This is a genomic window from Salmonella sp. 741265050_HSA (genome assembly GCF_046569445.1).
In the GTDB taxonomy this organism is placed as follows: Bacteria; Pseudomonadota; Gammaproteobacteria; order Enterobacterales; family Enterobacteriaceae; genus Salmonella; species Salmonella enterica.
Window position 1 is genome coordinate 1 of sequence record NZ_JBKFSV010000001.1, and the last position, 57,671, is coordinate 57,671.

Genomic DNA, 57,671 nt, shown 5'->3' on the forward strand with positions numbered 1-57,671 from the left:
TAAGCAAAAAGCCCGTACTTCTGTACAGGCTCTCAACTTGAATATGGCGGTGAGGGGGGGATTGACTCGCTGCGCTCGCCCTTCGGGCAGCCCGTTCGCTGCGCGCCCGGTCTGTCCAACTGGCTGCGCCAGTTGTCGAACCCCGGTCGGGTGTTCTCATCCCCCCTGTAGGGTGGCTTTATGTGAAAAAAAAGCCCGTACTTTCGTACGAGCTCTTTCTTAAATATGGCGGTGAGGGGGGGATTCGAACCCCCGATACGTTGCCGTATACACACTTTCCAGGCGTGCTCCTTCAGCCACTCGGACACCTCACCATATTGTATTGCTGCCTGACCACTTGGGGGCAACGGGGCGCTACTATAGGGAGTTGCGCTAAAACGGTCAAGCAGAATTTACATATTCACTGTCGTTTGCTCATGCAATAGACATAATCCCCGCCCAAACTGGCGCGGGGAGGCAAATTAACGCTGTGAATCCAACATTTCGTTGTTTTTCACCACATCCTGCGCTTTGCTGTAGCTTTCGATCAGCAGTTGATAGGCCGGGAATACCTGAGTATAAACGTCGGCCCACGCGGCGGCGTCTTCACGGTTCCAGGTGCCTTGCAGCTCAGAGGCGACTGCGGCAGTATCCATCGGTACGACGCCAGCCTGTACGATTCGCGCCAGGGTGATCTCCTGCGCCATCTTACTGTAGGTACCGGATGCGTCGATCACGGCAAATACCTTATAACCTTCCGCTACCGCGCTAATGGCCGGGAATGCCATGCACACGCTGGTAATCGTCCCGGCAATGATCAGCGTCTTACGACCCGTCGCTTTTACCGCCTTAACGAAATCTTCGTTATCCCAGGCGTTAATTTCACCTTTGCGCGCAATGTACTGCGCATGTGGCGCATTAGCGTGGATCTCCGGGATCAGCGGGCCGTTCGGACCTTGCGGTACGGATGCCGTGGTAATGACCGGCATTTTCGCTAACGTCGCCATCTTCGCCAACGCCGCGGCGCGAGCGCGTAATTCCGGCATTGGCATATCGCCTACGGTCTGGAAAAGACCGCTTTGATGATCGATTAAAAGCATCACGGAATCGTTAACATCAATTACCGGGCGCAAACCATTAAAATTAGCAGGACTTGACATCGTGTTCTCCTTCATGTTTTCAGATTTGGCCAAAACGGCCGGAGTTGAAATCGCGGACTGCTTCTGCGATCTCTTGTTTCGTGTTCATAACAAATGGGCCGTAACCCACAATCGGTTCATTCAGCGGCTCGCCTGATAACAGCAATACGCTGGCGTCGCTGCTGGCCTCAAGGTGCAGCGTTTTCCCTTGCTGGCTCAACACCACCAGTTGCGCTTCGTTGACCGGCGTCGTGCCGTTCACCGTGATATTGCCTTTCAGTACCACCAGCGCGGTGCTCCATCCTTCCGGCTGTGCCAATGTAAGCTGGCGATTGCGTTGCAGGCGCATATCCCAGACATTGAGCGGCGAGAAAGTGTGCGCCGGGCCTTTTGTCTCTTCATAACGCCCTGCGATGACCCGCACGACTCCGGCGTCATCCGGCAACGTAACGGTCGGGATAACATCGTGGGTAATGCTTTGATAACCCGGGGTGGTCATTTTGTCCTTCATTGGAAGGTTAACCCACAACTGCACCATTTCCAGTTCGCCGCCCCGACGGGTAAACGCGTCGGAATGGAACTCTTCATGCAAAATGCCTGCGCCTGCGGTCATCCACTGAACGTCGCCCGGGCCGATAACGCCGCCGCGACCGGTAGAGTCCCGATGCTCGACTTCGCCACTATAAACAATCGTCACGGTCTCGAAACCGCGGTGTGGATGCTCCCCAACGCCGCGTTTTTCATTACCCGGCGTAAATGTGTGCGGCCCGGCATAATCCAGCAGCAGGAAGGGACTCAACTGCTGCGCATGTGACTGATAAGAAAAGAGTGAACGAACCGGAAATCCATCGCCAACCCAGTGCGGGCGAGGTGCGGTATAGACGCCTGTAATCTGTTTCATGGTGTTCTCCTCAGTGGCGTTGTCTTGATGTGAATAAGCTTATATTCATGACAAAAGGTTCGGTAGTGGCTAAAATGGCTCATACCGTTCCATTAATAGGACAATGTAATGATAAAAACGGATCTCAATGATTTTGCGTGGTTTGTGCATGTGGTCGAAGAGGGTGGGTTTGCCGCGGCGGGGCGTGCGCTTGATGAACCAAAATCAAAACTGAGCCGGCGTATTGCGCAACTGGAGGAACGGCTGGGCGTGCGATTGATTCAGCGAACTACCCGGCAGTTTAACGTTACCGAAGTGGGGCAAACATTCTATGAGCACTGTAAAGCGATGCTGGTGGAAGCTCAGGCGGCGCAGGATGCCATTGCCGCATTGCAGGTAGAGCCTCGCGGTATCGTGAAGCTGACCTGCCCGGTGACGCTGCTGCATGTACACATCGGCCCAATGCTGGCGAAATTTATGGCGCGTTATCCTGATGTTTCGCTACAGCTTGAAGCGACCAATCGTCGGGTGGACGTCGTAGGGGAGGGGGTGGATGTGGCGATTCGCGTCAGGCCGCGCCCGTTTGAAGATAGCGACCTGGTGATGCGCGTCCTGGCTGACAGAGGGCATCGCCTGTTTGCCAGCCCGGATCTTATCGCACGGATGGGAATCCCTTCCGCGCCGGCGGAGTTGAGCCATTGGCCAGGGCTAAGTCTTGCATCCGGCAAGCATATTCACCGCTGGGAACTTTATGGCCCGCAGGGCGCACGTGCGGAAGTCCATTTTACCCCGCGTATGATTACCACCGACATGTTGGCGCTACGCGAGGCGGCGATGGCGGGCGTGGGGCTTGTGCAGTTACCTGTCTTAATGGTGAAAGAACAACTGGCCGCCGGTGAACTGGTCGCGGTGCTGGAAGAGTGGGAGCCCCGGCGGGAGGTTATTCATGCTGTGTTCCCATCCCGGCGAGGATTATTACCTTCCGTACGCGCGTTGGTCGATTTTTTGACGGAAGAGTATGCGCGGATGGTGGAAGAGTAACCTGCTCGTCATTCATCGACTTAATGGACGCAAAAAAGGCCGGTTAAACCGACCTTTTATCCAGCCGCCCTTCAGGGCGTGAGGAGACAATTAGCGACTACGGAAGACAATGCGGCCTTTGCTCAGGTCGTACGGGGTCAGCTCAACGGTCACTTTGTCGCCCGTCAGGATGCGGATGTAGTTCTTACGCATTTTACCGGAGATGTGTGCAGTAACCACGTGACCGTTTTCTAACTCTACGCGGAACATGGTATTAGGTAACGTTTCGAGAACGGTACCTTGCATTTCAATATTGTCTTCTTTGGCCATCTAATCCTCTGGGGTATCACTACCATAATTTGAACCGGCAAGATAATGCCGAACTTCTTTTGATAAGTAAAGATTTGTGCGTTTAAAACACAGCAAACCAGGTTTAGCACATGATTCCGCGACACACGACAACGCCGCGTTATACACCTTTTCCCTGATACTACCGCCTGATGTATCGACATAAGCGCAACATATAAGGGAACGGTGAAATAAACGATGGGCGTTACCTGACAACGGGCTGCGGGATAATGAGCTAAACCAATTCTGCGGCAGCAATTATAACACCCCAATAAAAAATGTGCCGAAAACATTCACTTCCGGGGCAAAAATAATGTCCGCGGCACCCAAAAACGGGAGGCCAGCGGCTGTTGGCGTAAGACCGCGAGGTGATCGAGGTAGTCACGACGTGGAATTTCAATGGCACCGAGCGAGGCGGTATGACTATTAAGTACCTGACAATCAATAAGTTTACCGCCGTGACGGATAAATTCAGCGCAAAAAACCAGCAGTGCGGTTTTAGAAGCATTCTCCTGGCGGCTAAACATCGATTCGCCGCAAAACAGCGCCCCCTGCGAGACGCCATACATCCCGCCGACCAGTTCCCGATCGCGCCACACTTCAATGGAGTGCGCGTGGCCCAATTCATGTAATCGGCGATAGGCTTCCTCAATACCACGCGTTATCCAGGTGCCTTCGTCACGGTGATTGGCGCATCCATCAATGACCCGATCGAAAGCGTAATTGAGCGTCACGCGGTAAGGGGATGCGTTGTGAAAGCGCTTCATGCTGCGACTGAGGTGAAACTTTTCAGGCCACAGCACGGCGCGCGGATCGGGCGACCACCACAGAATCGGGTCGCCCGGCGAAAACCACGGGAAAATCCCGTGCTGGTAGGCCATTAACAACCGGGCAGGGCTGAGATCGCCGCCCAGCGCCAGTAAACCGTTAGGCTCGCGTAAAGCGCCTTCCGGCGAAGGGAAGGCGATAGAATGTCGGGAAAGCTGAACCAGACGCATGACGGCGAAACTCCAGTACGCAAGTCGGATCGTTCAATAATAGCTTACAGACGTTGTTTAAACTGATAATAGCGCCCTTGTCCGGCTAACAATTCTGCATGAGTGCCTCGCTCAATGATGCGCCCGTCGTCCATTACGATGATTTGATCAAAACGGGCCAGGCCGCGCAAACGGTGAGTCACCATCAGGACGGTTTTCTCGCGCATCACATCGGCAAGTAATTCCAGCATTTCGCTCTCGGTGGTCGCATCCAGCCCCTCAGTGGGCTCATCCAACAGCATTAACGGAGCATCATGCAACAGCGCGCGGGCGATGGCCAGGCGACGAAGTTCGCCGCCGGATAGCAGACGACCGCCTTCGCCGAGCCAGCTATTAAGCCCACTATCTTCGAGCAGATTTTCGAGGCCGACGCGACGCAGCATGTCGGAAAGGGCTTCGTCGCTGGCATTGGGCGCCGCCAGTAATAAATTATCACGCAGCGTGGCGCTGAACAGGTGGACACGCTGCGGCACCACGCTGATAGTCCGGCGTAAGGCGGATTCGCTCAGCGAGGATAGCGGAAGATCGTTGAGCAGAATTTCGCCTTGTTTCGGGTCCCAGGCGCGGGTGAGTAGCTGCAACAGCGTTGATTTTCCGCAGCCGGTACGCCCCAGAATAGCGACATGCTCGCCAGGATTAGCCTGTAATGAGAGGGCATTGAGCGCATTAATCGGCTGGTCGGGATAACGAAACGAAACGTCCCGCAGGGTGAGTGTGACCTTTTCCGGCGCGGGAGTTTCTGCCTGCGGAAAGGTCACCTCCGGTTTTTGCTCCGTTAATTCAGTGATACGAAGCGCAGAGGCGATAACCTGCCCCAGATGCTGGAATGCGCCGGTAACGGGCGCAAGCGCCTCGAAAGCCGCCAGCGCGCAGAAGACAAATAGCGCAATGAGCGCGCCGGGCTGCGTATTGCCGCCAACGCCGCCGGAGGCCATCCACAACATTAACATCACCGCCAGCGCGCCAATCAGCAGCATTAACGCCTGCGATAAGGCGGTCAGTTCAGACTGTCGGCGTTGGGCCTCATGCCATTGTAATTCGGTGGCTTCCATTTGCGCCCGATAGCGTTTGCTGGCGCCAAAAATGGTGAGTTCCGCCTGGCCCTGTAACCATGACGTGAGCTGTTGGCGATACTGACCGCGTAGATGCGTCAGATTTTGGCCGGTATTTTTGCCGGCGCGATAAAACACCGGCGGCATAATAAACAGCGTCAACAGCATAATGCCGCCCAGCGTGATCGCCAGCGTCACGTCGAGAACGCTAAGCCCCAGGGTGACAATCATAATCACTACAAAAGCGCCGACCAGCGGGGAGATGACGCGCAAATAGAGATGATCCAGCGTGTCAACGTCGGCAACGATGCGGTTCAGCAGTTCACCTTGCTGATATCGCGCCAGACCCGCGGGGGAGAGCGGTAAAAGTTTGCTAAAGGTATAAATACGCAGATGTTGCAGCACGCGGAACGTGGCGTCATGACTTACCAGACGTTCAAAATAACGACCAGCGGTACGGGTAATGGCCGCGCCGCGCACGCCGGCTGCCGGGAGCATATAGTTAAAACTGTAAATTCCCGCGAAGCCTGCGATAGCGGACGCGGACAGGAACCAGCCGGAAAGCGTCAGCAGCCCGATACTGGCAAGCAGGGTCAGGATTGCCAGCGCAATTCCCAGCGTTAGCATCCATTTATGGCGTTTATAAAGCGTCAGATAAGGGAGTAGCGCGCGCATTTAAATATCCTCCTGACGATGAGCCAATAACGTCGCAAAAGCGCCGTTGGCGGCGCTGAGTTCGGCATAACTGCCTTGTTCGACAATCGCGCCATCTTGCATAACCCAGATAGCGTCCCAGTCGGCGAGATCTTCCAACTGATGCGTCACCATTAACGTGGTCTGGCGTTTTGACGCCGCTTTTAACGCCTGCATGACGCGTTGCTCGCTGTGAGCGTCCAGGCTTGCCGCCGGTTCATCCAGCAGTAGCAGTTGACAGGGATTAAGTAGCGCACGGGCGACCGCTACGCGCTGTGCCTGGCCGACGGAAAGTCTGCTGGCATGATTGCCGAGCGGGGTGTCTACTCCCTGCGGCAGCAGCGGTAAAAACTCGCTTACCCATGCGGCGTCAAGCGCGGCATAAAGTTCCTGCTCGCTGGCGTCCGGGCGCGCCAGTAATACATTTTCGCGTAGCGTCGCCGCAGGTAATTGCGGGTTTTGCCCAACCCAGGAGAGATGCTGGCGCCAGGATTCCGGCGAGAGATCGCGAAGCTCGACACCGTTAATACGCAAAGATCCCTGATAGGAGAGAAAACCGGATAATACATTCAACAGAGTGCTTTTACCGGAACCGCTGCGTCCTACCAGGACGGCGCGTTCTCCTGCCGCTAATGAGAAATTCAGCGGCCCGGCAAGCGTTTTGCCTTCTGGCGAGGTGATAATAAGATTGACTGCGTCAATGGTTACAGGCTCGTTTTCCGCCAGCTCAACTTCGCCGCGCGCCGGGTGGGCGAGGGGCGTTTCCAGAAACGTCTTCAGACTGTCCGCCGCGCCAATCGCCTGCGCCTTAGCATGATAAAACGTGCCGAGGTCGCGTAATGGCTGGAAAAACTCCGGCGCGAGGATCAAGGCGAGGAACCCGGCGGCGAGCGTCACACCGGTACCGTAATGACCAAAGTTCAGCTCGCCCAGGTAAGAGAAGCCAAAATAAACGGCGACCAGCGCAATAGAAAGCGAGGTGAAAAACTCCAGCACGCCGGAAGATAAAAAGGCGAGGCGCAGAACTTCCATCGTGCGCTGACGAAAATCCTGCGATGCTGCGCGAATGTTCTCGGTTTCCGCTTCTCCACGACCGAAAATTCGCAGCGTTTCCATCCCGCGCAGACGGTCAAGAAAATGGCCGCTTAGCCGGGCAAGCGCCAGGAAATTGCGGCGGTTGGCGTCAGCCGCGCCCATTCCCACCATCGCCATAAATAGGGGAATGAGCGGGGCAGTGCCCAGCAGAATCAGCGCCGCCGCCCAATTTGACGGGAAAATCGCCGCCACGATTAAGAGCGGTACGCAAACGGCAAGCGCCATTTGCGGCAGATAGCGCGCATAATAGTCATGCATATCGTCAATCTGCTCCAACACCAGCGTCGCCCAGCTACCGGCGGGCTTGCCCTGAATCCAGGCTGGGCCGGCTTGCTGCAGACGATCCAACACCTGACGGCGGATCTCAAAGCGAATATGCTGTCCGGCATGAAAACCGACGCGCTCGCGCAACCACACCACCCAGGCGCGGAGGACAAAGACCAGTATCAGCAGGATAAAAGGGAGCAACAGCGCTTCCCGTGGAATGTTCTCCATGATCATATGTTGCAGGATACGCGCCATGATCCAGGCCTGAGCGACAATTAATACGCCACTCATGAATCCCAACAGGCGGGAAATATTCAACCACCGTTGGGAGATTACGCTTTGCTGTTTTAACCAGCGGGTCAGCTCTTTTTGACGGGTTTTATTCATTGCACGCTTAGCAGGTGAGTTATTAGAATTTCAGGCAGGGGCAATGTTACAACGACGCAAAAATAAAGGCGACTTATAGTCGCCTTTTTTACTTTTGTTACTGATTTGTAAAAACTATTTGCTCGCGTCGGCCAGACCATCGAGATAGCGTTCAGCATCCAGCGCCGCCATACAGCCCGTACCTGCAGAGGTGATCGCCTGACGGTAAATATGATCCATGACGTCACCCGCCGCGAATACGCCAGGGATGCTGGTTTGTGTGGCGTTGCCATGGGTGCCGGACTGAACTTTGATATAACCATTTTCCAGCTCAAGCTGGCCTTCGAAGAGCGCCGTGTTTGGGCTATGACCGATGGCTACGAAAAGTCCGGCGATATCCAGCGTCTCGATATTATCGCTCTGCTGCGTGTCGCGAAGACGCAGACCGGTAACGCCCATCTGATCGCCGGTCACTTCTTCCAGCGTCCGGTTGGTGTGCAGAATGATATTGCCATTTTCAACTTTATCCATCAGGCGCTTAATGAGGATTTTTTCAGCGCGGAAACCGTCACGGCGATGGATAAGGTGCACTTCCGAAGCGATGTTGGACAGATAAAGCGCTTCTTCAACCGCGGTGTTGCCGCCGCCGATCACCGCCACTTTCTGATTGCGGTAGAAGAAACCGTCGCAGGTTGCGCAGGCGGAAACGCCGCGCCCTTTAAAGGCTTCTTCCGATGGCAGCCCCAGATAGCGCGCGGAAGCGCCGGTCGCAATGATCAACGCATCACAAGTGTACTCTGCGCTGTCACCTGTCAGACGGAACGGACGATTTTGCAGATCCACTTTGTTGATGTGATCAAAGATTATCTCGGTTTCAAATTTTGCCGCATGTTCATGCATGCGTTCCATTAGCAGCGGGCCGGTCAAATCGTTTGGATCGCCGGGCCAGTTTTCCACTTCCGTCGTGGTAGTCAGTTGACCGCCTTTTTCCATACCGGTAATAAGTACCGGCTGTAAATTTGCGCGTGCGGCATACACCGCCGCAGTATATCCCGCCGGTCCTGAGCCCAGAATAAGCAGCTTACTGTGTTTGGTCGTGCCCATGAGATCCCCATAGTTGTTGGCAGACAATGAGCAGAATTGTAGGGAATTTACAGACGTAAAAAAAGAGCATAACGATTTTGTTAACAATATGTGTAATAGCATGAACCGATGAACGACTGCGACAGCGACGTTATCATCACAAACTTTAATTAAAATCGGTAACTTATAAGGTGACGAAATGACAGTTTACCGCCCTCTCTAATGAATAACTGGCATGTTGTACTAAAAATCGATGTTTTGCTTTGACAATCACCTGCTGTTTTGCGAAAACATTCGAGGAAGAAAAAACTGTGTTATGTATGTGCTGCATAATCATGCATGTAAATACCATGTTTACCGGGCTAGTGAAATCTACGCATGGCGTGGACAGACGCCATTCGTGATGTCGATAGCTGCCGCGAGGCAACGGTCTTCTCACCATAGACCAGGCATTGCGCGCCGTTAATCCCTCTGGGTTTCGGTCTATTGTGATGGGCAGCGACTCTGAACAGTGATGTGAGTAGAGTCAGGCAGGAGTAGGGAAGGAATACAGAGAGACAATAATAATGGTAGATAGCAAGAAGCGCCCTGGCAAAGATCTCGACCGTATCGATCGTAACATTCTTAATGAACTGCAAAAGGATGGGCGTATTTCCAACGTCGAGCTTTCTAAACGAGTAGGACTTTCGCCGACACCTTGCCTTGAGCGTGTGCGTCGGCTGGAGCGACAGGGGTTTATCCAGGGCTATACGGCGCTGTTGAACCCGCATTATCTGGATGCGTCACTTCTGGTATTCGTTGAGATTACCTTAAATCGCGGCGCGCCGGATGTGTTTGAACAGTTTAATGCCGCCGTGCAAAAGCTTGAAGAGATTCAGGAGTGTCATTTGGTTTCCGGCGATTTCGACTACCTGTTGAAAACCCGTGTACCGGATATGTCAGCGTATCGAAAACTATTGGGAGAGACGTTGCTGCGCTTGCCAGGTGTGAACGACACCCGAACTTACGTAGTGATGGAAGAGGTAAAACAGAGTAATCGTCTGGTTATTAAGACACGCTAACACGGAACAGGTGCAAAATCGCCGTAGTTTGATTACACTCCTGTTAATCCATACAGCAACAGTGCCGGGGCAACCCGGTGCTGTTGTCCGTTTTAGCATCGGGCGGGAAAAGCCTGGAACCTGGAGAGCCTTTTTTGAGCCAGGAATATACTGAAGACAAAGACGTCACATTGACGAAGTTAAGCAGCGGGCGCCGACTTCTGGAAGCGTTGTTGATACTTATTGCCCTTTTTGCCGTCTGGTTGATGGCGGCCTTGTTGAGCTTTAACCCTTCGGACCCCAGTTGGTCGCAAACCGCCTGGCATGAACCCATCCATAATTTAGGCGGCGCGCCGGGCGCGTGGCTGGCCGATACACTGTTCTTTATTTTTGGCGTAATGGCCTACACTATCCCTGTCATTATTGTCGGCGGGTGTTGGTTTGCGTGGCGTCATCAGTCTACGGATGATTACATCGACTATTTTGCTGTGTCGCTACGCCTTATTGGCGTGCTGGCGCTGATTCTCACTTCCTGCGGTCTGGCGGCCATTAATGCCGACGATATTTGGTATTTCGCCTCCGGCGGCGTAATTGGCAGCCTGTTAAGCACCACGCTGCAGCCGTTGTTGCATAGTAGCGGCGGAACGATAATGCTTCTCTGTATTTGGGCTGCCGGGCTGACGCTCTTTACCGGCTGGTCCTGGGTCAGTATCGCCGAAAAATTAGGCGGCTGGCTGCTTAATATACTGACCTTCGCCAGCAACCGTACCCGGCGTGATGATACGTGGGTTGACGACGAAGAGTATGATGACGAATACGATGAAGAAACCGACGGCGTGCAGCGTGAATCTCGCCGGGCGCGTATTTTGCGCGGCGCGTTGGCGCGTCGTAAGCGACTGGCTGAAAAATTCAGCAATCCACGGGGCCGTCAGACCGATGCCGCGCTCTTTTCCGGCAAACGGATGGATGATGACGAGGACATTCAGTATAGCGCGCGCGGCGTCGCTGCCGATCCCGACGACGTTCTGTTTTCGGGCAACCGTGCGACGCAGCCGGAATATGATGAATATGATCCGCTGTTAAACGGCCATTCTGTCACTGAACCGGTCGCCGCCGCTGCGGCTGCAACTGCCGTCACCCAGACGTGGGCAGCGTCCGCCGATCCCATAATGCAAACGCCGCCCATGCCGGGGGCTGAGCCGGTTGTCGCGCAACCGACCGTGGAGTGGCAGCCCGTACCGGGGCCGCAAACCGGCGAACCGGTTATCGCGCCTGCGCCGGAGGGGTATCAGCCGCATCCGCAATATGCTCAACCGCAGGAGGCGCAAAGTGCGCCGTGGCAGCAACCTGTGCCTGTCGCTTCCGCGCCGCAATACGCCGCGACGCCAGCGACCGCAGCAGAATATGACTCTCTTGCGCCGCAGGAAACACAGCCACAATGGCAGGCGCCGGATGCCGAACAACACTGGCAGCCGGAGCCGACCCATCAGCCGACGCCGGTTTATCAGCCGGAGCCGATAGCGGCTGAACCTTCCCACATGCCGCCGCCGGTTATCGAACAGCCGGTTGCCACCGAGCCTGAACCTGACACAGAAGAGACCAGACCCGCCCGTCCTCCGCTTTACTATTTTGAAGAGGTGGAAGAGAAACGCGCCCGTGAGCGCGAACAACTGGCGGCATGGTATCAACCGATTCCGGAGCCGGTAAAAGAGAGCGTGCCGGTTAAACCTACGGTATCTGTCACGCCATCCATACCGCCAGTGGAAGCGGTAGCCGCCGCCGCGTCGCTTGACGCAGGTATTAAGAGTGGCGCCCTGGCAGCTGGCGCCGCGGCCGCTGCGCCTGCATTTAGTCTGGCTACCGGCGGCGTGCCGCGTCCGCAGGTGAAAGAGGGGATTGGTCCGCAACTGCCGCGTCCGAACCGCGTTCGCGTGCCGACCCGACGGGAACTGGCATCGTACGGTATTAAGCTGCCGTCACAGAGGATTGCAGAAGAAAAAGCCCGCGAGGCGGAGCGCAATCAGTACGAGACGGGCGCGCAGCTAACAGATGAAGAAATAGATGCAATGCATCAGGACGAGTTAGCCCGTCAGTTTGCGCAGTCGCAGCAGCATCGTTATGGTGAGACGTATCAGCATGATACTCAACAGGCAGAAGATGACGATACCGCTGCGGAAGCTGAATTAGCCCGCCAGTTTGCCGCTTCGCAACAGCAGCGCTATTCCGGCGAGCAACCCGCTGGCGCGCAGCCGTTCTCACTGGACGATCTGGATTTCTCGCCAATGAAAGTATTGGTTGATGAAGGTCCGCACGAACCGCTGTTCACGCCGGGTGTCATGCCCGAGTCAACGCCTGTTCAGCAACCGGTAGCGCCGCAGCCTCAGCCTCAGCCACAGTACCAGCAGTCGCAGCAGCCGGTAGCACCGCAGCCGCAGTATCAGCAGCCGCAGCAGCCGGTAGCACCGCAGCCGCAGTATCAGCAGCCGCAACAGCCGGTAGCGCCGCAGCCGCAGTATCAGCAGCCGCAACAGCCGGTAGCGCCGCAACCGCAGTATCAGCAGCCGCAACAGCCGACAGCGCCGCAAGACAGCCTGATCCACCCGCTGTTGATGCGTAACGGCGACAGTCGTCCATTACAGCGTCCGACGACGCCGCTGCCTTCGTTAGATCTTCTGACGCCGCCGCCGAGCGAAGTTGAACCGGTAGATACCTTTGCGCTGGAACAAATGGCGCGTCTGGTTGAAGCGCGTCTGGCGGATTTCCGCATTAAAGCTGATGTGGTGAACTATTCGCCAGGCCCGGTCATTACTCGCTTTGAACTGAATCTGGCCCCGGGCGTTAAAGCGGCGCGTATCTCCAACCTTTCCCGGGATCTGGCGCGCTCCTTGTCAACGGTAGCCGTACGTGTTGTGGAAGTCATTCCAGGCAAACCTTACGTAGGGTTGGAATTGCCGAACAAGAAACGGCAAACCGTTTATCTGCGCGAAGTGTTGGATAACGCCAAATTCCGCGAGAATCCGTCGCCGCTTACCGTGGTGTTAGGTAAGGATATCGCGGGCGATCCGGTAGTGGCGGATCTGGCGAAAATGCCTCACCTGCTGGTGGCCGGTACGACCGGTTCCGGTAAGTCGGTCGGGGTTAACGCCATGATCCTCAGTATGCTGTATAAAGCGCAGCCGGAAGACGTTCGCTTTATCATGATCGACCCGAAAATGTTAGAACTCTCGGTCTATGAAGGTATACCGCATCTGCTGACGGAAGTTGTTACCGACATGAAAGACGCGGCTAACGCGTTACGCTGGAGCGTCAATGAGATGGAGCGTCGCTATAAGCTGATGTCCGCGCTCGGCGTGCGTAATCTGGCTGGGTATAACGAGAAAATCGCCGAAGCGGCCCGCATGGGACGCCCGATTCCGGACCCGTACTGGAAGCCGGGCGACAGTATGGATGTTCAGCATCCGGTTCTGGAAAAACTCCCGTATATCGTGGTACTGGTTGATGAATTTGCCGACCTGATGATGACCGTCGGTAAAAAAGTTGAAGAGCTGATCGCGCGTCTGGCGCAGAAAGCGCGCGCCGCGGGGATTCACCTGGTACTGGCGACGCAGCGTCCGTCGGTCGATGTGATTACTGGTTTAATTAAAGCCAACATTCCAACCCGTATCGCTTTTACCGTATCCAGCAAGATCGACTCCCGCACCATTCTTGATCAGGGTGGCGCTGAGTCGCTATTGGGAATGGGGGACATGCTCTATTCCGGACCAAACTCCACCATGCCGGTACGTGTCCATGGGGCGTTTGTGCGTGACCAGGAAGTCCATGCGGTGGTGCAGGACTGGAAAGCGCGCGGTCGTCCGCAATATGTGGATGGCATTACCTCCGACAGCGAAAGCGAAGGTGGCGGTGGCGGTTTTGACGGCGGCGAAGAATTAGATGCGCTATTCGATCAGGCCGTTAATTTCGTCACCCAGAAGCGTAAAGCGTCCATTTCCGGCGTTCAGCGTCAGTTCCGCATCGGCTATAACCGTGCGGCGCGTATTATCGAACAGATGGAAGCGCAGGGTATTGTCAGCGCTCAGGGGCATAACGGTAATCGTGAAGTGCTGGCTCCGCCGCCTTTTGAGTAAACCTGTAAGCCGGATGGCGCTGTGCAGGCTGCCATCCGGCAACAAAATTCAGTATTTTCTTCTTTCCTCATGCTGATTTTTGGCCTGGAATAGAAAGCAAAAGGAGCTCCTGGTCGGGAGTGTCGAAACCTGAGGAATAATGATGAAAAAAATGGCAATCGCCTGTGCATTACTTTCAAGCGTTGTAGCCAGCAGCGTATGGGCTGACGCCGCCAGCTCTCTGAAAAGCCGTCTGGATAAAGTGAGCAGCTTTCATGCCACCTTTACTCAAAAAGTCACCGATGGCAGCGGTGCCGCGGTGCAGGAGGGACAGGGTGATTTATGGGTTAAGCGGCCAAATCTATTCAACTGGCATATGACGCAACCTGACGAGAGTATTCTGGTTTCTGACGGCAAAACGTTATGGTTCTATAACCCGTTTGTAGAACAGGCTACCGCCACGTGGTTGAAAGATGCCACCGGAAATACACCGTTTATGCTGATTGCCCGCAACCAGGCCAGCGACTGGCAGCAGTATAATATTAAGCAGGATGGCGATAATTTTGTGCTGACGCCGAAAGCCAGCAACGGCAATCTGAAACAGTTCACCATCAATGTGGGGCGCGACGGGACTATCCACCAGTTTAGCGCCGTAGAACAAGACGATCAGCGTAGCGCCTATCAGCTAAAATCCCAGCAAAACGGCGCTGTTGATCCGTCAAAATTTACGTTTACTCCGCCGCAAGGGGTAACGATAGACGACCAACGTAAGTAGAGGCGATGAGTGAGCAATCTGTCGCTCGATTTTTCTGATAATACGTTTCAACCGCTGGCCGCGCGAATGCGGCCGGAAAATTTAGCGCAGTATATCGGCCAGCAGCATTTGCTGGCCGCAGGTAAACCGTTGCCTCGCGCTATTGAGGCCGGGCATCTGCACTCCATGATTTTATGGGGGCCGCCAGGGACGGGGAAAACCACGCTCGCTGAAGTGATCGCCCGCTACGCCAGCGCCGATGTCGAGCGTATTTCCGCCGTCACTTCTGGGGTAAAAGAGATTCGCGAAGCTATCGAGCGCGCCCGCCAGAATCGTAATGCCGGACGCCGTACCATCCTGTTTGTCGATGAAGTGCATCGCTTTAACAAAAGCCAGCAGGACGCCTTTTTACCGCATATCGAAGATGGCACTATCACCTTTATCGGCGCGACCACGGAAAATCCCTCTTTTGAGCTGAACTCGGCGCTATTGTCGCGAGCGCGGGTCTATCTGCTGAAATCGTTGACCACTGACGATATTGAGCAAGTACTGGACCAGGCGATGCAGGACAAAACGCGTGGTTACGGCGATCAGGATATCGTGTTACCGGATGAGACACGGCGAGCGATTGCTGAGCTGGTCAATGGCGACGCGCGGCGCGCCTTAAATACGCTGGAAATGATGGCCGATATGGCGGAGGCGGATGACAGCGGCAAACGCGTTTTATTGCCCGCCTTGTTGACCGAGATCGCCGGCGAGCGCAGCGCGCGTTTTGATAACAAAGGCGATCGCTTCTACGATCTTATTTCCGCCTTACATAAATCAGTGCGCGGCAGCGCGCCGGATGCCGCCCTCTATTGGTATGCCCGTATCATTACCGCGGGAGGCGATCCGCTGTACGTGGCGCGTCGCTGCCTGGCGATTGCCTCGGAAGATGTGGGTAATGCCGATCCGCGCGCGATGCAGGTCGCCATTGCCGCGTGGGATTGTTTCACCCGCGTCGGTCCGGCTGAAGGCGAAAGGGCAATCGCGCAGGCTATCGTTTATCTCGCCTGCGCGCCGAAGAGCAACGCCGTCTATACCGCCTTTAAGGCTGCGCTGGCCGACGCGCGCGAACGTCCTGATTATGACGTTCCTGTCCATCTGCGTAATGCGCCAACCAAACTGATGAAAGAGATGGGCTATGGCCAGGAGTACCGCTATGCCCACGATGAGCCCAATGCCTATGCTGCGGGTGAAGTGTACTTCCCGCCGGAAATCGCGCAAACGCGCTATTATCATCCGACAAATCGTGGTCTGGAAGGCAAGATTGGCGAAAAGCTCGCCTGGCTGGCTGAACAGGATCAAAATAGCCCCACAAAACGCTACCGCTAGTGTAAACGTTGCGGTAAGGTTATCTCTAAATATGATGCTCCAGGTATCATGGCGTTGATGATGAACCTCGTTATGCCTGATAGCACGTTGCTTATGAGGTCCGCGGGTATAGCGCAATGGATGCGTTGTTGCTGTCGTCGGTCTGGTAAGGCGAAAACGTCGCTATTACGTAAACGCGGTTTACGTTCATCAATACAATCAGAGGCGATCATCAATTGATCGCGTTTCCTTTTATTATTCGATAAGCACAGGATAAGCATGCTCGATCCCAATCTGCTGCGTAATGAGCCAGACGCAGTCGCTGAAAAACTGGCACGCCGGGGCTTTAAGCTGGATGTAGATAAGCTGCGCGCTCTTGAAGAGCGTCGTAAAGTTTTGCAGGTCAACACGGAAAACCTGCAGGCGGAGCGTAATTCTCGATCGAAATCCATCGGCCAGGCGAAAGCGCGCGGGGAAGATATCGAGCCTTTACGCCTGGAAGTGAATAAACTGGGCGAAGAGCTGGATGCGGCGAAAGCCGAGCTGGATACCTTGCTGGCGGAGATCCGCGATATCGCGCTGACCATCCCAAACCTGCCTGCGGATGAAGTGCCGGTAGGTAAAGATGAAAACGACAACGTTGAAGTCAGCCGCTGGGGTACCCCGCGTGAGTTTGATTTTGAAATCCGCGATCACGTCACCTTAGGGGAAATGCACTCCGGCCTCGACTTTGCCGCCGCGGTTAAGCTGACCGGCTCCCGTTTTGTGGTGATGAAAGGACAGATTGCGCGTATGCATCGCGCATTGTCGCAGTTCATGTTGGATCTGCATACGGAACAGCACGGCTATAGCGAAAACTACGTGCCGTATCTGGTTAACCACGACACGCTGTATGGCACCGGTCAACTGCCGAAATTCGCAGGCGACTTGTTCCATACCCGTCCGCTGGAAGAAGAAGCAGACAGCAGCAACTATGCTTTGATCCCGACGGCGGAGGTTCCGCTGACCAATCTGGTACGCGATGAAATCATCGACGAAGATCAGCTGCCGATTAAAATGACGGCGCATACGCCTTGTTTCCGTTCTGAAGCAGGTTCTTATGGTCGTGATACCCGTGGCCTGATTCGTATGCATCAGTTTGACAAAGTGGAAATGGTGCAGATCGTTCGCCCGGAAGATTCTATGGCTGCGTTGGAAGAGATGACCGGCCACGCGGAAAAAGTGCTCCAGCTACTGGGACTGCCGTACCGTAAAATCATTCTGTGCACTGGCGATATGGGCTTCGGCGCCTGCAAAACTTATGACCTCGAAGTCTGGGTTCCGGCGCAGAATACCTACCGCGAGATCTCTTCCTGCTCTAACGTCTGGGACTTCCAGGCGCGTCGTATGCAGGCACGCTGTCGCAGCAAGTCCGACAAAAAGACCCGTCTGGTCCATACCCTGAATGGTTCTGGTCTGGCGGTAGGTCGTACCCTGGTGGCCGTGATGGAAAACTATCAGCAGGCTGATGGCCGCATTGAAGTGCCGGAAGTATTACGTCCGTACATGAACGGACTGGAATATATCGGCTAATCCTCGCTTTCTCCTCTTCTAAAAAGCGCCTTCGGGCGCTTTTTTTATGCCAGTTTGATACCGGACAATAATCCCTACCCTATTAGGGGTAATACTGATTTCGAATGAAGGTCAGTTTTTAACACTATTTTTCTACTTTTTCGATATATATCAGACTTTATAGCGATGTTGTCGCTATATAAAATTCTATACATCGTTTTATTGTTTTTTTATTGTGAGCAGCAGAGTGAGCCCTTATGAAAACTAAGATCCCTGATGCCGTGCTGGCAGCCGAGGTGAGCCGTCGTGGTTTAGTCAAAACCACCGCGATAGGCGGCCTGGCGATGGCCAGTAGCGCATTTACCCTGCCATTTACCCGCATCGCTAACGCCGCAGAGGCAATAAGCCCGGCGAAAACCGGCGAGAAAGTCGTCTGGAGCGCCTGTACGGTAAACTGTGGCAGCCGTTGTCCGCTACGTATGCATGTTGTGGATGGCGAAATCAAATATGTAGAAACGGATAATACCGGAAACGATGATTACGATGGCTTGCATCAGGTTCGCGCCTGCCTGCGCGGTCGTTCTATGCGTCGTCGCGTCTATAACCCGGATCGGCTCAAGTATCCGATGAAGCGCGTCGGCGCGCGCGGCGAAGGTAAATTTGAGCGTATTAGCTGGGATGAAGCCTACGATATCATTGCTACCAATATGCAGCGTCTTATCAAAGAGTATGGCAACGAGTCCATTTATCTGAACTATGGCACGGGTACGCTGGGCGGCACTTTGACACGTTCATGGCCGCCGGGAAAAACGCTGGTCGCCCGTCTGATGAACTGCTGCGGCGGTTATCTTAACCACTACGGTGATTACTCTTCCGCGCAAATCGCAGCGGGTCTGAACTACACCTATGGCGGCTGGGCGGATGGCAATAGTCCATCCGACATTGAAAACAGTAAGCTGGTGGTGTTGTTTGGTAATAACCCTGGCGAAACCCGCATGAGCGGGGGCGGTGTAACCTATTATCTTGAACAGGCGCGGCAGAAATCAAACGCGCGGATGATCATTATCGATCCTCGTTACACCGACACTGGCGCCGGTCGCGAAGATGAGTGGATTCCGATTCGTCCAGGTACCGATGCGGCGCTGGTCAATGGTCTGGCATATGTCTTAATCACCGAGAACATGGTCGATCAGCCGTTCCTGGATAAATATTGCGTCGGTTATGACGAAAAAACCTTGCCTGCCAGCGCGCCGAAAAACGGTCACTACAAAGCCTATATTCTGGGCCAGGGTAAAGACGGTATTGCGAAGACGCCGGAGTGGGCGGCGCAAATTACCGGTATCCCGGCGGATCGCATTATTAAGCTGGCGCGAGAAATCGGCAGCGCTAAACCCGCCTATATTTGCCAGGGGTGGGGGCCACAACGTCATGCTAATGGAGAAATCGCCACGCGCGCCATCTCGATGCTGGCGATCCTGACGGGTAATGTTGGGATTAACGGCGGTAACAGCGGCGCGCGCGAAGGGTCGTATGCCCTGCCATTTGAACGTATGCCCACGTTGGAAAATCCGGTTGAAACCAGCATCTCCATGTTTATGTGGACCGATGCCATTGAACGCGGCCCGGAAATGACGGCGTTGCGTGATGGCGTGCGGGGGAAAGATAAGCTGGACGTGCCGATCAAAATGATCTGGAACTATGCTGGCAACTGTTTGATTAACCAGCACTCTGAGATTAATCGCACCCACGAAATCCTGCAGGATGACAAGAAATGCGAAATGATCGTCGTTATCGACTGTCATATGACTTCGTCGGCAAAATACGCCGATATTCTGTTGCCTGATTGCACTGCTTCTGAGCAGATGGACTTTGCGCTGGATGCCTCCTGCGGGAACATGTCTTACGTTATCTTCACTGACCAGGCGATTAAACCGCGCTTCGAGTGTAAGACGATTTATGAGATGACCAGCGAACTGGCGAAACGTCTTGGCGTGGAACAACAGTTTACCGAAGGACGGACGCAAGAAGAGTGGATGCGTCATCTGTACGAACAGTCGCGTAAATCCATTCCGAATCTGCCCACCTTTGAGGAGTTCCGTAAGCAAGGCATCTTCAAACAGCGTGACCCCGAAGGCCACCATGTCGCCTATAAAGACTTCCGCGAAGATCCGCAAGCGAATCCACTTACAACGCCATCGGGCAAGATTGAAATCTATTCACAGGCGTTGGCGGATATCGCCGCTACCTGGGAGCTGCCGGAAGGCGACGTGATCGATCCATTACCGATCTACACGCCAGGTTTTGAAAACTATAACGATCCGCTAACGGATAAATTCCCGCTGCAGTTGACGGGTTTCCACTATAAAGCGCGTGTGCATTCCACTTATGGCAACGTAGACGTACTGAAAGCCGCCTGTCGCCAGGAAATGTGGATTAACCCAATGGATGCGCAGAAACGCGGTATCAACAATGGCGACAAAGTCCGCATCTTCAACGATCGCGGCGAAGTACATATCGAGGCTAAAGTGACGCCGCGCATGATGCCGGGCGTGGTCGCCCTGGGAGAAGGCGCATGGTATGACCCGGATGCAAAACGCGTGGATCAGGGCGGATGTATTAACGTACTGACGACCCAACGTCCTTCTCCGCTGGCGAAGGGGAACCCGTCACATACGAACCTCGTTCAGGTTGAAAAGGCGTAAGGAGTAACCGATGACAACCCAGTATGGATTTTTTATTGATTCCAGCCGTTGCACCGGTTGCAAAACCTGCGAACTGGCCTGCAAGGACTACAAAGATTTGACCCCGGATGTCAGCTTCCGCCGCATTTATGAGTATGCGGGCGGTGACTGGCAGGAAGATAACGGCGTCTGGCACCAGAACGTCTTTGCCTACTATCTCTCCATCTCCTGTAACCACTGCGAAGACCCGGCCTGTACCAAAGTCTGTCCGAGCGGCGCGATGCACAAGCGCGATGACGGTTTTGTGGTGGTGAACGAAGAGGTCTGTATCGGCTGCCGCTACTGCCACATGGCCTGCCCGTACGGCGCGCCGCAGTACAACGCGGCCAAAGGTCATATGACCAAGTGCGACGGCTGTTACGACCGGGTGGCGGAAGGCAAAAAACCGATCTGCGTCGAATCCTGTCCGCTGCGGGCGCTGGACTTTGGTCCTATCGACGAGCTGCGTAAAAAACACGGTGAGCTGGCTGCCGTCGCGCCGTTGCCGCGCGCGCATTTCACGAAGCCGAATATTGTGATTAAACCCAACGCCAACAGCCGCCCGACCGGGGACACTACCGGTTATCTGGCCAATCCGAAGGAGGTATAAGATGGGAAGTGGATGGCATGAATGGCCGTTGATGATCTTCACGGTCTTTGGTCAGTGCGTGGCCGGTGGTTTTATTGTTCTGGCTCTGGCGCTGATGAAGGGCGACCTGCGCGCGGAAACGCAGCAGCGGGTGATCGCCTGTATGTTTGGTCTGTGGGTGCTGATGGGGATTGGCTTTATCGCCTCGATGCTGCATCTGGGTTCGCCGATGCGCGCGTTTAACTCGCTTAACCGCGTAGGTGCTTCCGCACTGAGCAATGAAATTGCCAGCGGCTCGGTGTTTTTTGCGGTCGGCGGGATTGGCTGGCTGTTGGCGGTACTGAAAAAGCTGCCGCCGGCACTGCGCACACTCTGGCTGATTATCACGATGGTACTGGGCGTCGTCTTCGTCTGGATGATGGTACGCGTCTATAACAGCATCGATACAGTACCGACCTGGTATAGCATCTGGACGCCGCTGGGCTTCTTCCTGACGCTCTTTATGGGTGGCCCGCTACTGGGTTATCTGCTGCTGCGCATCGCGGGAGTGAACGGTTGGGCGATGCGTCTGTTGCCTGCGGTTTCGGTGCTGGCGCTGGTGGTTATCGCCATTATGGCGGCCATGCAGGGCGCGGAACTGGCGACGATTCACAGTTCCATTCAGCAGGCGTCTGCTCTGGTGCCGGATTATGGCTCGCTGATGGCCTGGCGTATGGTGCTGCTTGCGGCGGCGTTGTGCTGCTGGATTGTGCCACAGTTAAAAGGGTATCAACCTGCGGTACCGTTGCTCTCTGTCGCCTTCATTCTGATGCTGGCGGGGGAATTGATTGGCCGCGGCGTATTCTATGGGCTGCATATGACCGTGGGCATGGCGGTAGCCAGCTAACGCGTTGACGCGTATTCGGCCTGCAGAACGTGCAGGCCGAATACGCCTTTAGCCACCATCAATATAAGGAATATAACCGGGGCGGGGAAGGCGCATATAAATCCATAGAGAAGAAAACGAAGCTAAAGGAACCATGAAATTTTTCGACTGAACAAAACGCCGATTTTGCGGGTTAGATCAATAAAAACAAGGGGATGAATTTTTAGCCTTTTAATATATTCACGTGCAGAATAAGTAAATCAAATCGATAGTCTCAAAACTTGCGGATCGCCCATGCGGAGCCGATTGACAATGTTTTTGGCGATGGCATGATGCGCATGAAATTTGAACTTCCTCACGGTTTTTATTCATGTCCACCTATACCCGTCCCGTCATGCTTTTGCTGTGCGGGCTACTTTTGTTGACCCTGGCCATTGCGGTACTGAATACGCTTGTGCCGCTGTGGCTTGCTCAGGCAAACCTTCCGACCTGGCAGGTGGGGATGGTCAGCTCGTCTTATTTTACCGGCAATCTGGTCGGGACGTTATTTACCGGGTATTTAATTAAACGCATTGGGTTTAACCGTAGCTATTATCTTGCCTCGCTGATCTTCGCCGCGGGTTGTGTCGGGTTGGGCGTGATGGTGGGGTTCTGGAGCTGGATGAGCTGGCGTTTTATTGCCGGTATCGGCTGCGCCATGATTTGGGTTGTTGTCGAAAGCGCGTTGATGTGCAGCGGAACCTCGCATAATCGCGGGCGCCTGCTTGCTGCCTATATGATGGTCTATTACATGGGGACCTTCCTTGGACAATTATTGGTCAGTAAAGTGTCTGGTGAATTGCTGCACGTCCTTCCCTGGGTGACCGGAATGATTCTGGCGGGAATTCTGCCGCTACTCTTTACCCGGATTGTAAATCAGCAAACGCAGGCACGTCATTCCTCTTCTATTAGCGCCATGCTGAAGCTACGCCAGGCGCGTCTTGGCGTGAATGGTTGTATTATTTCCGGCATTGTTCTTGGTTCATTATATGGTCTGATGCCGTTATATCTGAAGCATCAGGGGATGGCTAACGCCAGCATCGGTTTCTGGATGGCGGTGCTGGTGAGCGCCGGTATTTTGGGGCAATGGCCAATGGGACGTCTGGCGGACAAATTTGGTCGCTTGCTGGTATTACGCGTACAGGTATTCGTTGTCATACTCGGTAGTATTGCCATGTTAACCCAGGCGGCGATGGCGCCAGCTCTGTTTATTCTGGGGGCGGCGGGTTTTACGCTTTATCCCGTCGCAATGGCTTGGGCCTGTGAAAAAGTCGAACATCACCAGCTTGTGGCAATGAACCAGGCGCTGTTGTTAAGTTATACGGTAGGGAGCCTGTTGGGGCCGTCTTTTGCTGCGATGTTAATGCAGAATTATTCAGATAATCTGCTATTTATTATGATCGCCAGCGTATCGTTTATTTATCTGCTGATGCTGTTACGTAACGCCGGCCAGACGCCCAATCCTGTCGCCCACATCTGACTGTTCTCTGAATCGTATGCAGGACGTGAGTCTTGCATACTCTTTGTTTATGTTTTACGTAAAATAATTGACCTGCATAATTTTCTTGCTTTGCTGAAAGATAAAATGTGCCGAAGGTTATAATTTTGCGCTCCTCTATTTTCTCTCTTCGTCTTTACCGCGCATAATTCCCCGCTTCATTTATAGTAATAGCATTGTGTTCACGAAGGATCGCGTTATGCCGAATGTGCAGGAAAAACAGTTGCGATGGTACAACATCGCCCTGATGTCGTTTATTACCGTTTGGGGATTCGGCAATGTTGTCAATAACTATGCTAACCAGGGGTTAGTGGTTGTCTTCTCCTGGGTGTTTATTTTTGCGCTCTATTTTATTCCTTATGCCTTAATCGTGGGGCAACTGGGCTCAACCTTCAAAGAGGGAAAAGGGGGCGTCAGTACCTGGATTAAGCATACGATGGGGCCGGGGTTGGCTTACCTTGCGGCATGGACCTATTGGGTCGTGCATATTCCCTACCTGGCGCAAAAGCCGCAGGCGATACTCATTGCATTGGGATGGGCTTTAAAAGGCGACGGCTCGTTGATAAAAGAATATACCGTCGTTGCCTTGCAGGGGCTGACGCTGGCATTGTTTGTTTTCTTTATGTGGGTTGCTTCCAGGGGGATGAAATCGCTAAAGGTTGTTGGGTCTGTGGCCGGGATTGCCATGTTTATCATGTCAATTTTATATGTTGTGATGGCAGTGACCGCGCCAGCAATTACAAACGTTGAAATTGCGACCACTAACATCACCTGGCAGTCATTTATTCCTCATATCGATTTTACCTATATCACCACCATCTCTATGTTGGTCTTTGCGGTTGGTGGGGCAGAGAAGATCTCGCCTTACGTTAACCAGACGCGGAATCCAGGAAAAGAATTTCCGAAGGGGATGCTCTTTTTAGCCGTCATGGTTGCGGTCTGCGCTATCCTCGGTTCGTTGGCGATGGGAATGATGTTTGATTCCCGGCATATACCTGACGATTTAATGACCAATGGGCAATATTATGCATTCCAGAAATTGGGTGAGTATTACCATATGGGTAATTCATTAATGGTGATTTATGCCATTGCCAATACTCTGGGGCAAATCGCCGCGCTGGTGTTTTCTATTGATGCGCCACTGAAAGTCTTACTGGGTGATGCAGACAGTAAATATATCCCGCAGCGCTTATGTCGTACTAACGCTTCAGGTACACCAGTTAACGGTTATTTGCTGACATTAGTGTTGGTCGCTATCTTGATTATGTTGCCAACGCTTGGCATCGGCGATATGAACAACCTGTACAAATGGCTGCTTAATCTCAACTCAGTTGTTATGCCGCTGCGCTATCTGTGGGTATTTGTCGCCTTTATTGCCGTCATTCGATTGGCGCAAAAGTACAAACCCGAATATGTGTTTATTCGCAACCGGGCGTTGGCGTTAACTGTGGGGATATGGTGTTTTGCCTTCACCGCGTTTGCCTGCCTTACCGGTATTTTCCCCAAAATGGAGGCGTTCACACCGGAGTGGACATTCCAGCTGACGTTGAACATCGTGACGCCTTTTGTCCTGGTCGGGTTGGGATTAATTTTCCCACTGCTGGCGCGTAGAAACACATAACGACGCTCTTTTCCACGGCGCTCCTGTCAGGCGAGCGCCTTTTAAGGTTACAGGTGCCTGGGTTCCAGGCGGAGACCACGGTATTAACAGGCGCCGGGGGCAGCAATAGTTGTCAGACCTTCAACCCAGCAGCAGATAAGCGACTCTGTATTTAATACCTGGTAAGCGCAATATTGTTAACCAGGCCTGTCTGACGGCGGGGTCGGGTATTTTAGCGGTAAGAGCGTTACCCATACAGCAAAACGGCTACCGTCATGGGTAGCCGTTTAAAAGCGGATAAGATAGCAGGCGATTAATACATCACTTTATGACCATACTGCTCAAGAATACCCTTTACACGCTCCATGGTCTCTTTTTTAGGCGGCTTCACGCCATCCAGTTTATATTCTTCGCCCATTGCCACCCATTTATGTTTGCCCAGCTCATGATAGGGCAGCAGTTCGATTTTTTCGACATTACCCATATCGCGGGTAAACTCACCCAGGCGATGCGCGGAATCATCGTCGTCAGACCAGCCGGGAACGACAACGTAACGGATCCAGACCTTCACATTTTTCTTTGATAAATACTGCGCGAATTCCAGCGTCCGGTGATTAGAGACACCGACCAGATTCTGGTGGATCTCATCATTCATCTGCTTGAGATCGAGCATCACCAGATCGGTAACGTCCAGCAGTTCATCAATCACCGGGTCATAACGGCGCACAAAGCCGTTGGTGTCGAGACAGGTGTGGATACCTTCTTTTTTACAGGCGCGAAACCAGTCGCGTACAAATTCTGCCTGCAAAATGGCCTCGCCGCCGGATGCCGTCACGCCGCCGCCAGAAGCATTCATAAAATGCCGATAGGTCACCACCTCTTTCATTAAGTCTTCAACGGTGATTTCTTTACCGCCATGCGTATCCCATGTGTCGCGGTTATGGCAATACAGGCAGCGCATCAGACAGCCCTGGAAAAAGGTAATAAAGCGGATGCCTGGGCCATCAACGGTGCCACAGGATTCAAAGGAGTGAATGCGACCAATAACCGGCTTTTTATCAGCAGTTACTGCAACACTTTCATTTGTAATACAATCGGTTAAGTTACTCATATCGCTTCGGCTAGCTCTAAATAACATGGGGTTTATGGACACATTCCGGGCATGTTGAGCACCCTGGTAAGGGGGTTGCATCCTGTAAAAAAGCGGTACTGCGAGCGTAAATTTTGGACTACAGAATGTGTGGCTGTTCCAGAATGTGCTGCAATGGAGCTATTTTACCTCTATTCAGTATAAAATATACGGCAAATCTATGCTGCATAACTCGCACCGCCAGAAATTGTGGCTCATTCATCAGCCCGGTACCTCTGTTTAACGCCCGAGCCGCAATACATACTGTAAGTGTATCATCCATAGCGTCCTGGTTTTGCTGTTTATGATCCGCCTCTTTTTTCAAATGGTTGGCGCCGTTTTTTTGTAGTCAGAACGAAAATAATTCTCAACATAATTCAGATGTGTCCAAAGAACGTTATGCGCTGTACAGCGCCTGGCGTCGCATTCAACGTGTTATCAGGTGTAAATCTGATGTCATTTTTAAACCCAGGCTGATTCAATCTCTTAAATAGAGTGTGGTTTTAATCAAAAAATGATAGCAACGGATTAAATTTTGCTTTCGCGGTAAATAATCAAGGGAGTTATTATGCCAGTTGCGTTAAGTTTTGGTAATCGTCATAACTATGAAGTTAATGCTTCACGGCTAGCCCGTTTGATGAGTCCTGATAAAGAAGAAGCGCTATACATGGGGTTATGGGATAGATTTAAGGACTACTTCAGAACACATAAAAAAAGAGAGGTGCTGGAGGTATTATACACACTCATCCATGGATGTGAACGTGAAAATCAAGCTGAACTTAATGTTGATACAATCGGCATGGAGAAGATATATGCCTTTGCACAATTAAAACAATATGCTAATCCATCTCAACAAGACCGCTTTGTTATGCGTTTTGATGTGAGTCAGACACAAGTTTTATTTGAGATTGATGGCAGGGTTATTGATAAATGTAATTTGCATCGTATCCTCAACGTTTCAGAAAACTGTATTTTTAAAGTGATGGAAGAAGATGAGGAAGAGTTGTTTTTTAAAGCATGTATTAAGTATGGAGAAAAAATTGCTTGCTATCCAGAATTATTAGAAAACTTTGCTTTTAACCTTAGGCAGAAAGTTAATGAGGATGATGAAATTAGGGATGAAGTTTATAAGCTTATGCGATCTGGAGAAAATAGAAAAATGGCATGTGTTGAATGGAATGGTACACTTACTGAGGATGAGATGGATAAACTACGTTGTCTTCAAATGGGGTCTTTTGAGATTTCTACCCAATTTTGTAAAATAGGTTACTGGGAATTAGAGGGAGAAGTCCTGTTTGATATGGTTCATCCAACACTTATCTATCTGCTACATGGATATATACCGTCATTGTCATGTGATTTTACAGAAGCTAACACCATGCTGTTTTCTGATGCATTAAATAAGGATTATGAGGAGTATCAAAATAATAAAAGAGAAATTGATGCTATTCTGAGAAGAATATATAGATCACATAATAACACTTTATTTATAAGTAAAAATTCTGGTTGTCGAAATATGCTTTTATAAAAATTAAAAAGGCCCCACTGATATGGAGCCTTTTTTGTACGCTTTTTATGGCGTAATTTCAGTCAAACCCATTACATGGTCTGCGTGAAGGTACGAGTAATAACGTCCTGCTGCTGTTCTTTCGTCAGGGAGTTAAAACGTACTGCGTAACCAGATACACGGATGGTCAGCTGCGGATATTTTTCCGGATGTTCCATCGCGTCCAGCAACATTTCACGGTTCATGACGTTGACGTTCAGGTGCTGACCGCCTTCGATGGACGCTTCGTGGTGGAAGTAACCATCCATCAGACCTGCCAGGTTAGTCTTACGAACTTCGTCGTCTTTACCCAGTGCGTTCGGAACGATAGAGAAGGTATAAGAAATACCATCTTTCGCGTAAGCAAACGGCAGTTTAGCAACGGAGGTCAGAGAAGCGACAGCGCCTTTCTGGTCACGACCGTGCATCGGGTTAGCACCTGGTCCGAACGGCGCGCCAGCGCGACGACCATCCGGGGTGTTACCGGTTTTCTTACCATACACAACGTTAGAAGTGATGGTCAGAACAGACTGCGTCGGGATAGCGCCACGGTAGGTGGTCAGTTTCTGAATTTTCTTCATGAAACGTTCTACCAGGTCAACCGCCATGTCATCTACACGAGCGTCGTTGTTACCAAACTGCGGGTATTCGCCTTCGATTTCGAAGTCGATAGCCAGACCATCTTCGTCACGAATCGGTTTAACTTTCGCATATTTGATGGCAGACAGGGAGTCAGCCGCAACGGACAGACCTGCGATACCACACGCCATGGTGCGGATAACGTCACGGTCGTGCAACGCCATCAGAGAGGCTTCGTAGCTGTACTTGTCGTGCATGTAGTGGATAACGTTCAGCGCGGTGACATACTGTTTAGCCAGCCAGTCCATGAAGTGATCCATGCGATCCATTACTTCGTCGAAGTTCAGAACATCGCCTTTGATCGGTTCGGATTTCGGACCAACCTGCATTTTCAGTTTTTCATCAACGCCGCCGTTGATTGCGTACAGCATGGTTTTCGCCAGGTTTGCACGCGCGCCGAAGAACTGCATTTGTTTACCAACGATCATCGGGCTTACGCAGCATGCGATAGCGTAGTCATCGTTGTTGAAGTCCGGACGCATCAGGTCATCGTTCTCGTACTGCAGAGAAGAGGTGTCGATGGAGACTTTAGCGGCGAATTTCTTGAAGTTCAGCGGCAGTTTTTCAGACCACAGAACGGTGATGTTCGGCTCCGGAGACGGCCCCATGGTGTACAGGGTGTTCAGGAAGCGGAAGCTGTTTTTGGTAACCAGAGTACGGCCATCAACGCCCATACCACCGATAGATTCAGTTGCCCAAATCGGGTCGCCGGAGAACAGTTCATCATATTCAGGAGTACGCAGGAAGCGAACCATACGCAGTTTCATGACCAGGTGGTCAATCATTTCCTGTGCGTCTTGCTCGGTGATTTTGCCTGCTTTCAGGTCACGTTCGATGTACGCATCCAGGAAGGTGGATACACGACCGAAGGACATTGCTGCGCCGTTCTGAGATTTAACCGCAGCCAGGTAACCGAAGTAAGTCCACTGGATTGCTTCCTGAGCGTTAGTCGCCGGACCAGAGATATCGCAGCCGTATTTAGCCGCCATTTCTTTGATCTGACCCAGAGCGCGGTGCTGTTCAGCGATTTCTTCACGCAGACGGATAGTCGCTTCCAGATTTACGCCGTTTTCCAGATCGGATTGCAGAGACGTAAACTGCGCGAATTTGTCTTTCATCAGGTAGTCGATACCGTACAGCGCTACGCGACGGTAGTCACCGATGATACGGCCACGGCCATACGCATCCGGCAGACCGGTCAGAACGCCGGATTTACGGCAACGCAGGATGTCCGGAGTATAAACGTCGAACACGCCCTGGTTGTGAGTCTTACGGTATTCGGTGAAGATTTTTTTGATCATTGGGTCCAGCTCGCGATTGTACGCTTTGCAGGAACCTTCAACCATTTTGATGCCGCCGAACGGGATAATCGCACGCTTCAGCGGAGCTTCAGTCTGCAGACCAACAATTTTCTCAAGCGCTTTGTTGATGTAGCCAGCGTCGTGAGAAGTGATGGTGGAAGCAACGGAGGTGTCAAAGTCAACAGGCGCGTGAGTGCGGTTTTCCTGTTTAACGCCTTCCATTACGCTGTCCCACAGCTTGGTGGTCGCGTCAGTAGCGCCAGCCAGGAAGGACTCGTCACCCTCATACGGAGTGTAGTTTTTCTGAATGAAGTCACGGACGTTTACTTCATTCTGCCAGTCACCTTTGGTAAAACCTTCCCAGGCTGTGGCTAACTTTTCATTAAGCTCGGACATGTAACACCTACCTTCTTAAGTGGATTTTTTATTTACTGCGTGTAATGGGCATCAACAGATTAATGATGCTCGTTACCACGCAGGTAAATGACCCAGTATGTCAACCCGACCAACAAACCGCCGCCGATAATATTACCGATCGTGACCGGAATCAGGTTATCAGTGATGAAGCTCATCACGGTCAGGTGAGAAAAACTTTCCGGAGACGAACCGACCGCGGTCCAAAACTCCGGTGTAGCGAAATCGCGTATTACAATACCCATAGGAATCATAAACATGTTTGCGATACTGTGCTCAAAACCGCTGGCGACAAACATGGCGACGGGCAGTACCATGATGAACGCTTTGTCCATCAGGCTACGACCTGAGTAGCTCATCCACACGGCCAGACAAACCATCAGGTTCGCCAGAATACCGAGGCAGACAGCTTCAATAAAAGTGTGGTGCATTTTGTGGTCGGCGGTTTGCAGGACGTTAAGTCCCCATTGACCGTTGGCAGTCATATACTCGCCGGAAAGCCACATCAGTAACACGAAAAGCAGAGCGCCAATCAGGTTACCAAAATAGACGTTTAACCAGTTTTTAGCCAGTTGCCCCCAGGTGATGCGACCGCTAGCTTTAGCTACAACGATCAGAACAGTAGAGGTGAAAAGATCAGCGCCGCAAATAACACAGAGAATCAGTCCCAAAGAGAAACAGATACCCCCGATAAGTTTCGCCATGCCATAAGGCATCGCGCCAGTACCGGTTGTCGCAGTAATATAAAAAACAAAGGCAATTGAAATGAATACGCCGGCGGTAATCGCCAGATAGAAAGTCTTAAGCGGATGTTTCGTTGCTTTATAGACGCCTGCTTCTTCAGCCACTTTGGCCATTGCTGCAGGGAGTAAAAGGTCAAAAGGGTTGTCAGCTTTCACACTAACTCTCTCTTTATTAAGTCGGCGACGAGATACTAACAAAGCATTATAGATGAGAATTTGATATAGATCATATCTCGCCTGGCTTATAGGCCCGTAAGTCGCATGGCTTTTATGCAATTACGGTGTAACTTTTTGATTATCCTAATAAAAATAAATTTTAAAAATTATAAATAGAGTTGAATTTTTTTCCTGACTCCTCCTGCTGCACGGTTAATTAATATGGAGTAATCAACAAATAAAGTAACATCACTATGTCAATTAATTTAATATCAACAACCAATATTTAACCTTGTTATTACATTTTTCGCCGTTTAGTGAAAATAAATAAAACGGGGCCGCAAAGGCGCCCCGTAATATAACGCAGCCGAGAGGGTAAACCTACCCTAAGTCACTCATATGGCCTTATTTTGACCAGTATGCCGCTTTCGCGCGCTGTAATTTATCATACGCTTTTAACAAGGACTGATGCGCCGGGAACGCTTGTAGATCGTGGTCGACAGCCGGTAGTCCGTAAAAAGCCGCTTCACCGCTAAGCGCGGCGCTGGCGGCTTCTACAGCCTCCGCGCCATACATTTTTATAAAAGCATTGAGATATTGCAGCGGCTGACGCGCATCTTCTTGCGACAGGAGCAGCAGCGTTTGCAGGCAACGGTAATAGTTTGCGCGTGCCGGACTAAAGACCGACGAATTGAACTCCATCGTCCATTCTGTCCAGATTAGCGCCTGCTCCAAATCGCCGCCCGCTAACGCTAGCATTGCTTTTAATTCGCCAACGCGCAGTGTATACCAACCATTGTCCGCTCCGGTCGCCAGACCCAGCAGTTCACGCACGCGGGTGAAATCGTCAAAACCTTCTTCATCCAATTGTTCAATCAGATTGAGATAGTCTTCTTTATTCCAGGCGCTACCGGGCAGCGAAAGCAGAGTCTCACGAAGATGGCTACCCATATTGTTGTTGGCCAGCCACAGATCTTCGGCAGGATAAATATCAGACATTCCCGGTACGATAATACGACAGGCGTATACGCCGAGATGCTCGTAATCGGCAATGTAAACTTCTTTATCTTCAGCAGCAAAGATGGCCATCAGCGTGGCGAATTCTTCTTCGGTAGTGCCGGAAAAACTCCAGTCCGTGAACGGGTAATCGGCGTCCTGTTTGAACAGATCCCAGGAAATCAGGCCGCTGGAGTCGATGAAGTGGGTCTCCAGATTAGTGTGCTCCGCGACTTCTTCATCATCGAACGTTGGTGGGGTGAAGACATCAAGATCTTTCAGTCCGCGTCCCTGGAGTAGCTCGGTCACTGTACGTTCCAGCGCAACGCCAAAGTCAGGATGGGCGCCAAAAGAAGCAAAGCAGGTACCGTTAGCCGGGTTGAACAGCACGACGCAGATAACCGGATACTTACCGCCCAGCGAGCCGTCATAGGCGAAAATCGGGAAACCCTCGGCTTCCAGCGTGGCGATTGACTCCATTACCGCCGGATAACGCGCCATCACCTCTGCGGGAATCTCCGGCAGACTGATACTTTCCGCAATGATGCGATTTTTCACATAACGCTCGAAGACTTCCGACAGTCCCTGAACGCGGGCTTCATTACGCGTATTGCCGGCGGACATTCCGTTAGAGACGTACAGGTTGCCGATGATATTCATCGGAATATACACGGTCTGGTTATCGGACTGACGGGTAAATGGCAGGCCGCAGACGCCGCGAGCTTCATTGCCGGACTGAAGATCAATTAACTGGCTTCCGGTGAGTTCATTTTCCGGATCGTAAAACGCGCGCAGACGGGCATCAAGCAAGCCTTCCGGTACGTCGTCATTTTCAGTCAGCGGGAACCACTTTTCGTTCGGATAATGCACGAATGGCCCGTTGGCGATCGTTTCGCCAAGCCAGAAATCAGCAAAGAAGTAGTTGGTTGACAGACGCTCGAAGTATTCGCCCAGCGCCGAGGCCAGCGCCGCTTTTTTGGTCGCGCCTTTTCCGTTGGTAAAGCATAACGCGCACTCTTTATCGCGAATATGCACTGACCAGACGTTTGGCACCGGGTTCAGCCAGGAGGCCTCTTCGATGTGAAAGCCGAGGTCGAGTAACTTTTGCTGGAAGCGGGCGATGGAGTCTTCCAGCGCGGCGTCTTTGCCGGGAATAAATGTTTGCGTCATGAAAATCACTTTTGTCGTACGGAAAGCGCGCAATGATACGGGTTTTATGTGACGGGCGCTATCTCGCCGGGACATCGGCGGAAATAAAAGTATTGGCTATGCTTTTACACTGGAATTCACAGGAAGAGCATAAAAAATGAAAGCATTTGATTTGCAACGAATGGCGCTGGATAACGTGCCGGTAGCGTTTTTGGGGGAAGTGGCGCTACGTAGCTTTTACACCTTTGTTCTGGTGTTTCTTTTCTTAAAGGTGACAGGACGACGCGGCGTACGGCAAATGTCGCTTTTTGAAGTGCTGATCATTTTGACATTGGGGTCGGCGGCAGGCGACGTCGCGTTTTATGATGACGTTCCGATGCTCCCTGTTCTGGTGGTATTCATCACCCTGGCGCTGCTCTATCGCCTGGTCATGTGGCTGATGGCGCATAGTGAAAAGTTGGAAGATCTGCTGGAAGGTAAGTCGGTGGTCATTGTTGAAGACGGCGAACTGGCGTGGGAAAAACTGCAGCGCTCGAACATGACGGAGTTTGAGTTTTTTATGGAGCTTCGCTTGAATGGCGTTGAGCAACTGGGGCAGGTCAGACTGGCCATCCTGGAGACAAACGGACAAATCAGCGTCTATTTCTTTGAAAATAAAGACGTTAAGCCGGGGTTAAGCATTCTTCCTGAGCACTGTACGCCACGCTTTATCGTGGCGCCGGAGGCTGGCGACTATGCCTGCGTACGTTGCAGTGAAGTGATACGCATGAACGTCGGGGAAAAGCAATTATGTCCGCGCTGCGCAAATCCAGAATGGACGAAGGCAAGCCGGGCTAAACGCGTTGTTTAACAGCGAAAATATCGGATTTATACGGTTAATCCGGAAGATTCTGTTGTGTGACGCATGCCGCATTTTCTCCTCGCATTGTTTTACCCATTGCGGCGCGTGTCACTGAATGATAAAACCGATATTCACATGAATAACGTTTGCCTGATGTCTGTCAGGCAGGAAACAATGCAGCGTGGTGAGGGGAAATGGCTCAGGTCTTTAATTTTAGTTCAGGTCCGGCGATGCTACCGGCGGAAGTACTTAAACTGGCGCAACAGGAACTGCGTGACTGGCACGGTCTTGGTACGTCGGTAATGGAAATTAGCCATCGAGGCAAAGAGTTTATCCAGGTCGCTGAAGAGGCGGAGCAGGATTTTCGCGATCTCCTTAATATCCCCTCCAACTATAAAGTTTTATTTTGTCACGGCGGCGGTCGCGGGCAGTTTGCTGGCGTGCCGCTCAATCTGCTGGGCGATAAAACCACGGCGGATTATGTCGATGCCGGTTACTGGGCGGCGAGCGCCATCAAAGAAGCCAAAAAATACTGTGCGCCGCAGATTATCGACGCCAAAATCACCGTTGACGGCAAACGTGCCGTAAAACCGATGCGCGAGTGGCAGCTTTCCGATAACGCCGCTTATTTACACTATTGCCCGAATGAGACCATTGACGGCATCGCCATCGATGAAACGCCTGATTTTGGCCCGGAGGTGGTCGTCACGGCGGACTTTTCTTCTACCATTCTGTCTGCGCCGCTGGATGTCTCTCGCTATGGCGTAATTTATGCTGGCGCGCAGAAGAATATCGGTCCGGCAGGACTGACGCTGGTTATCGTCCGGGAGGATCTGTTAGGCAAGGCGCATGAGAGCTGCCCGTCCATCCTCGACTACACCGTCCTGAATGATAACGACTCAATGTTTAATACGCCGCCGACTTTCGCCTGGTATCTTTCCGGTCTGGTGTTCAAATGGTTGAAAGCGCAGGGCGGCGTGGCGGCGATGCACAAAATCAATCAGCAAAAAGCGGAGTTGCTGTACGGTGTGGTTGATAACAGCGATTTCTACCGTAATGATGTCGCACAGGCCAACCGTTCGCGGATGAACGTTCCGTTCCAGTTAGCGGACAATGCGCTGGACAAGGTCTTTCTGGAAGAGTCTTTCGCTGCCGGTCTGCACGCCTTAAAAGGGCACCGTGTTGTTGGTGGTATGCGCGCTTCTATCTATAACGCCATGCCGATTGAAGGGGTGAAAGCGCTGACCGATTTCATGATCGATTTTGAGCGTCGCCACGGCTAAAACGTTTCTTTTTCATCCCCACGGCCAGTCTGTGGGGTTTTTATTTCTGTTTTTTGAGAGTTGAGTTTCATGGAATCCCTGACGTTACAACCCATCGCGCGGGTCGATGGCGCCATTAATTTACCTGGCTCCAAAAGTGTTTCAAACCGTGCTTTGCTCCTGGCGGCTTTAGCTTGTGGTAAAACCGTTCTGACGAATCTGCTGGATAGCGATGACGTCCGCCATATGCTCAATGCCCTGAGCGCGTTGGGGATCAATTACACCCTTTCTGCCGATCGCACCCGCTGTGACATCACGGGTAATGGCGGCGCATTACGCGCGCCAGGCGTTCTGGAACTGTTTCTCGGTAATGCCGGAACCGCGATGCGTCCGTTAGCGGCAGCGCTATGTCTGGGGCAAAATGAGATAGTGTTAACCGGCGAACCGCGTATGAAAGAGCGTCCGATAGGCCATCTGGTTGATTCGCTGCGTCAGGGCGGGGCGAATATTGATTACCTGGAGCAGGAAAATTATCCGCCCCTGCGTCTGCGCGGCGGTTTTACCGGCGGCGACATTGAGGTTGATGGTAGCGTTTCCAGCCAGTTCCTGACCGCTCTGCTGATGACCGCGCCGCTGGCGCCTGAAGACACAACTATTCGCGTTAAAGGCGAACTGGTATCAAAACCTTACATCGATATCACGCTAAATTTAATGAAAACCTTTGGTGTGGAGATAACGAACCATCACTACCAACAATTTGTCGTGAAGGGCGGTCAACAGTATCACTCTCCGGGTCGCTATCTGGTCGAGGGCGATGCCTCGTCAGCGTCCTATTTTCTCGCCGCCGGGGCGATAAAAGGCGGCACGGTAAAAGTGACCGGGATTGGCCGCAAAAGTATGCAGGGCGATATTCGTTTTGCCGATGTGCTGGAGAAAATGGGCGCGACTATTACCTGGGGCGATGATTTTATTGCCTGCACGCGCGGCGAATTGCACGCCATAGATATGGATATGAACTATATTCCGGATGCGGCGATGACGATTGCCACCACGGCGTTGTTTGCGAAAGGAACCACGACGCTGCGCAATATTTATAACTGGCGAGTGAAAGAAACCGATCGCCTGTTCGCGATGGCGACCGAGCTACGTAAAGTGGGCGCTGAAGTCGAAGAAGGGCACGACTATATTCGTATCACGCCGCCGGCGAAGCTCCAACACGCGGATATTGGCACGTACAACGACCACCGTATGGCGATGTGTTTCTCACTGGTCGCACTGTCCGATACGCCAGTCACGATCCTGGACCCTAAATGTACCGCAAAAACGTTCCCTGATTATTTCGAACAACTGGCGCGAATGAGTACGCCTGCCTAAGTCTTCTGTTGCGCCAGTCGACGGGCTGGCGCGCCGAGTCCGTATTCGCACTATTTTTATAATTATGACTAATGCTAATTTGTTGATGATTTAACACATTGATTTATGTGTTTTTTATAATAGTTATCAACGGAAGATTAGTATGAAAAATAAATCATTATTACTGGCGGTGGCGATTTCCGCTACGCTACTGGCAGGATGTAAAAATGGCGTGAATGGCAATTTAATCGCCAGTTCCGGCATGTCAGCCTACAAAGCCGCCACACTGTCCGATGCGGATGTTAAAGCATTATCTAATAATGCCTGTAAACAAATGGACAGCGAGAATCAACTGGCAGGTTCGAAAAGCAAATACACCAAACGTCTGAGCAAAATCGCCAAAGCGCTGGGTAACAACATTGACGGTACGCCGGTTAGCTATAAAGTCTATATGACCAGCGATATCAACGCATGGGCGATGGCGAACGGTTGCGTTCGCGTATACTCCGGCCTGATGGATCTGATGACCGATAATGAAATTGAAGGCGTACTGGGCCATGAACTGGGCCATGTCTCTTTAGGGCACTCCCGCAAGGCAATGCAGACCGCCTATGCCACGCTGGCGGCTCGCGATGCGATTTCCGCCACCAGCGGCGTCGCAGCGCAGCTTTCCCAGTCTCAATTGGGCGATCTGGCGGAAGGTGTCATCAATTCGGCGTTTTCTCGCAGTCAGGAGTCTGATGCGGATGACTTCTCTTACGATCTGCTGAAAAAACGCGGGATTAACACCCAGGGCTTAGTCACGGCATTCGATAAATTCGCCACAATGGACGCAGGTCATGCAAAATCATTGATGGACTCCCACCCGGCCTCAGCCGATCGCGCGCAGCATATGCGCGACAGAATTGCCGAAGATAAAAAGTAAATCATTGTCATCTTCCGGGCTGGTTTCTCGCCGGCCCGCTATAATTGCGCAATTATTCCGCATCTGATTACAGACAAAACTGGTTTTTGCACGCAACGTTAACGGTCGCGAGCGTTGGCGCGTATAATGCGCGGCGTTTACGTTAACGGTACGCCTGTTTAAGGAGATAAAGATGACGGCAATTGCCCCGGTAATAACCATTGATGGCCCAAGCGGTGCAGGTAAAGGCACCTTGTGCAAAGCAATGGCGGAAGCATTGCAATGGCATCTGCTGGATTCCGGCGCGATATACCGCGTACTGGCGCTGGCGGCATTGCACCACCATGTCGATCTTGCCTCTGAAGATGCGCTGGTGCCGCTGGCGTCCCATCTGGACGTGCGTTTCGTCTCAACGGACGGCAACCTGGAAGTTATCCTGGAAGGCGAGGACGTTAGCGGCGAAATCCGTACGCAGGAAGTCGCGAACGCGGCATCCCAGGTGGCGGCATTCCCACGCGTGCGTGAAGCGCTTCTTCGCCGCCAACGCGCATTCCGCGAAGCGCCTGGTTTAATCGCCGATGGACGCGATATGGGGACCGTGGTCTTCCCGGATGCGCCGGTAAAAATTTTCCTTGACGCCTCCTCGGAGGAACGTGCGCATCGACGTATGCTACAGTTGCAGGATAATGGCTTTAGTGTTAACTTTGAACGCCTTTTGGCCGAGATCAAGGAACGCGACGATCGCGATCGTAATCGCGCTGTAGCGCCGTTAGTTCCTGCTGCTGATGCATTAGTTTTGGATTCTACCCGATTAAGCATTGAGCAAGTGATTGAAAAAGCGTTACAATATGCGCGCCAGAAATTGGCTCTCGCTTAAATGCGACCGAATTTGTAGTACCCCCGTTGCAAAGGATTGACAGCGGGTATGTTAAACAACCCCATCCGGCACGGAGCCAGGTGGACGTTAAATATGAAACCTGAAGATTAAACATGACTGAATCTTTTGCTCAACTCTTTGAAGAATCCTTAAAAGAAATCGAAACCCGCCCGGGTTCCATCGTTCGTGGTGTTGTTGTTGCTATTGACAAAGACGTAGTACTGGTTGACGCCGGTCTGAAATCTGAGTCTGCCATTCCGGCTGAGCAGTTCAAAAACGCCCAGGGCGAACTGGAAATCCAGGTTGGTGACGAAGTTGACGTTGCTCTGGATGCAGTAGAAGACGGCTTCGGTGAAACTCTGCTCTCTCGTGAGAAAGCTAAACGTCACGAAGCATGGATCACGCTGGAAAAAGCTTACGAAGATGCTGAAACTGTTACCGGTGTTATCAACGGCAAAGTTAAGGGTGGCTTCACTGTTGAGCTGAACGGTATTCGCGCGTTCCTGCCAGGTTCTCTGGTAGACGTTCGTCCGGTGCGTGACACTCTGCACCTGGAAGGCAAAGAGCTTGAATTCAAAGTAATCAAGCTGGACCAGAAACGTAACAACGTTGTGGTTTCTCGTCGTGCCGTTATCGAATCCGAAAACAGCGCAGAACGCGATCAGCTGCTGGAAAACCTGCAGGAAGGCATGGAAGTTAAAGGTATCGTTAAGAACCTCACTGACTACGGTGCATTCGTTGATCTGGGCGGCGTTGACGGCCTGCTGCACATCACTGATATGGCCTGGAAACGCGTTAAGCATCCGAGCGAAATCGTGAACGTTGGCGACGAAATCAACGTGAAAGTGCTGAAATTCGACCGCGAGCGTACCCGTGTATCCCTGGGCCTGAAACAGCTGGGCGAAGATCCGTGGGTTGCTATCGCTAAACGTTATCCGGAAGGTACCAAACTGACTGGTCGCGTGACCAACCTGACTGACTACGGCTGCTTCGTTGAAATCGAAGAAGGCGTTGAAGGCCTGGTTCACGTTTCCGAAATGGACTGGACCAACAAAAACATCCACCCGTCCAAAGTAGTTAACGTTGGCGACGTAGTGGAAGTAATGGTTCTGGATATCGACGAAGAACGTCGTCGTATCTCCTTAGGGTTGAAGCAGTGCAAATCTAACCCGTGGCAGCAGTTCGCAGAAACCCACAACAAGGGCGACCGCGTTGAAGGTAAAATCAAGTCTATCACTGACTTCGGTATCTTCATCGGCCTGGACGGCGGCATCGACGGCCTGGTTCACCTGTCTGACATCTCCTGGAACGTTGCAGGCGAAGAAGCAGTTCGTGAATACAAAAAAGGCGACGAAATCGCTGCAGTTGTTCTGCAGGTTGACGCAGAACGTGAACGTATCTCCCTGGGCGTTAAACAGCTCGCAGAAGATCCGTTCAACAACTGGGTTGCTCTGAACAAGAAAGGCGCTATCGTAACCGGTAAAGTCACTGCAGTTGACGCTAAAGGCGCAACCGTAGAACTGGCTGACGGCGTTGAAGGTTACCTGCGTGCTTCTGAAGCATCCCGTGACCGCGTTGAAGATGCGACTCTGGTTCTGAGCGTTGGCGACGACGTTGAAGCTAAATTCACCGGCGTTGATCGTAAAAACCGCGCAATCAGCCTGTCTGTTCGTGCGAAAGACGAAGCTGACGAGAAAGATGCCATCGCAACTGTTAACAAACAGGAAGATGCAAACTTCTCTAACAACGCAATGGCTGAAGCATTCAAAGCAGCTAAAGGCGAGTAATCCTCTGAAACTTCGGGCCTTTTAGTCCGAAGTATAACGAGATTACTTGACAGATTGCAGGTTTCGGCCTGTAATCAAGCACTAAGGGCGGCTACGGCCGCCCTTAATCAATCTCACGGCTGCAGCCAATTTGCCTTTAAGGAACCGGAGGAATCATGACCAAGTCAGAATTGATTGAAAGACTTGCAACCCAGCAATCTCACATTCCCGCTAAGGCGGTTGAAGACGCGGTAAAAGAGATGCTGGAGCATATGGCCTCGACTCTTGCGCAGGGCGAGCGTATTGAAATCCGCGGTTTCGGCAGTTTTTCTTTGCATTACCGCGCGCCTCGTACCGGACGTAACCCCAAGACCGGCGATAAAGTGGAACTGGAAGGAAAATACGTTCCTCACTTTAAACCGGGTAAAGAACTGCGCGATCGCGCCAATATTTACGGTTAAGTTTTAACGCAAAACTTGAACCCGAAAAAAGCACCGTCAGGGTGCTTTTTTCATTTATACGCCGTCAGGCGCAAACGCTATTCGACCGAAAACTGGAAAACGTTTCGCATTTTTTGCTGCGTCTTACATTTATCAGGTAAAAAACCTGGAATCCGCGCCGTATAGTACAAAATCCCCTCCAGACAATGGCGTCCTGAACCTGCACACTTTCCCGCACAGGGAGGTGTCTATGAAGATAACGACGGTCAGCGTATGCGTAGTATGCGGCATACTTCCGCTCATGATATTGCCAGTATTACCTAACACGTGGATTCTCGCGGTGCTGTTTTGTCTGGCATGTTTGCTTTGCCTCATACCCCATCACTATGCGCGCTACGCGGCATTAACCTTGCTCTTTTTCATGTGGGGGATATTTGCCGCCAGGCAGGCCATCTGGGCGGGAAACGTCCTGCCCGCCGCGACGCAGGAGGCGACAGTCGTCATTACTGCCACCGATCATATGACCACTCATTATGGGCGAATCACCCATTTGCGTGGAAAGCCGCTCTTTCCTGCTGTAGGGATTGTCCTGCATGGCCAGTACTTACCCACGGAAGTGTGTGCCGGGCAACAGTGGGCGATGACGCTGAAGGTCAGAGCGGTACACGGACAGCTTAACGAAGGCGGTTTTGATAGCCAACGTTACGCGCTGGCGCAGCACCAACCATTGACCGGGCGTTTTCTACAGGCTAAAGCGATTAACCCTGAGTGTAGCTTGCGTGGGCGCTATCTTGCTTCGATTCGCGCTACGCTTGCGCCTTATCCGTGGCAACAGGTTATTCTGGCGTTGGGAATGGGGGAGCGGGGAGAGGTGTCGCAGGAGGTGAAGGCCGTTATGCGCGATACGGGGACTGCCCATTTGATGGCGATTTCCGGCCTGCATATCGCTTTTGCCGCGTTATTGGCTGCCGGATTAATCCGTGGTGGACAATTCTTTTTGCCGGTCAGATGGATTCGTTGGCAGACGCCATTGCTGGGCGGCATTCTTTGCGCGATATGTTATGCCTGGCTTACCGGCTTACAACCGCCTGCGCTGCGCACGGTGGCGGCACTGAGCGTCTGGGGAGGATTAAAATTAAGCGGACGACAGTGGAGCGGCTGGCAAGTCTGGTGCTGCTGTCTGGCCGCGATTATTTTCGCCGATCCTGTGGCGGTTATATCACAAAGTCTTTGGCTGTCAGCATTTGCGGTTGCCGGCCTGTTATTCTGGTATCAGTGGTTTCCTGCGCCAAACGGAAATTTTCCACGGGGCTTACGTTGGTTGCTTAACCTGCTTCACCTACAGGCAGGCATTACACTTCTGCTTTTGCCTCTCCAGGTGGCGCTTTTTCATGGCATAAGCGTTACCGCAATGCTGGCGAATCTTTTTGCCGTACCCTGGGTCACATTTGTGACGGTTCCACTCATCCTGGCGGGAATGATTCTGCATTTAACCGGGCCGTTTTTTCTTGAAGAGTGGGTATGGTACCTGACCGATCGCGCGTTAGCCGCGCTATTTTACCTGTTGAATGCTTTACCGCAGGGCTGGGTGAATATTGATAACCGTTGGCAGTGGCTGACGTTTTTGCCCTGGCTAATGCTTATCGCGTGGCGATTAAACGTCTGGCGTACCTGGCCGGCGGTCTGTTTATGCGGGTTATTGTTGATTAGCTGGCCACTCTGGCGGCCGATAAACGCCAGCGGATGGCAGGTGCATATGCTGGATGTCGGTCAGGGGCTGGCGATAGCGATCGTCAGGGGCGATAAAGTAATACTCTACGATACCGGTCGGGCATGGCCGGAGGGCGACAGCGGGCAACAGGTTATTATTCCCTGGTTGCGCTGGCATAATCTGACGCCGGAGGGCGTTATTTTGAGTCATGAGCATCTGGATCATCGGGGCGGGCTGCGTTCGCTACAGCAGGTCTGGCCGTCAATGTGGATTCGCAGCCCGTTAGGCTGGCAGGGACATTTGCCCTGTTTTCGCGGCGAGCAGTGGCAATGGCAGGGGCTAACGTTTCAGGCGCACTGGCCGTTACGCGAAAGTGCCGATCGAGGAAATAACCGTTCTTGTGTGGTCAAAGTGGATGACGGTGTACATAGCATCCTGCTCACGGGCGATATCGAAGCGGGCGCTGAACAAAAAATGCTAAGTCGTTACTGGCGACATCTTGCGGCGACGTTTATCCAGGTGCCGCATCATGGTAGTAATACGTCGTCGTCGCTACCATTTATTCAGCGCGTACATGGTGAAACGGCGCTGGCGTCCGCATCGCGCTATAACGCATGGCGGCTGCCGTCCCGCAAGGTAAAACAGCGCTACCGACAGCAGGCGTATCAGTGGTTTGATACACCCCACCAGGGGCAAATTTCGCTGCTGTTTTCTCCGCAGGGCTGGCGCATACAAGGCTTACGGGATCAAATTTTACCTCGCTGGTATCATCAGTGGTTTGGCGTGTCCGAGGATAACGGGTAGAATATGCGGCTATTTCAACAAATGCTGGTTTTTTGAATGCATAACGATAAAGATCTCTCTACGTGGCAGACCTTCCGCCGACTGTGGCCAACCATAGCGCCTTTTAAAGCAGGTCTGATCGTGGCGGGCATAGCGTTAATTCTCAACGCAGCCAGCGATACCTTCATGCTATCGCTCCTCAAGCCATTACTGGATGATGGTTTCGGTAAAACGGATCGCTCAGTGTTGCTGTGGATGCCGCTGGTGGTTATTGGGCTGATGATATTACGAGGCATCACTAGCTATATCTCCAGCTACTGTATTTCATGGGTGTCAGGCAAGGTGGTAATGACCATGCGCCGTCGCCTGTTTGGCCATATGATGGGAATGCCCGTCGCCTTCTTTGATAAACAGTCTACCGGTACGCTGCTATCGCGTATTACTTACGATTCAGAACAGGTTGCCTCTTCTTCATCTGGCGCGCTGATTACCGTGGTGCGTGAAGGGGCATCGATCATCGGATTGTTTATCATGATGTTCTATTACAGCTGGCAGTTGTCGATCATCCTGGTTGTTTTAGCGCCGATTGTGTCGATTGCGATTCGCGTTGTCTCAAAGCGGTTCCGCAGCATCAGTAAAAATATGCAGAACACGATGGGACAAGTGACTACCAGCGCTGAACAAATGCTGAAAGGACACAAAGAGGTACTGATTTTTGGCGGTCAGGAAGTCGAAACTAAACGCTTTGATAAAGTCAGCAATAAGATGCGACTGCAAGGCATGAAAATGGTCTCTGCCTCGTCAATTTCCGATCCTATCATTCAGCTCATTGCCTCGCTGGCGCTGGCGTTTGTCCTCTATGCTGCGAGCTTCCCAAGCGTAATGGATAGCCTGACGGCTGGGACCATCACCGTGGTGTTCTCCTCCATGATCGCGCTGATGCGTCCATTAAAATCGCTGACAAACGTTAACGCGCAGTTCCAGCGTGGGATGGCGGCTTGTCAGACGTTGTTTGCGATTCTGGACAGCGAACAGGAGAAAGATGAAGGTAAACGTGTCATTGACCGCGCGACCGGCGATCTCGAATTCCGCAATGTGACGTTTACTTACCCGGGCCGTGAAGTGCCGGCATTGCGTAACATCAATTTGAAAATTCCTGCCGGGAAAACCGTGGCGCTGGTGGGGCGTTCCGGATCGGGTAAATCAACTATCGCCAGTCTGATCACCCGTTTCTACGATATTGATGAAGGACACATCCTGATGGATGGTCACGATCTACGCGAATACACTCTGGCCTCTCTACGTAATCAGGTGGCGCTGGTTTCGCAAAACGTGCATCTGTTTAACGACACGGTCGCTAATAACATTGCTTATGCCCGGACGGAAGAATACAGCCGCGAGCAGATTGAAGAGGCGGCGCGCATGGCCTATGCCATGGACTTTATCAACAAGATGGATAATGGCCTGGATACCATCATCGGCGAAAACGGCGTACTGCTTTCCGGCGGTCAGCGCCAGCGTATCGCGATTGCCCGCGCCTTACTGCGCGACAGCCCGATTCTGATCCTTGATGAAGCGACGTCCGCGCTGGATACCGAGTCTGAACGTGCGATTCAGGCAGCGTTGGATGAGCTGCAGAAAAACCGTACCTCTCTGGTGATTGCGCACCGTCTCTCCACCATCGAACAGGCGGATGAGATCGTTGTAGTCGAAGACGGCATTATCGTTGAGCGCGGCACTCATAGCGAGCTGCTGGCGCAACACGGCGTTTACGCCCAGCTACATAAGATGCAATTTGGCCAATGATTGCGCGTATCTGGTCGGGTGAATCCCCGCTATGGCGGTTACTGCTGCCGCTCTCCTGGCTGTATGGCCTGGTGAGCGGGGCGATTCGTCTGAGCTATAAGCTTGGTTTGAAACGCGCCTGGCGAGCGCCAGTACCGGTGGTTGTGGTAGGGAATCTTACGGCTGGCGGTAACGGTAAAACCCCCGTAGTCATTTGGCTGGTGGAAAAGCTGCAACAGCGTGGCGTGCGCGTGGGGGTCGTTTCCCGCGGCTACGGCGGGAAAGCTGCCGCTTATCCGCTACTTCTGACGCCGGAGACGACAACCGCAGAAGCGGGAGATGAACCGGTATTGATTTATCAACGGACCGGCGCGCCTGTCGCGGTAGCGCCTGAACGCGCCGCGGCGGTGAAAGCGATTCTGGCGGCGCATAATGTGCAGATTATTATCACTGACGATGGGTTGCAGCATTACCGACTCGCGCGAGATATTGAAATTGTGGTGATTGACGGGGTGCGCCGTTTTGGCAACGGCTGGTGGCTTCCTGCCGGTCCTATGCGCGAGCGCGCCAGTCGCCTGAAAACCGTAGACGCCGCTATCGTCAATGGCGGCGTCGCCCGGGCGGGCGAAATCCCCATGCAGCTAGCGCCTGGACTGGCGGTGAACTTACGTACGGGAGCGCGTTGCGATGTGGCGCAACTGAGCAATATTGTGGCGATGGCGGGCATCGGTCATCCGCCGCGCTTTTTCGCCACGCTGGAAGCCTGTGGCGCGCATCCGCAAAAGTGCGTCCCGCTGGCCGATCATCAAACGCTCGCCCCTGCTGACGTTCAGGCGTTGGTCGGTGAAGGGCAGACCCTGGTAATGACGGAAAAAGACGCGGTGAAATGCCGTGCTTTTGCCGAAGATAACTGGTGGTTCTTACCGGTTGATGCGCATTTGTCCGGTGAGCAGCCTGATAAGTTGCTTCAACATATCACCTCGCTGGTTCGCTAGCGTCCCCCAATGCAGCGGCAGTGATGAATTTATGGAGTCATGAATGTCATTGCCGTACCTTTCTCTTTCCCAGGCCCGGTGTCTTCACCTTGCTGCGCAGGGGCTATTGAAAAAGCCGCGCCGTAACGCGCTGCCTGGCGATGTTCTTGCCGCCATCTCACGCATGGCGTTGCTGCAAATTGATACCATCAATGTTGTCGCACGTAGCCCCTATCTGGTGCTGTTTAGCCGTCTCGGTTCGTACCCGCAGGCCTGGCTGGATGAGGCGCTGCGACGCGACGAGTTAATGGAATACTGGGCGCATGAGGCCTGTTTCTTACCACGCCGCGACTTTAAACTTATCCGCCATCGTATGCTGTCGCCGGAAAAGATGGGCTGGAAATATCGCGCGGCATGGATGCATGAGCACGCGGAAGAAATAGAACAGCTAGTGCGGCATATTCAGGAGCACGGTCCGGTGCGTTCTGCCGATTTTGAACATGCGCAGAAAGGCGTCAGCGGCTGGTGGGAATGGAAACCACATAAACGCCACCTTGAGGGTTTATTTACCGCCGGAAAAGTCATGGTTGTTGAGCGGCGTAATTTTCAACGTGTATATGATTTAACGCCCCGTGTGATGCCATACTGGGATGATGAACGCGATGGACTGTCACAGCCGCAGGCGGAAAGCCTGATGCTGGATAATAGCGCGCGCAGTCTGGGGATTTTCCGTGAACAGTGGCTGGCGGATTACTACCGCCTGAAACGTCCTGACCTGAAGGGATGGCGGGAGAGCCGGGCGGAACAGCAGCAGATTATTCCGGTCGAGGTGGAAACGTTGGGGCGGATGTGGCTTCATGCCGATCTTCTTTCGCAGCTGGAACCGGCGCTGAATAACGCCTTAAAGGCGACCCATAGCGCAGTACTGTCGCCTTTCGATCCTGTGGTATGGGATCGCAAGCGGGCAGCGCAGCTTTTCGGATTTAACTATCGGCTGGAATGTTATACGCCCGCGGCGAAGCGCCAGTACGGTTATTTTGTGCTGCCGCTATTATACCAGGGCCGTTTAGTCGGGCGAATGGATGCCAAAATGCACCGTAAAACGGGGGTACTTGAGGTTATCTCGCTGTATCTGGAGGACGATATTCGTCCTGGCGTTAATCTGCAAAAAGGAATCTGGCAGGCGATTAGCGCGTTTGCTGCCTGGCAACGGGCATCGCGCGTGACGCTGGGACAATGTCCGCCAGGCCTGTTTAGCGCCATGCGTCATGGCTGGGAAATAGACCCTGCACCATAACCGATTATGTTAATATTGAAGGATTCACAATCCGGTCCATCTGGAGGAACTATGGATCATCGTCTGCTTGAAATCATCGCCTGCCCGGTATGTAACGGCAAACTCTGGTATAACCAGGAACAGCAAGAATTAATTTGCAAACTGGATAATCTCGCTTTCCCGTTACGCGACGGCATTCCTGTATTGCTGGAAAATGAAGCTCGCGCCCTGACATCTGATGAGAGTAAATCATGAGTTTCGTCGTCATCATTCCGGCCCGTTTTTCATCTACCCGACTGCCAGGCAAACCATTAGTGGATATTAATGGTAAACCCATGATTGTTCATGTCCTGGAGCGGGCGCGCGAATCTGGCGCGGAACGCATTATTGTCGCGACCGATCATGAAGACGTGGCTCGTGCGGTAGAAGCGGCTGGCGGCGAAGTGTGCATGACGCGCGCCGATCACCAGTCCGGCACCGAACGGTTGGCGGAAGTGGTAGAGAAGTGCGGATTCAGCGACGATACCGTTATTGTGAACGTTCAGGGCGATGAGCCGATGATCCCGGCGGTTATTATTCGCCAGGTCGCGGAAAATCTGGCGCAGCGCCAGGTTGGCATGGCGACGCTGGCGGTGCCGATTCACAGCGCCGAAGAAGCGTTTAACCCGAATGCGGTAAAAGTCGTGCTGGATGCTGAAGGCTATGCGCTTTACTTTTCCCGGGCGACGATTCCCTGGGATCGCGATCGCTTTGCAAAAAGTCTGGAAACGGTAGGGGATACTTGCCTTCGTCACCTGGGCATTTATGGCTATCGCGCGGGATTTATCCGCCGTTACGTGAGCTGGCAACCCAGCCCGCTGGAACATATTGAAATGCTGGAGCAACTCCGTGTGCTGTGGTACGGCGAAAAAATTCATGTCGCTGTCGCCAAAGCGGTGCCCGGCACGGGCGTAGACACCGCCGACGACCTGGAGCGCGTGCGCGCTGAAATGCGTTAACATGATCCTGTTCATGATCGTCTTAGACGGTCATGAACAGCGCGGTATGATAGCGCAAAGATGAATACTCACGTCTGCTCATCAGTGGCGGCTTTCTCGTACCGTTACGATTTTCCTCATTTTTCTTTTCTTCCCTTGATCTGATACGGGTGACATCTGTCCATACGACGCTCATTATTAAAGCAGTAGCACTAATGGGGGTAATCTGGAATGGAACAGTTGCGGGCCGAACTCAGTCATTTGTTGGGTGAAAAACTTAGCCGTATAGAGTGCGTGAATGAGAAAGCGGATTCCGCATTGTGGTCATTATATGACAGCCAGGGCATTCCGATGCCGCTGATGGCGCGAAGTTTTACCACTCCCGGCGTTGCGCAGCAACTGGCATGGAAAACCTCAATGCTGGCGCGTAGCGGTACGGTGAGGATGCCGGTAATCTATGGCGTATTGACGCATGAAGAGCATCCTGGTCCGGATGTGCTGCTACTGGAACGACTGCGCGGTGTGCCGGTCGAGGCGCCGGCGCGCACTCCGGAACGCTGGGAACAGCTAAAAGATCAGATTGTCGAAGGGCTGTTAGCCTGGCATCGGCAGGATAGCCGCGGTTGCGTGGGCGCCGTAGATCATACTCAGGAGAATATCTGGCCTTCCTGGTATCGTCAGCGGGTGGAGGTGCTGTGGACGACGCTAAATCAGTTCAGCAATACCGGCCTGACAATGCAGGACAGACGCATTCTGTTTCGTACCAGAGAATGTCTTCCTTCGTTATTTGAAGGGTTTAACGACAACTGCGTACTGGTGCATGGCAACTTCTGCCTGCGCAGTATGCTTAAAGACGCCCGTAGCGATCAGCTTCTGGCGATGGTCGGCCCCGGGCTGATGCTGTGGGCGCCGAGAGAGTTCGAACTGTTTCGCCTGATGGATAATCCATTGGCGGAGGGATTGCTTTGGCATTATCTGCAACGCGCGCCAGTGGCGGAGTCCTTCATCTGGCGGCGTTGGCTCTATGTGCTGTGGGACGAGGTTGCGCAATTGGTCAATACCGGACGTTTTAACCGTACCAATTTTGATCTGGCGGCGAAATCATTACTCCCCTGGCTTGCCTGATATGCCTTTCAGCCATTGCCAAAGTCGCCCTAATGTTTCATACCCAGCGCGATCGCTGTGCATCAGCCAGACCGGGGACGGAATTGCCCGCTCCCAGGGATTGAGCGGCGAATCGATCGCCAACTGATTCGCCGGTGCGGGAAGCGGATTCAGCCCGGCATGCTGAAAGAAAATCATCGCACGCGGCAAATGCGAGGCGGAGGTTACCAGCAGGAAAGGCGCGTCGCCGATGGCCTGCTTAACGGCGGCGGCTTCTTCTTCCGTATCTTTTGGTTTATCCAGCGTAATAATATCGCTACGCGGTACGCCCAGCGACTGCGCCACCCGCGCACCGACTTCCGCCGTGCTTACCGTATTGGTTTTTGCTACGCCGCCGGTAAAAATCAGCCTGGCTCCCGGATTTGCGCGCCACAGCCGAATGCCTTCCGCCAGCCGCGGTAAGCTGTTGTTAATTAAATTAGAGCTCGGCGCCCACTGCGGGTTCCAGGTATAGCCGCCGCCGAGAACCACAATATATTCCACCTTTTGCGGACCCTGCCAGGTAGGGTAGCGGTTTTCTATCGGACGCAGCAAATGGTCAGAGACGGGTTGCAGGCTTAATAGCAATAGCGCCAGCCAACCTACGCTGATAAATACTTTTCCGGTTTTCTGAAAGCGGCTAAACCAGAGCAGCGCCAGGCCGACGCCAATGATCAGCAACATCAGCGGAAGCGGCAATAACATACCGCCAATCACTTTCTTTAGTGTAAAAAGCATCCTTTTTGGTTCCTTTTTTAACCATATAGCGGAGGATTAACGGTGATATTACACCAGACAGGTTCATTCTCGCCGCGGCTGTGACAAAATAGCGGTTTTATCAGATAACGCCTGAGCCAGCCTGTGGAGAGTCCGATGCAGGATCGCAATTTTGATGACATCGCTGAAAAGTTTTCCCGTAACATTTACGGCACGACCAAAGGACAACTGCGGCAAGCCATTCTGTGGCAAGACCTGGACCGCGTGCTGGAGGAGATTGGCGGGCGAAAACTGCGGGTACTGGATGCCGGCGGCGGCGAAGGGCAAACGGCGATTAAGATGGCGGAACGCGGCCATCAGGTGACGTTATGCGATCTGTCTGGCGAAATGATCGCCCGCGCGCGGCAGGCGGCCGAGGCAAAAGGTGTGAGCAAAGACATGCATTTTATACAATGCCCGGCTCAGGACGTCGCTTCGCATTTGGAAAGCCCGGTTGATCTGATATTGTTTCATGCTGTGCTGGAGTGGGTAGCCGATCCTGTCGGCGTATTAGAAACGCTCTGGTCAGTATTGCGCCCTGGCGGCGCGCTGTCGTTGATGTTCTATAACGCTAACGGTTTGCTGATGCACAATATGGTGGCGGGTAATTTTGACTACGTGCAGGCGGGGATGCCTAAACGCAAGAAGCGCACGCTGTCGCCTGACTACCCGCGCGACCCCGCGCAGGTGTACCAGTGGCTGGAGGCGATTGGCTGGCAGATTACCGGTAAAACCGGCGTGCGTGTGTTTCATGATTATCTGCGTGAAAAACACCAGCAGCGTGACTGTTATGAGACCCTGGTCGAACTGGAAACGCGTTATTGCCGCCAGGAGCCGTATATTAGCCTTGGGCGCTACATTCATGTCACCGCGATTAAAAGCCCGGCGCTAGCCGCAGATGCAAGGATAACCTATGAGTGAATTTTCCCAGACAGTCCCCGAACTGGTTGCCTGGGCCAGAAAAAACGACTTTTCCATCTCGCTGCCGGTAGACAGACTTTCCTTTCTGCTGGCGGTCGCCACGTTGAACGGCGAACGCCTTGACGGCGAGATGAGTGAAGGCGAGCTGGTGGATGCATTCCGCCATGTGAGTGATGCGTTTGAGCAAACCAGCGAAACCATCGGCGTGCGCGCGAACAACGCGATTAACGATATGGTGCGTCAACGTCTGCTGAACCGCTTTACCAGCGAGCAGGCGGAAGGCAATGCGATTTACCGATTAACCCCGCTCGGGATTGGCATCACCGATTACTACATTCGTCAACGCGAATTCTCTACGCTGCGTCTTTCTATGCAGTTGTCGATTGTGGCCGGCGAATTGAAGCGCGCGGCGGATGCGGCAGCGGAGGGTGGCGATGAGTTCCACTGGCATCGCAATGTTTACGCGCCATTGAAATATTCGGTGGCGGAGATTTTCGACAGTATCGATCTCACCCAGCGCATTATGGATGAACAGCAGCAGCAGGTGAAAGATGATATCGCACAACTGCTGAATAAAGACTGGCGGGCGGCGATTTCCAGCTGTGAACTGCTGCTTTCCGAAACGTCCGGTACGCTGCGCGAGTTGCAGGATACGCTGGAGGCGGCGGGCGATAAGCTGCAGGCTAACCTGCTGCGCATTCAGGATGCCACGATGACGCACGACGATCTGCATTTTGTCGACAGGCTGGTGTTTGACTTACAAAGTAAACTCGACCGCATTATCAGTTGGGGTCAGCAGTCTATTGATTTATGGATCGGCTACGATCGTCACGTGCATAAATTTATCCGTACCGCGATCGATATGGATAAAAACCGTGTCTTCGCCCAGCGGTTGCGCCAGTCCGTGCAGACTTATTTTGACGATCCGTGGGCGCTAACCTACGCGAATGCCGATCGTCTGCTGGATATGCGCGATGAAGAGATGGCGTTGCGTGACGATGAAGTCACCGGGGAGTTGCCGCCGGATCTGGAATATGAAGAGTTTAACGAGATCCGCGAGCAGTTAGCGGCCATCATTGAAGAACAGCTGGCTATCTACAAAACCAGACAAACGCCACTGGATCTTGGGCTGGTGGTGCGCGAGTATCTGGCGCAATACCCGCGCGCGCGTCATTTCGACGTGGCGCGTATTGTTATCGATCAAGCGGTACGTCTTGGCGTAGCGCAAGCAGATTTCACCGGACTGCCAGCCAAATGGCAGCCGATTAATGATTACGGAGCCAAGGTACAGGCGCATGTCATTGACAAATATTGAACAAGTGATGCCGGTTAAGCTGGCGCAGGCGCTGGCGAATCCGTTATTTCCGGCGCTGGATAGCGCATTACGTTCGGGCCGCCACATCGGGCTGGACGAACTGGATAATCATGCCTTTCTGATGGATTTTCAGGAATACCTGGAAGAGTTTTACGCGCGTTATAACGTGGAGCTGATTCGCGCGCCGGAGGGGTTCTTCTACCTGCGTCCGCGTTCTACCACGCTTATTCCGCGCTCGGTGTTATCCGAACTGGATATGATGGTCGGTAAAATTCTCTGCTACCTCTATCTTAGCCCGGAGCGTCTGGCCAACGAAGGGATCTTTACTCAGCAAGAGTTGTACGACGAGCTGCTTACCCTTGCGGACGAAGCCAAACTGCTAAAGCTGGTGAATAACCGCTCGACGGGATCTGACGTTGATCGTCAGAAACTGCAGGAAAAGGTGCGTTCTTCTTTGAACCGCCTGCGTCGTTTGGGCATGGTATGGTTTATGGGCCACGACAGCAGCAAATTCCGCATTACCGAATCGGTCTTCCGCTTTGGCGCGGATGTCCGCGCCGGCGACGATCCTCGCGAGGCGCAGCGTCGTCTCATCCGCGACGGGGAAGCGATGCCCATTGAAAACCATCTGCAACTTAATGATGAGACCGAAGAGAGTCAGCCGGACAGTGGAGAGGAAGAATAATGATTGAACGCGGTAAATTTCGCTCGCTAACGCTGATTAACTGGAACGGTTTTTTTGCCCGCACTTTTGACCTGGATGAACTGGTCACGACGTTATCCGGGGGCAACGGCGCCGGGAAATCCACGACGATGGCGGCGTTCGTCACGGCGCTGATCCCGGATCTCACATTACTGCACTTTCGTAACACCACGGAAGCCGGCGCCACCAGCGGTTCGCGCGATAAAGGTTTACACGGTAAGCTGAAGGCGGGCGTCTGTTACTCCATGCTCGACACCATTAATTCCCGCCATCAGCGGGTGGTGGTCGGCGTGCGTCTGCAGCAGGTCGCTGGGCGCGATCGCAAAGTGGACATCAAACCGTTCGCTATCCAGGGGCTGCCGATGTCGGTACAGCCGACACAACTGGTGACGGAGACATTAAACGAACGTCAGGCGCGCGTACTGTCGCTTGCTGAGCTGAAAGACAAGCTTGACGAGATGGAAGGCGTGCAGTTTAAGCAGTTTAACTCCATCACCGATTATCATTCGCTGATGTTTGACTTAGGGATTATCGCCCGTCGTCTGCGCTCCGCTTCCGATCGCAGTAAATTCTATCGTTTGATAGAGGCCTCGCTGTACGGCGGGATCTCCAGCGCCATTACCCGGTCGCTACGCGATTATTTATTGCCGGAAAACAGCGGCGTGCGCAAGGCATTCCAGGATATGGAAGCGGCGCTGCGCGAGAACCGACTCACGCTGGAAGCGATTCGTGTTACCCAATCCGATCGCGATCTGTTTAAGCATTTGATCAGCGAAGCCACCGATTATGTGGCGGCGGATTATATGCGCCACGCTAATGAGCGTCGGGTTCACCTTGATCAGGCGTTGGCGTTTCGACGCGAACTGTACACATCGCGCAAACAACTGGCGGCGGAGCAGTACAAGCACGTCGATATGGCCCGTGAGTTGGGCGAACATAACGGCGCCGAAGGTTCTCTTGAAGCGGATTACCAGGCGGCGAGCGATCACCTGAATCTGGTGCAAACCGCGCTGCGCCAGCAGGAAAAAATTGAACGCTACGAAGCGGATCTTGAAGAGCTGCAGATTCGACTCGAAGAGCAAAATGAAGTGGTGGCGGAAGCCGCCGAAATGCAGGACGAAAATGAAGCGCGTGCCGAAGCCGCCGAGCTGGAAGTCGATGAACTCAAAAGCCAGCTTGCGGATTACCAGCAGGCGCTGGATGTACAGCAAACGCGCGCGATTCAGTATAACCAGGCGATATCAGCGCTTGCCCGCGCTAAAGAACTTTGCCATCTGCCGGATCTAACGCCGGAAAGCGCCGCCGAATGGCTGGATACTTTCCAGGCAAAAGAGCAGGAAGCTACGGAAAAACTGCTGTCGTTGGAACAAAAAATGAGCGTGGCGCAAACCGCGCACAGTCAGTTTGAGCAGGCTTATCAGCTGGTAGCGGCGATCAACGGCCCGCTGGCGCGTAGCGAAGCCTGGGACGTGGCGCGCGAGCTGTTACGGGACGGCGTGAACCAGCGTCATCTGGCGGAACAGGTACAGCCGCTGCGGATGCGCCTGAGCGAACTGGAACAGCGGCTGCGCGAGCAGCAAGAGGCGGAACGTCTGCTGGCGGAGTTCTGTAAGCGACAGGGCAAAAGTTTTGATATTGACGAACTGGAAGTGCTGCATCAGGAGCTGGAAGCCCGCATCGCGTCCTTGTCTGAGAGCGTGTCGTCAGCCAGCGAACAGCGTATGGCCTTGCGTCAGGAGCAGGAGCAGCTTCAGTCGCGTATTCAACATCTGATGCGGCGTGCGCCCGTCTGGCTGGCGGCGCAAAACAGCCTTAACCAGCTTAGCGAACAGTGCGGCGAGGAGTTTACGTCCAGCCAGGAAGTGACCGAATACCTGCAACAGCTACTGGAGCGTGAGCGCGAAGCCATTGTCGAACGCGACGAAGTGGGCGCGCGTAAAAATGCGGTTGATGAAGAGATCGAACGTTTAAGCCAGCCGGGCGGCGCGGAAGATCAGCGTTTGAATGCGCTGGCGGAGCGTTTTGGCGGGGTACTGCTGTCAGAAATCTACGATGATGTCAGTCTTGAAGATGCGCCGTACTTTTCCGCACTGTATGGCCCGTCGCGCCATGCGATCGTCGTACCGGATTTATCGCAAATAGCCGAACAGCTTGAAGGCCTGACCGACTGCCCGGAAGATCTGTATCTGATCGAAGGCGATCCGCAGTCTTTTGATGACAGCGTATTCAGCGTTGACGAGCTGGAAAAGGCGGTGGTCGTGAAAATTGCCGACCGTCAGTGGCGTTATTCGCGTTTCCCGTCGCTGCCTATTTTTGGCCGTGCGGCGCGCGAGAACCGTATTGAAAGTCTCCATGCGGAACGGGAAGTGCTTTCCGAGCGCTTTGCCACGCTCTCGTTTGACGTGCAGAAAACCCAGCGTTTGCACCAGGCGTTCAGCCGTTTTATCGGCAGCCACCTTTCCGTCGCTTTTGAGGACGATCCGGAAGCGGAAATTCGCCGACTGAACGGGCGTCGCGTCGAACTGGAGCGCGCGCTGGCGACGCATGAAAGCGACAACCAGCAGCAGCGCCTTCAGTTTGAGCAGGCGAAAGAGGGCGTTTCCGCGCTTAACCGTTTGCTGCCGCGGCTGAATTTATTGGCCGATGAAACGCTGGCCGATCGGGTCGATGAAATTCAGGAACGGTTGGATGAGGCGCAGGAAGCGGCGCGATTTGTGCAGCAATATGGCAACCAGTTAGCCAAACTGGAGCCGGTGGTTTCCGTTCTGCAAAGCGATCCGGAACAGTTTGAGCAGTTAAAAGAAGACTATGCATGGTCGCAGCAAATGCAGCGCGACGCGCGCCAGCAGGCTTTTGCGCTGGCTGAAGTCGTCGAACGTCGGGCGCATTTCAGCTATTCCGACTCGGCGGAAATGCTGAGCGGCAACAGCGATCTCAACGAAAAGCTGCGCCAGCGGCTGGAGCAGGCGGAAGCCGAGCGTACCCGCGCCCGCGAAGCGCTACGCTGCCATGCCGCGCAGTTAAGTCAGTACAGCCAGGTTCTGGCCTCGCTAAAAAGCTCTTACGACACGAAAAAAGAGCTGCTTAACGATTTGCAGCGCGAATTACAGGATATTGGCGTTCGCGCCGACAGCGGGGCGGAAGAGCGCGCCCGCCAGCGTCGCGATGAACTGCACGCTCAGTTGAGCAATAACCGTTCGCGTCGCAATCAGCTTGAGAAAGCGCTCACCTTCTGCGAAGCGGAGATGGAGAACCTGACCCGTAAGCTGCGCAAGCTGGAGCGCGATTATCATGAAATGCGCGAGCAGGTTGTGACCGCGAAAGCCGGCTGGTGCGCAGTCATGCGGATGGTTAAAGACAATGGCGTGGAACGCCGTCTGCACCGTCGTGAGCTGGCTTATCTGTCGGCGGATGAACTGCGCTCCATGTCGGATAAGGCGTTGGGCGCGCTGCGCCTGGCCGTCGCGGATAACGAACATCTGCGCGACGTATTGCGCCTGTCGGAAGATCCGAAACGCCCGGAACGTAAAATCCAGTTCTTTGTGGCCGTTTACCAGCATCTGCGCGAACGTATTCGTCAGGATATTATTCGTACCGACGATCCGGTTGAAGCCATTGAACAAATGGAGATTGAACTGAGCCGTCTGACAGAAGAGCTGACATCGCGTGAGCAAAAGCTGGCGATCAGTTCCCGCAGCGTGGCAAACATTATCCGCAAGACTATCCAGCGTGAGCAGAACCGTATCCGTATGCTGAACCAGGGGTTGCAAAGCGTCTCGTTTGGCCAGGTGAATAGCGTGCGGTTAAACGTCAACGTGCGTGAAACGCATGCCACCTTGCTGGATGTGCTTTCAGAACAGCAGGAGCAGCACCAGGATCTGTTTAACAGCAATCGTCTGACCTTCTCCGAAGCGCTGGCGAAACTGTACCAGCGTCTGAATCCGCAGATCGATATGGGGCAACGCACGCCGCAGACCATCGGCGAGGAGCTGCTGGACTACCGTAACTATCTGGAAATGGAAGTTGAAGTTAACCGTGGGTCCGACGGCTGGCTGCGTGCGGAATCCGGCGCGCTATCAACGGGGGAAGCTATCGGGACCGGGATGTCAATTCTGGTGATGGTGGTGCAAAGCTGGGAAGACGAAGCGCGCAGACTGCGCGGGAAAGATATTTCGCCATGTCGCCTGCTGTTCCTCGATGAAGCGGCGCGTCTGGATGCGCGCTCTATCGCCACGCTGTTTGAACTATGTGAACGTTTGCAGATGCAGCTCATCATCGCTGCGCCGGAAAACATCAGTCCGGAGAAGGGCACGACGTATAAACTGGTGCGTAAAGTGTTTCAGAATACTGAGCATGTTCATGTTGTCGGGCTGCGTGGCTTTGCGCCGCAGCTTCCGGAAACGCTTCCCGGTACGCAGACGGAAGATACGCCTTCAGAAGCGAGTTAAACACGGCAGAAACGATGACGTGCCTGATGGCGCCTCGCTTATCAGGCAAGGCCGGATAAGTCGGTTACGCCGCCATCCGGCACAACAAGTTCTGTTTTATCATTAGCCTGGGGCGGCGAAAGCCGCCTTTTTCTTTATCTGAAAAATCTCTCCGGGTAGTGCATTTTCTTTAAACTTCTTTACATTAGGTTAGGCAAAAACGTAACGAACTTTATATACTGGAGTTAAGCCTGACGAGTGAGCAGGCTGACTCGTCATACTAAACAAAAGCATTGGTTGCGGTTGACCC

At 53.0% G+C, this 57,671-nt stretch carries 42 protein-coding genes, 1 tRNA gene and 1 pseudogene; 30 read left to right on the top strand and 14 right to left on the bottom strand.

What is annotated here, in order from left to right; translation table 11 throughout:
* Positions 1-226: 226 nt before the first annotated feature.
* From ACLD4F_RS00005 to ACLD4F_RS00015, 3 genes are all read right to left on the bottom strand, one after another.
* A tRNA-Ser gene (locus ACLD4F_RS00005) sits at positions 227-314 on the bottom strand.
* 147 nt (positions 315-461) lie between these two features.
* Positions 462-1,139 (bottom strand): hydrolase, encoded by a 678-nt coding sequence (locus tag ACLD4F_RS00010; protein ID WP_000097893.1) that lies wholly within the window; start codon positions 1,137-1,139, stop codon positions 462-464.
* 19 nt (positions 1,140-1,158) lie between these two features.
* The gene (locus tag ACLD4F_RS00015; protein ID WP_000809969.1) at positions 1,159-2,019 is read right to left on the bottom strand and encodes a pirin family protein; all 861 of its coding nucleotides are present in this window, start codon (positions 2,017-2,019) and stop codon (positions 1,159-1,161) included.
* 108 nt (positions 2,020-2,127) lie between these two features.
* Between ACLD4F_RS00015 and ACLD4F_RS00020 the strand changes: the two genes are divergently transcribed.
* A complete protein-coding gene (locus ACLD4F_RS00020; RefSeq protein ID WP_000597928.1) occupies positions 2,128-3,039 on the top strand; it encodes a LysR family transcriptional regulator in 912 nt (303 codons plus the stop codon).
* 90 nt (positions 3,040-3,129) lie between these two features.
* Here ACLD4F_RS00020 and infA read toward each other — a convergent pair whose 3' ends face one another.
* The 5 genes from infA to trxB form a co-directional block, all read right to left on the bottom strand.
* Positions 3,130-3,348, bottom strand: coding sequence for a translation initiation factor IF-1 (gene infA / locus ACLD4F_RS00025; RefSeq protein WP_001040187.1), 219 nt, complete (start codon positions 3,346-3,348; stop codon positions 3,130-3,132).
* Between the two features lie 311 nt (positions 3,349-3,659).
* A complete protein-coding gene (aat, locus tag ACLD4F_RS00030; protein ID WP_058331327.1) occupies positions 3,660-4,364 on the bottom strand; it encodes a leucyl/phenylalanyl-tRNA--protein transferase in 705 nt (234 codons plus the stop codon).
* Between the two features lie 44 nt (positions 4,365-4,408).
* Positions 4,409-6,130: a heme ABC transporter ATP-binding protein/permease CydC gene (gene cydC, locus ACLD4F_RS00035; RefSeq protein WP_076726340.1), complete on the bottom strand. Its 1,722-nt coding sequence runs from the start codon at positions 6,128-6,130 to the stop codon at positions 4,409-4,411.
* Entirely contained in the window at positions 6,131-7,897 is a 1,767-nt protein-coding gene (gene cydD, locus ACLD4F_RS00040) for a heme ABC transporter permease/ATP-binding protein CydD (protein ID WP_079981868.1), read from the bottom strand. It abuts the gene before it with no gap.
* 114 nt (positions 7,898-8,011) lie between these two features.
* Entirely contained in the window at positions 8,012-8,980 is a 969-nt protein-coding gene (gene trxB / locus ACLD4F_RS00045; protein ID WP_000537406.1) for a thioredoxin-disulfide reductase, read from the bottom strand.
* 545 nt (positions 8,981-9,525) lie between these two features.
* Here trxB and lrp point away from each other — a divergent pair.
* From lrp to ACLD4F_RS00095, 10 genes are all read left to right on the top strand, one after another.
* On the top strand, positions 9,526-10,020 hold the full coding sequence (lrp, locus tag ACLD4F_RS00050) for a leucine-responsive transcriptional regulator Lrp (RefSeq protein ID WP_000228469.1): 495 nt from the start codon (positions 9,526-9,528) through the stop codon (positions 10,018-10,020).
* Between the two features lie 134 nt (positions 10,021-10,154).
* Positions 10,155-14,126, top strand: coding sequence for a DNA translocase FtsK (gene ftsK / locus ACLD4F_RS00055; RefSeq protein WP_411010623.1), 3,972 nt, complete (start codon positions 10,155-10,157; stop codon positions 14,124-14,126).
* Between the two features lie 142 nt (positions 14,127-14,268).
* On the top strand, positions 14,269-14,880 hold the full coding sequence (gene lolA, locus ACLD4F_RS00060; protein ID WP_001519746.1) for an outer membrane lipoprotein chaperone LolA: 612 nt from the start codon (positions 14,269-14,271) through the stop codon (positions 14,878-14,880).
* A gap of 9 nt (positions 14,881-14,889) precedes the next feature.
* Positions 14,890-16,233 (top strand): replication-associated recombination protein RarA, encoded by a 1,344-nt coding sequence (rarA, locus tag ACLD4F_RS00065; protein ID WP_000067785.1) that lies wholly within the window; start codon positions 14,890-14,892, stop codon positions 16,231-16,233.
* 258 nt (positions 16,234-16,491) lie between these two features.
* Positions 16,492-17,784 (top strand): serine--tRNA ligase, encoded by a 1,293-nt coding sequence (serS, locus tag ACLD4F_RS00070; RefSeq protein WP_000886697.1) that lies wholly within the window; start codon positions 16,492-16,494, stop codon positions 17,782-17,784.
* A 236-nt stretch (positions 17,785-18,020) separates the two neighbouring features.
* Positions 18,021-20,465, top strand: coding sequence for a dimethylsulfoxide reductase subunit A (gene dmsA / locus ACLD4F_RS00075; RefSeq protein ID WP_000850250.1), 2,445 nt, complete (start codon positions 18,021-18,023; stop codon positions 20,463-20,465).
* A gap of 10 nt (positions 20,466-20,475) precedes the next feature.
* Positions 20,476-21,093, top strand: coding sequence for a dimethylsulfoxide reductase iron-sulfur subunit DmsB (gene dmsB, locus ACLD4F_RS00080; RefSeq protein ID WP_000213069.1), 618 nt, complete (start codon positions 20,476-20,478; stop codon positions 21,091-21,093).
* A gap of 1 nt (position 21,094) precedes the next feature.
* Complete coding sequence (locus tag ACLD4F_RS00085; RefSeq protein WP_058109586.1) at positions 21,095-21,958, top strand: dimethyl sulfoxide reductase anchor subunit family protein; 864 nt, start codon at positions 21,095-21,097, stop codon at positions 21,956-21,958.
* Between the two features lie 349 nt (positions 21,959-22,307).
* Positions 22,308-23,456 carry an MFS transporter gene (locus tag ACLD4F_RS00090; RefSeq protein ID WP_000109271.1) on the top strand — a complete coding sequence of 383 codons (1,149 nt, stop codon included), beginning with the start codon at positions 22,308-22,310 and terminating at the stop codon, positions 23,454-23,456.
* Positions 23,457-23,673: 217 nt separating this feature from the next.
* Positions 23,674-25,095: an APC family permease gene (locus ACLD4F_RS00095; RefSeq protein ID WP_001134264.1), complete on the top strand. Its 1,422-nt coding sequence runs from the start codon at positions 23,674-23,676 to the stop codon at positions 25,093-25,095.
* Between the two features lie 292 nt (positions 25,096-25,387).
* Here ACLD4F_RS00095 and pflA read toward each other — a convergent pair whose 3' ends face one another.
* Together pflA and ACLD4F_RS00105 are read right to left on the bottom strand one after the other, a co-directional pair.
* Complete coding sequence (gene pflA / locus ACLD4F_RS00100) at positions 25,388-26,185, bottom strand: pyruvate formate lyase 1-activating protein (RefSeq protein WP_000067928.1); 798 nt, start codon at positions 26,183-26,185, stop codon at positions 25,388-25,390.
* Positions 26,186-26,303: 118 nt separating this feature from the next.
* Positions 26,304-26,584, bottom strand: a pseudogene (locus ACLD4F_RS00105) (cytoplasmic protein).
* 187 nt (positions 26,585-26,771) lie between these two features.
* On the opposite strand from ACLD4F_RS00105, the gene sopD2 reads away from it, so the two are divergent.
* Complete coding sequence (gene sopD2 / locus ACLD4F_RS00110) at positions 26,772-27,731, top strand: type III secretion system effector SopD2 (protein ID WP_079944626.1); 960 nt, start codon at positions 26,772-26,774, stop codon at positions 27,729-27,731.
* Positions 27,732-27,802: 71 nt separating this feature from the next.
* On the opposite strand, the gene pflB is transcribed toward sopD2, so the two are convergent.
* The 3 genes from pflB to ycaO all read right to left on the bottom strand — a co-directional run bounded on the left by pflB (position 27,803) and on the right by ycaO (position 33,168).
* The gene (pflB, locus tag ACLD4F_RS00115) at positions 27,803-30,085 is read right to left on the bottom strand and encodes a formate C-acetyltransferase (RefSeq protein ID WP_001292799.1); all 2,283 of its coding nucleotides are present in this window, start codon (positions 30,083-30,085) and stop codon (positions 27,803-27,805) included.
* Between the two features lie 59 nt (positions 30,086-30,144).
* Positions 30,145-31,002 carry a formate transporter FocA gene (gene focA / locus ACLD4F_RS00120; protein ID WP_000642539.1) on the bottom strand — a complete coding sequence of 286 codons (858 nt, stop codon included), beginning with the start codon at positions 31,000-31,002 and terminating at the stop codon, positions 30,145-30,147.
* A 405-nt stretch (positions 31,003-31,407) separates the two neighbouring features.
* Entirely contained in the window at positions 31,408-33,168 is a 1,761-nt protein-coding gene (gene ycaO / locus ACLD4F_RS00125; protein WP_001747674.1) for a 30S ribosomal protein S12 methylthiotransferase accessory factor YcaO, read from the bottom strand.
* 136 nt (positions 33,169-33,304) lie between these two features.
* On the opposite strand from ycaO, the gene ACLD4F_RS00130 reads away from it, so the two are divergent.
* The 14 genes from ACLD4F_RS00130 (at position 33,305) to ACLD4F_RS00195 (ending at position 49,221) form a co-directional block, all read left to right on the top strand.
* Positions 33,305-33,997 (top strand): DUF421 domain-containing protein, encoded by a 693-nt coding sequence (locus ACLD4F_RS00130; protein ID WP_000642868.1) that lies wholly within the window; start codon positions 33,305-33,307, stop codon positions 33,995-33,997.
* 185 nt (positions 33,998-34,182) lie between these two features.
* A complete protein-coding gene (gene serC, locus ACLD4F_RS00135) occupies positions 34,183-35,271 on the top strand; it encodes a 3-phosphoserine/phosphohydroxythreonine transaminase (RefSeq protein ID WP_058331333.1) in 1,089 nt (362 codons plus the stop codon).
* Positions 35,272-35,340: 69 nt separating this feature from the next.
* On the top strand, positions 35,341-36,624 hold the full coding sequence (aroA, locus tag ACLD4F_RS00140) for a 3-phosphoshikimate 1-carboxyvinyltransferase (RefSeq protein ID WP_411010624.1): 1,284 nt from the start codon (positions 35,341-35,343) through the stop codon (positions 36,622-36,624).
* 142 nt (positions 36,625-36,766) lie between these two features.
* Positions 36,767-37,528: a M48 family metallopeptidase gene (locus ACLD4F_RS00145; protein WP_000792301.1), complete on the top strand. Its 762-nt coding sequence runs from the start codon at positions 36,767-36,769 to the stop codon at positions 37,526-37,528.
* A gap of 172 nt (positions 37,529-37,700) precedes the next feature.
* Positions 37,701-38,384: a (d)CMP kinase gene (gene cmk / locus ACLD4F_RS00150; protein WP_080208152.1), complete on the top strand. Its 684-nt coding sequence runs from the start codon at positions 37,701-37,703 to the stop codon at positions 38,382-38,384.
* A gap of 113 nt (positions 38,385-38,497) precedes the next feature.
* Complete coding sequence (gene rpsA / locus ACLD4F_RS00155; protein ID WP_000140324.1) at positions 38,498-40,171, top strand: 30S ribosomal protein S1; 1,674 nt, start codon at positions 38,498-38,500, stop codon at positions 40,169-40,171.
* 155 nt (positions 40,172-40,326) lie between these two features.
* Positions 40,327-40,611 carry an integration host factor subunit beta gene (gene ihfB / locus ACLD4F_RS00160; protein WP_000167332.1) on the top strand — a complete coding sequence of 95 codons (285 nt, stop codon included), beginning with the start codon at positions 40,327-40,329 and terminating at the stop codon, positions 40,609-40,611.
* A gap of 229 nt (positions 40,612-40,840) precedes the next feature.
* Positions 40,841-43,105, top strand: a complete 2,265-nt coding sequence (locus ACLD4F_RS00165; RefSeq protein WP_411010625.1) for a ComEC family protein — start codon at positions 40,841-40,843, stop codon at positions 43,103-43,105.
* Between the two features lie 36 nt (positions 43,106-43,141).
* Positions 43,142-44,890, top strand: coding sequence for a lipid A ABC transporter ATP-binding protein/permease MsbA (msbA, locus tag ACLD4F_RS00170; protein WP_000551246.1), 1,749 nt, complete (start codon positions 43,142-43,144; stop codon positions 44,888-44,890).
* Complete coding sequence (gene lpxK / locus ACLD4F_RS00175) at positions 44,887-45,864, top strand: tetraacyldisaccharide 4'-kinase (RefSeq protein WP_000561696.1); 978 nt, start codon at positions 44,887-44,889, stop codon at positions 45,862-45,864. The genes msbA and lpxK overlap by 4 nt, the downstream gene beginning before the upstream one ends.
* Before the next feature lie 43 nt (positions 45,865-45,907).
* Entirely contained in the window at positions 45,908-47,140 is a 1,233-nt protein-coding gene (locus tag ACLD4F_RS00180) for a winged helix-turn-helix domain-containing protein (RefSeq protein ID WP_411010626.1), read from the top strand.
* 51 nt (positions 47,141-47,191) lie between these two features.
* Complete coding sequence (ycaR, locus tag ACLD4F_RS00185; RefSeq protein WP_000350061.1) at positions 47,192-47,374, top strand: protein YcaR; 183 nt, start codon at positions 47,192-47,194, stop codon at positions 47,372-47,374.
* A complete protein-coding gene (kdsB, locus tag ACLD4F_RS00190; RefSeq protein ID WP_000011576.1) occupies positions 47,371-48,117 on the top strand; it encodes a 3-deoxy-manno-octulosonate cytidylyltransferase in 747 nt (248 codons plus the stop codon). Before ycaR ends, kdsB begins: the two co-directional genes overlap by 4 nt.
* Positions 48,118-48,327: 210 nt before the next feature.
* Complete coding sequence (locus ACLD4F_RS00195; protein ID WP_000436889.1) at positions 48,328-49,221, top strand: YcbJ family phosphotransferase; 894 nt, start codon at positions 48,328-48,330, stop codon at positions 49,219-49,221.
* On the opposite strand, the gene elyC is transcribed toward ACLD4F_RS00195, so the two are convergent.
* The gene (gene elyC, locus ACLD4F_RS00200; protein WP_000899554.1) at positions 49,201-49,977 is read right to left on the bottom strand and encodes an envelope biogenesis factor ElyC; all 777 of its coding nucleotides are present in this window, start codon (positions 49,975-49,977) and stop codon (positions 49,201-49,203) included. The genes ACLD4F_RS00195 and elyC overlap by 21 nt on opposite strands.
* Before the next feature lie 135 nt (positions 49,978-50,112).
* Here elyC and cmoM point away from each other — a divergent pair, with 135 nt between their 5' ends.
* The 4 genes from cmoM to mukB are packed head-to-tail and all read left to right on the top strand — an operon-like array spanning position 50,113 to position 57,382.
* Complete coding sequence (cmoM, locus tag ACLD4F_RS00205) at positions 50,113-50,916, top strand: tRNA uridine 5-oxyacetic acid(34) methyltransferase CmoM (protein WP_001154025.1); 804 nt, start codon at positions 50,113-50,115, stop codon at positions 50,914-50,916.
* On the top strand, positions 50,909-52,231 hold the full coding sequence (gene mukF / locus ACLD4F_RS00210; RefSeq protein WP_001288828.1) for a chromosome partition protein MukF: 1,323 nt from the start codon (positions 50,909-50,911) through the stop codon (positions 52,229-52,231). Before cmoM ends, mukF begins: the two co-directional genes overlap by 8 nt.
* Positions 52,212-52,916 carry a chromosome partition protein MukE gene (gene mukE, locus ACLD4F_RS00215; RefSeq protein WP_000060025.1) on the top strand — a complete coding sequence of 235 codons (705 nt, stop codon included), beginning with the start codon at positions 52,212-52,214 and terminating at the stop codon, positions 52,914-52,916. The genes mukF and mukE overlap by 20 nt, the downstream gene beginning before the upstream one ends.
* Positions 52,916-57,382 carry a chromosome partition protein MukB gene (mukB, locus tag ACLD4F_RS00220; protein ID WP_411010627.1) on the top strand — a complete coding sequence of 1,489 codons (4,467 nt, stop codon included), beginning with the start codon at positions 52,916-52,918 and terminating at the stop codon, positions 57,380-57,382. The genes mukE and mukB overlap by 1 nt, the downstream gene beginning before the upstream one ends.
* Positions 57,383-57,671 lie beyond the last annotated feature (289 nt).

Bases quoted from the DNA above. Each gene is read 5' to 3' on its own strand.
- trxB (WP_000537406.1), bottom strand. From the start codon at position 8,980: ATGGGCACGACCAAACACAGTAAGCTGCTTATTCTGGGCTCAGGACCG.
- ycaR (WP_000350061.1), top strand. From the start codon at position 47,192: ATGGATCATCGTCTGCTTGAAATCATCGCCTGCCCGGTATGTAACGGC.
- lolA (WP_001519746.1), top strand. From the start codon at position 14,269: ATGAAAAAAATGGCAATCGCCTGTGCATTACTTTCAAGCGTTGTAGCC.
- serC (WP_058331333.1), top strand. From the start codon at position 34,183: ATGGCTCAGGTCTTTAATTTTAGTTCAGGTCCGGCGATGCTACCGGCG.
- infA (WP_001040187.1), bottom strand. From the start codon at position 3,348: ATGGCCAAAGAAGACAATATTGAAATGCAAGGTACCGTTCTCGAAACG.
- cmk (WP_080208152.1), top strand. From the start codon at position 37,701: ATGACGGCAATTGCCCCGGTAATAACCATTGATGGCCCAAGCGGTGCA.
- ACLD4F_RS00195 (WP_000436889.1), top strand. From the start codon at position 48,328: ATGGAACAGTTGCGGGCCGAACTCAGTCATTTGTTGGGTGAAAAACTT.
- aroA (WP_411010624.1), top strand. From the start codon at position 35,341: ATGGAATCCCTGACGTTACAACCCATCGCGCGGGTCGATGGCGCCATT.
- ACLD4F_RS00145 (WP_000792301.1), top strand. From the start codon at position 36,767: ATGAAAAATAAATCATTATTACTGGCGGTGGCGATTTCCGCTACGCTA.
- lrp (WP_000228469.1), top strand. From the start codon at position 9,526: ATGGTAGATAGCAAGAAGCGCCCTGGCAAAGATCTCGACCGTATCGAT.
- dmsB (WP_000213069.1), top strand. From the start codon at position 20,476: ATGACAACCCAGTATGGATTTTTTATTGATTCCAGCCGTTGCACCGGT.
- pflB (WP_001292799.1), bottom strand. From the start codon at position 30,085: ATGTCCGAGCTTAATGAAAAGTTAGCCACAGCCTGGGAAGGTTTTACC.
- ACLD4F_RS00165 (WP_411010625.1), top strand. From the start codon at position 40,841: ATGAAGATAACGACGGTCAGCGTATGCGTAGTATGCGGCATACTTCCG.
- kdsB (WP_000011576.1), top strand. From the start codon at position 47,371: ATGAGTTTCGTCGTCATCATTCCGGCCCGTTTTTCATCTACCCGACTG.
- ihfB (WP_000167332.1), top strand. From the start codon at position 40,327: ATGACCAAGTCAGAATTGATTGAAAGACTTGCAACCCAGCAATCTCAC.
- ACLD4F_RS00180 (WP_411010626.1), top strand. From the start codon at position 45,908: ATGTCATTGCCGTACCTTTCTCTTTCCCAGGCCCGGTGTCTTCACCTT.
- msbA (WP_000551246.1), top strand. From the start codon at position 43,142: ATGCATAACGATAAAGATCTCTCTACGTGGCAGACCTTCCGCCGACTG.
- ACLD4F_RS00085 (WP_058109586.1), top strand. From the start codon at position 21,095: ATGGGAAGTGGATGGCATGAATGGCCGTTGATGATCTTCACGGTCTTT.
- aat (WP_058331327.1), bottom strand. From the start codon at position 4,364: ATGCGTCTGGTTCAGCTTTCCCGACATTCTATCGCCTTCCCTTCGCCG.
- lpxK (WP_000561696.1), top strand. From the start codon at position 44,887: ATGATTGCGCGTATCTGGTCGGGTGAATCCCCGCTATGGCGGTTACTG.
- pflA (WP_000067928.1), bottom strand. From the start codon at position 26,185: ATGAGTAACTTAACCGATTGTATTACAAATGAAAGTGTTGCAGTAACT.
- ACLD4F_RS00130 (WP_000642868.1), top strand. From the start codon at position 33,305: ATGAAAGCATTTGATTTGCAACGAATGGCGCTGGATAACGTGCCGGTA.
- cmoM (WP_001154025.1), top strand. From the start codon at position 50,113: ATGCAGGATCGCAATTTTGATGACATCGCTGAAAAGTTTTCCCGTAAC.
- serS (WP_000886697.1), top strand. From the start codon at position 16,492: ATGCTCGATCCCAATCTGCTGCGTAATGAGCCAGACGCAGTCGCTGAA.
- ACLD4F_RS00020 (WP_000597928.1), top strand. From the start codon at position 2,128: ATGATAAAAACGGATCTCAATGATTTTGCGTGGTTTGTGCATGTGGTC.
- cydC (WP_076726340.1), bottom strand. From the start codon at position 6,130: ATGCGCGCGCTACTCCCTTATCTGACGCTTTATAAACGCCATAAATGG.
- ACLD4F_RS00090 (WP_000109271.1), top strand. From the start codon at position 22,308: ATGTCCACCTATACCCGTCCCGTCATGCTTTTGCTGTGCGGGCTACTT.
- ACLD4F_RS00095 (WP_001134264.1), top strand. From the start codon at position 23,674: ATGCCGAATGTGCAGGAAAAACAGTTGCGATGGTACAACATCGCCCTG.
- ACLD4F_RS00015 (WP_000809969.1), bottom strand. From the start codon at position 2,019: ATGAAACAGATTACAGGCGTCTATACCGCACCTCGCCCGCACTGGGTT.
- mukF (WP_001288828.1), top strand. From the start codon at position 50,909: ATGAGTGAATTTTCCCAGACAGTCCCCGAACTGGTTGCCTGGGCCAGA.
- elyC (WP_000899554.1), bottom strand. From the start codon at position 49,977: ATGCTTTTTACACTAAAGAAAGTGATTGGCGGTATGTTATTGCCGCTT.
- rpsA (WP_000140324.1), top strand. From the start codon at position 38,498: ATGACTGAATCTTTTGCTCAACTCTTTGAAGAATCCTTAAAAGAAATC.
- cydD (WP_079981868.1), bottom strand. From the start codon at position 7,897: ATGAATAAAACCCGTCAAAAAGAGCTGACCCGCTGGTTAAAACAGCAA.
- ACLD4F_RS00010 (WP_000097893.1), bottom strand. From the start codon at position 1,139: ATGTCAAGTCCTGCTAATTTTAATGGTTTGCGCCCGGTAATTGATGTT.
- dmsA (WP_000850250.1), top strand. From the start codon at position 18,021: ATGAAAACTAAGATCCCTGATGCCGTGCTGGCAGCCGAGGTGAGCCGT.
- mukE (WP_000060025.1), top strand. From the start codon at position 52,212: ATGTCATTGACAAATATTGAACAAGTGATGCCGGTTAAGCTGGCGCAG.
- sopD2 (WP_079944626.1), top strand. From the start codon at position 26,772: ATGCCAGTTGCGTTAAGTTTTGGTAATCGTCATAACTATGAAGTTAAT.
- ycaO (WP_001747674.1), bottom strand. From the start codon at position 33,168: ATGACGCAAACATTTATTCCCGGCAAAGACGCCGCGCTGGAAGACTCC.
- mukB (WP_411010627.1), top strand. From the start codon at position 52,916: ATGATTGAACGCGGTAAATTTCGCTCGCTAACGCTGATTAACTGGAAC.